This is a genomic window from Clostridium puniceum, from assembly GCF_002006345.1.
Taxonomy (GTDB): Bacteria; Bacillota; Clostridia; order Clostridiales; family Clostridiaceae; genus Clostridium; species Clostridium puniceum.
Window position 1 is genome coordinate 1 of sequence record NZ_LZZM01000186.1, and the last position, 46,395, is coordinate 46,395.

Here is a 46,395-nt window from a genome sequence, read left to right on the forward strand (position 1 = left end):
ATATATATATGTTCTAAAAAAATTTGTTCATTAAGATTTAATTTCTATATTAGAGTGATTGGATAAGACAACCAACTAAATTATGAACTTTCTTAATTAGAACTTATATATGTAAAATAAAAGAAGAAAAGTTGTAAAAAAGTTATTAATCATCCAGTGTAATAGATAAAGTAATTGCTTGATATAGTCAATAATATTATAATCATCTATGTGCAAAGGATTTATTTACTAAAAATTTAAATGATTTAAAATTTGAACGAAAGTGAATGAAGTTGAAATAATTGCAAAAAATAAATTATGAGATTGTGTAAAGTAAGCCAGAAAAAATATAAATAAAAAATTCTCTACACTATCAAGTTGAAAGGAGAAAATTATGAAAAAGCCTATAAAGAGAGTTGCAGCTATACACGATTTGTGTGGAGTTGGAAAAGCTGCGTTAACAAATGTGATTCCTGTCTTATCAACCATGGGAATAGAAGTTTGTCCTATACCAACAACAATTTTATCAACACATACAGGAGGATTTAACACACCAAGTATAGTTAAATTGGAAGGGTACATAAGTAAAGCAATTAAACATTACATAGAGATAGAAATAGATTTTGAGGGAATATTTGTAGGGTATTTAGGTAGTAATGCTAATATAGATGATACGCTAACTTTATTAAAATCAATAAAAGAGGATTCATCACTAATTGTGCTTGATCCTATTTTTGGTGATCATGGGAAGTATTATAGTAACTTTGATAAAAGTTACTCTGATAATTTGAAAAAATTAGCAATATATTCCAATATAATGACACCTAATTTTACAGAAGCTTGTATTTTAGCAGAAGAGAAAATTGCGAGTGAAATCAATGAAGAAGAATTATTAATGATTTCTAGAAAGCTGCATAAATTAGGCTGTGAAAGTATTATTATTACAAGTGTTCCTCTTTATGACAAAAATAAAATCGCAACTGCTATATATGAAGGGAAAAGAGATTCTATTGAACTTATAAGTTGCGATAGACTTGAAAAGTCTTATCCTGGAACCGGAGATATATTTACTTCTGTATTAATTGGAATGATGCTAAATGGAAATTCATTAAGTGAAAGCACAAAAAAATCATGTGCATTTATAGAAAAATGTATATTAGAAAGCAGTCAATATGACTATCCAGTTAAGGAAGGAATTCTTTTAGAAAAAGCATTAAAATATTTAAACAACTAAAAACAATCAAATAAAATAAAAAAACGAGCACAAAAAGTCAGTAAAGATGAGATAAATAAAAAAAGATGAAAAATAATAAATTATTTTGAAAGAAAATGATTGATTTTTAAAGAAATATAAGTTATTATAATATCATAGGAGGGATGATAATGTTTACAGAAGAAAGATTTAATATCATTCTTCAAGAATTGAAGAAAAAAGGAATAGTATCAGTTACTGATCTAGTTAAATTGTTAGATGCTTCAGAATCAACAATTAGAAGAGATTTAAATGCACTGGATAAAGATGGTCTTTTGAAGAAAATCCATGGTGGTGCAATTTCAATTGATGAAAGTTCATCTAAACATGATTATAAGGTTAATGTTAGACAATCTTTAAATGTAGATGAAAAATTTGTGACAGCTAAGCATGCAGCTTTATTAATTGAAGATGGAGATGTAATCTATATAGATGCAGGAACAACTACTGAACTTTTAATAGAGTTTATAAAAGCAGAAGATATAATTGTTGTAACCAATGGAATAGTTCATGCTAAAAAACTTTTAGAGAAAGGTTTTAGAACTTTTATATTAGGTGGAGAAGTTAAAGCATCTACAGAAGCAATTGTTGGAAGTAATACAGTTGAAGAACTTAAAAAATATAATTTTTCAAAAGGCTTTTTTGGTGCTAATGGAGTAACTAATAAAAATGGCTATACAACTCCAGATGTAAATGAAGCTATGGTTAAAGCTCAAGCAATGAAAATGTGTAAACAATCCTTTGTTTTAGTTGATACATCAAAATTAGAAAAGGTGAGTTTTGCAACGTTTGGAGCAATAACAGATTCAACACTAATAACAACTAAAATAAATGATAATAATATTAGTTATGATACTAATGTAATAGAGGTGATAAAAAATGATTAACACAATAACACTTAATCCGTCATTAGACTATATTGTTAAGGTTGATTCTTTTAAAGTTGATTTCTTAAATAGAATTGAAGAAGAAAGAATTTGTGCAGGTGGGAAAGGCATAAATGTATCAATAGTTCTTAAAAACTTAGGAGTAGAAAATACAGCACTTGGATATGTTGCAGGTTTTACAGGTGATGAAATATTAAGACAAATTGAAAGTTATGGAGTAAATTGTGATTTTGTAAAATTAAAAAAAGGTTTTTCAAGAATTAATGTAAAGCTTAAAAGTGATGGCGAAACAGAAATAAATGGAGCAGGTCCCGAAATTACAGAAGAAGATTTAAAAATACTATATGATAAATTATCTTATTTAACTAAAGATGATTACTTAATATTATCAGGGAGTATACCTGGAAGCGTACCAGATAATATTTATGAAAATATTATGAATAGTTTATTGGATACTGGTGTAGAATTCATAGTTGATGCAACTAGAGATTTATTACTTAAAGTGTTGAAATATAAACCATTCTTAATAAAACCAAATCATCATGAACTTGCAGAAATGTTCAATGTTGAATTAAAAAATGATGAAGACATAATTGAATATGGTAAAAAACTTCAAGAAATGGGAGCGAAAAATGTTCTTATTTCAATGGCAGGAGATGGAGCCATCCTTTTGCCTGAAAATGGTGAAGCTATAAAAAGAGAAGTTCCCAAAGGAGTTCTTAAAAATTCAGTTGGAGCAGGAGATTCAATGGTAGCAGGCTTCTTATGTGGATATCTTAAAAATAAAGATATAGATGAAGCCTTCAAGATGGGAATTGCAACTGGCAGTGCAAGTGCATTTTCAGAAGATCTTGCAACAGAAGAAGAAGTGTACAATTTATTAAAAAAAATATAAATTATTTATTCATATTTTATATTTAAAAGATTTATTAAATAATCAATTAATGAAATTATAATTAAATTATCTTTTCATTTAATTTATAAAAGGACTATATTTTTTATTTATAGGGAGGGATACAAAATGAAAATTGTAGATTTATTACAAAAAGAAGGTATTAATTTAAATTTTAATCCTAATTCAAAAGAACAATGTATTAATGAATTAGTTGACTTAATGGATAAGACAGGAAACTTAAACAATAAAGAAGAATATAAAAAGGCAATATTAGATAGAGAAGCCTTAAGTACAACTGGTATTGGTGATGGAATAGCCATTCCTCATGGAAAGACTAGTGCAGTGAAAAAAGCAGGACTTGCAGCTGCAATAAGTAAAAATGGTGTTGATTATGATTCATTAGACGGTGCACCAGCAAAACTTTTCTTTATGATTGCAGTACCAAATAACAATGACAATTTGCATCTTGAAGTTTTAGCAAGACTATCTACTATATTAATGGATGAAAGTTTCAGAACAAATTTAATCAACTGTACTGATAAGGATGAATTCTTAAGATTAATAGATAAAAAGGAAATCGAAAAATTCCCAGAAGAAGATGTAAAGGAGGAAGTTAAAATGAATCAGAGTGGCTTTAGAATATTAGCAGTTACTGCTTGTCCAACTGGAATAGCTCATACTTACATGGCAGCTGAAAGCCTTGAAAGTAAAGGTAAAGAAATGGGCGTGTCAATAAAAGTTGAAACAAATGGTTCTGGAGGAGCTAAAAACATTTTAACTAAAGACGAAATTGCAAATGCTGATTGTATTATTATAGCAGCTGATAAAAATGTTGAAATGGCTAGATTTAATGGCAAGAAAGTTATTAAAACTACAGTTGCAAATGGAATTCATAAAGCTGGAGATTTAATAAATCAAGCTATTAGTGGAAATGCATCTGTTTATAATCATACTGGAAAAGCTGATGAAGGAAGTTCAAGTATGGAAAATGAATCTGTAGGACGTCAAATTTATAAACATCTTATGAATGGTGTATCTCATATGTTACCATTTGTTATAGGTGGTGGTATTCTTATAGCTTTAGCATTCCTTTTTGATACATTTAATCCTGCAAATCCAGGTGGATTTGGTTCAGGTACACCACTCGCAGCAGTATTAATGAAAATTGGTGGTACTGCATTTGGATTTATGTTACCAGTTCTTGCTGGATTTATTGCAATGAGTATTGCAGATAGACCAGCTCTTGCTGTAGGTTTTGTTGGGGGGATGTTAGCTAATACAGGTACTACTTTTGCTAATGCATTTGATGGAAAGCTTCCAGCAGTTAGCTCAGGTTTCTTAGGTGCATTACTTGCAGGTTTCGCAGCAGGGTATATAGTTCTTGGTCTTAAGAAATTATTTGCAGGTTTACCAAACAGTTTAGAAGGAATAAAACCAGTATTACTATATCCTTTACTTGGAGTTTTGTTAATCGGCATTTTAATGTTAGCAATAAATCCATTTATGGGTGTAATAAATACAGCTATCAGTGGTGCACTTAATTCAATGGGTGGAACAAGTAAAATTCTTTTAGGTATTGTTTTAGGTGGTATGATGTCAGTTGACATGGGTGGTCCAGTTAACAAAGCAGCTTACCTATTTGGTACAGCATCACTTGCTAGTGGAAACTTTGAAATAATGGCAGCCGTTATGGCTGGTGGTATGGTTCCACCACTTGTAATCGCATTATGTACTACATTCTTTAAAAATAGATTTACAGCTAGAGATAGACAATCTGGTCTTGTAAACTATATAATGGGACTTTCATTTATATCAGAAGGCGCAATACCATTTGCAGCAGCAGATCCAATAAGAGTATTACCATCTTGTATAATTGGGTCAGCAGTTGCTGGAGGACTTTCAATGGCATTTGGATGTGCTTTAAGAGCACCTCATGGTGGAGTATTTGTTATAGCGATAGTAAGTAATCCATTTGCATATATTGGAGCTATACTTGTAGGATCTGTAGTAGGTGCCATAATATTAGGAATGTTAAAGAAACCAGTTGAAGAATAATATTCTTGAATAAATAAACAGATAGCCATCTATAAATGATATATGATCATTTATAGATGGCTATTTAAATAATAATGACCATGGAAGTAAAATATAAAATTGAACAAAATCAGCAAATTTTAATATTAATTATTCATTGGTCACAACGTAACGATAAAGGTATCAATATTATATTGAAATTGTATTAAAAAATTTCATAGACCTACTTGGGGGAGAGGAAAATTATGAAACGCATAGATAAAATTTATAATTATATATTAAATAGCTCTAAAAAATTTAATAAGGATAAATTATTAGAAATCAAAGGATTTCATGCTCAAGAAATTGAGGAGGCCCTTGATATATTAAAAAGTAATGTATGTAGAGAACTTAATGTACTTTGTAGAAATAAAAAGATAATTAAAATTAAAAATAGACCTGTTCTTTATTTTGACAGAGAATGTTTTGAAAATATCTTAGGGGTAAAACTACCACAGGATTTAGAGCAAATAACTAATATTAATGAATTTACTAATAATGGAACAAGAAAATTCACCATTTGATTATTTAATTGGTGCAACCACAAGTTTAAAAAATCAAATTGAACAAGCTAAGGCAGCAATATTATATCCGTCGAGTGGTCTTCATACCTTAATAATAGGAAGCACAGGAGTTGGGAAGAGTTTGTTTGCAAATATAATGTATCAATATTCTAAATATATAAAAAAGCTGCCAGAAAATGCTCCATTTATTATATTTAATTGTGCTGATTATTGTAATAACCCTCAATTACTTCTCTCACATATTTTTGGGCATATAAAAGGCGCGTTTACAGGTGCTGAAAAGGAAAAGGAAGGTATTGTGGAAAAGGCTGATGGAGGGATATTATTTTTGGATGAAATTCATAGACTGCCGCCAGAGGGGCAAGAGATGATTTTTTATTTTATGGATACTGGTACATATAATAAGCTTGGAGAAACAGACAGGAAGCGTAAAGCTAATGTGTTATTAATAGGAGCTACTACTGAAGATCCTAATTCCACTTTATTAAATACCTTTATTAGAAGAATTCCAATAACAATAGCAATTCCAAACTTTGAAGAAAGAACTATTGAAGATAAGTTTGAATTGATACATTACTTGCTCTCAAAAGAAGCACAAAGAGTGAATAAAACAATAAAAGTTTCATCTGAAGCTATTAAAGCTTTTGTAGGAAGTACTTCTTATAGTAATGTTGGACAATTAAAATCTAATATTCAATTAGCATGTGCAAAAGGTTTTTTAAATTGTATAAATACAGATGAATGTATTTATATAAATTTAAAACTATTGCCTCCGAATATAAAAAATGGAATTTTTAATTTTGTGAATAAAGGAAGCGATAATACTACCATATGGAATATAATTCCTAACACAATTATAATTCAACCAGATGGAGAGAAAAGGTTTTTGGAAACTGATGCTTATGAACCACCTTTTAATATTTATAATATAATTGAAGATAAGGCATCTTTACTTAAAGATGAAGGTATGAAAGAGGAAGATATTAAATGTTTTATAGCTACAGATATTAATATACATTTAAAGAAATTTTATGATAGATTCAAAAATGATATGTATAGCAGAGAAGGACTATTAAAGATTGTTGATAAGGAACTTGTTGATTTTGCAGAAGAAATAAAAATTTTAGCTGAAAATAGATTAGATAGAAAATTAAATGAAAGATTTATTTATGCTACTAGCCTACACTTTAGTGCATTATTTAATAGAATCAAGAAAAACACCGTCTCATTTTCAGCTAATATTAATTTGCAACCTTCAATTAACAGTAAAGAATATGAGGTTGCTAAAGAAATTCATATTCTTATAGAAGATAGATATAAATTAACTATTCCTCAAGTGGAAATTGAATATTTATCATTACTTTTAACTTCAATTCAAGAATCATTACATCAAGAAAGAGTTGGAATTGTAGTAGCAGCACATGGAACAGTACTGCTACAAGTATGGTTGCAGTTGCTAAAAAACTTTTTGATGCAGATAATATTACTGCAGTTGATATGCCTCTTGAAAGAACACCTTCGGATATTTTAGAAAATGTAGTTGAGAAGGTTCAACAGGTTAATGAAGGAAAAGGAGTATTAATTTTAGTAGATATGGGATCCTTAAACAGTTTAGGAGAAGTTATTACAGAGAGAACAAAAATTGATACCAAAAGTATTGATATGGTATCAACACCACTAGTGTTAGAAGCAGTTCGAAAATGTTCACTTTGTGATAATGATTTAAATTCAGTGTACACATATTTATGTACTGATTTTAGAGGATATACAAATAATATTGCTGCAGATAGTTCATTAGAAAATAATAATAAAAATGTTATAATTACAATTTGCTCTACTGGTAGAGGGGCTGCAATAAAACTTAAAGAATTAGTTGAAGCAGCATCAAAAAATATCACAGGAAGTAATAATATTGATGTTATTCCAAGTGGAGTAAAAGAATTAAAGGAAGTAATAGATGAGGTTTCTGAAAAAAGCAACATTATTTCTCTTGTTGGAATTTCAAATCCTAATATGGGAATTCCTTTTGTATCAATTGAAGAATTAATAGATGGCGCTGGTGGAGAAATTTTGAAAAATATTATTAAAGGTAAAGCTATTAGGTTACAAATAAAAATGAAAAGCAGGTTATATTAAAAAACCTTTGTAAACAAACCTTAATAGAATTTATTACTTACCTTAATCCAGAAAAAATATATTCTTTATTAGAGGACTTTGTAATTTTCACTTGAAAATTCCTTAAATATAAATTATCCCAATCCTGCAAAATTAAGAATTATGATTCATCTTGCATGTGCATTAGAAAGAATGCTTTTAAATAATGAATTAACATATGATTCTTCAATATCAAAATTTGATAAAAAAATTTTAAATGCATTAATGGAAACTAAACCTATATTTGAATCAACATTATCAATAACATTAACATATGATAAAATTTATCATATGGTTAATATTGTTAGTGAATATTAAAAATTGACATTGTTTAATATAAAGGACTATTTTAAAAATTGGATATTTATAAATTTTAATTGAAAAAACATATATATAATAGATTTATTAAAAATGTACTTTATAAGATAGACTTTTCATAATGTTTATCTTATAAGGTACATTTTATATTTATATATATTTTTTGTTTTTGGACATAACTTTATAAATATTGAAATATTATTTTTTAATGTATGCTAGGGATTTGACATTAAAGTATAACTTTGAATGGGAAATATGACATTGTTTGAAAAATATAATAAAGAAGTATGTTAGAAGAAGGTTAAAAGAATGTCAATATATTTTTAGTATGTTAAAACATTCTGTAAATGTTGGTGGTATGTGTTACAAAGCAAATCACAAATGCATTATGTGTAAGTCAAGCTGATATTGAAGCTTTTAAAAAGCTTCATGAAAAAGGAATTGAATTAGAAATAAGAAAATTATCAAAAGATAATAAGATTAATATGATGGATAAATTAAAGGAATTGAAACTTATATAGATATAAAATTTAATTTTTATATAATCAAAAAGAGAAAGAGAGGCATTAATAAATGAGTACTTTACAATTAATTTTATTAGTAATAGTTGCGGCAATTGCTGGTATGGGTAGTGTTCTTGATGAAGCACAATTTCATAGACCATTAGTTGCATGTACATTAGTTGGACTTGTATTAGGAGATATTCAAACAGGAATTATATTAGGTGGAACACTTGAAATGCTAGCATTAGGGTGGATGAACGTTGGTGCAGCAATGGCACCAGATGTAGCTCTTGCAAGTGTAATTTCAGCAATACTTGTGATTGTTGGTCATCAATCAATTGGCGCAGGTATAGCAGTAGCAATTCCAATTGCTGCCGCAGGGCAAGTACTTACTATATTTGTAAGAACAATAACAGTATTCTTTCAGCATTTAGCTGATAAATATGCAGGAACTGGTAATACTAGAGGAATAGAAATGTGTCACTTTTTAGGATTATCACTTCAAGGAATCCGGGTAGCTGTTCCAGCTGCAATAGTAGGGATACTTGCAGGAACAGACGCTGTAAATGCAGCGCTTGCAGCTATTCCACCAGTAATTACAAGAGGACTTCAAGTATCAGATGGATTTATAGTAGTTGTAGGATATGCAATGGTAATTAACATGATGAATATTAAGTCATTAATGCCATTTTTCTTTATGGGATTCTTAATCGCAGCATTTACTGGTGTAAATTTGATTGGTTTTGGAGCAATAGGTCTTATTTGTGCAATCTTCCATATTCAATCAATAGCTAAAGAAGGTAAAGTTTCAGTAGCTGGTGGGTTTGACGATATTGATGATTCAGAATTAATGTAAATTACAAAAGGAGTATATGATAATGAGTGATAAGAAATTAAATAGAAGTGATATAGTTAGCATGTTTATTCGTTCAAATTTCCTATTAGGATCATTTAACTTTGAACGAATGCAAGCAATAGGATTTTGTGTAACTTTAATACCTGCCTTAAAGAAATTATATAAAGGTGATGAATTAAGTCAAGCACTTAAAAGAAATTTAGAATTTTTTAATACACAACCATTTATGGCCACTCCAATTATGGGAATAACAGCAGCAATGGAAGAGCAAAAGGCAAATGGAGCTGATATTGACGAAGCATCAATCAGTGGTGTTAAAATTGGACTGATGGGACCTCTTGCTGGAGTCGGAGATCCAATATTCTGGGGAACTTTAAGACCTGTACTTGCAGCGTTAGGTGCCGGACTTGCGCTTACTGGAAGCATTATTGGACCATTAATTTTCTTCTTAGGATTTAATGTAATAAGACTTGCAACAAACTGGTATGGAATGTTTTATGGATATGAAAAAGGAACTCAACTAGTTTCTGATATGTCAGGAAATAAACTTAGATATCTTACAGAAGGATCTTCAGTACTTGGATTACTTGTTATAGGTGGTCTTGTTTCAAAATGGACAAGTATTAACATACCATTTGTTCTTTCTAAATACACATAATCTGATGGAAAAGAAGTTGTTACAAATGTTCAAAGTGTATTAGACAGCTTAATGCCAGGGTTAGTCCCACTTTTGTTAACATTTTTATGTATGTACTTATTAAAGAAAAAAGTAAATCCATTATTAATAATATTTGGATTATTTGCAGTAGGTATATTAGGAGTTGCATGTGGAATATTACAATAAGTAGATAAGTGAAATAAGTTAGAATCCAAATCTTGTATTTGGGTTATCGAACTTAGCTGATGACGTCAGGAATCAGCTTCTTTAGAAAGATTTAGCTTCTCAAGCTTCGTTAATTTGTGAATATGAATTAGCTTCATTAAAAAAGATTTGGTGAGAATCATATGCTCAGGCTATTGAAAAGATTCAAATCTCCTTGATTTAAAATATATATTATATTTTAAATTGAATTAAGCTAGTGTTAAGGAAACTTAGTTATAATAAAAGCTGCTAAGAGTTTTTTCATTAAAATAAGGGTAGTAGACAAGAGAAAAATTTTGTTTGCTGCCTTTATTATTTGTATAAAATAATGAATGATTTTTAAGGTTTTCTTAAGTTTTTATGTAGGTAAATTTAATAATTTAGTTGTATTATAATTATAAATATATTTTATAACTTATGTAAAAATAGTTGTAACAAGTGGAGAGAAATATAATAACTTGCTTAATAAAAATTAAAAGGATGCGATAGAATTGGGAAATATAATTAAGATTAATATGTATGTAGAAATGAAAAGAAAAAAGGAAAATAAATTAAAGTTAAAAACCATAGAAGAAGCTATTTTAGAATATAATAATTGGATAAAAACTACTAGTAGAGAGGACAAAATAGAGAATTATGAGAGATTTTTACAAGCTCAATAATTATTTTTAGAAGTAAATTAGACCTTAAAATCTAATTTACCTCATTTTGTTATTTAGAGTAATCTAAAAAGTTGTAAATCAGAAAAGTCGATTGATTTCATGTTAGAATATATGAAATTAAAAATTTGACTATAATCAATTCTAAGGCATTTTATCTCAATACCTCATCAATTACACTATCAATTTTGTTCAATGATTTCTGAATTGCATCGATTCTCTCTTTCTCAGTAGAGCCAGTTCCATCTACCAATAATTCTTCAAATCTTTTTATTCCAATAAATTTCATGATATCATGTACGTAATTTAAGCCTTTATTCATTACTATTCTTAAAAACCATGGAATAGAACCTCCAGATGATTGAATGTATATCATACTTCTTTCTTTATCAGTTAATAATCCTTCAACTTGATTGTTTTCTATATGTATAGTTTTTCCTTCCATTACAACGCAATCTATATATTCTTTTAAGGGAGAAGGAAAAGAAAGGCTCCACATGGGAGCTGTAATTACATATAAATCTGCTTCTTTAAATTGATCTGCTAATTTAACCATTTTGTGTACTTCTTCTTTTTCTTTTTCACTTAGTTTATTAAAGTCCCCTTCATTTATCATACAATTTCTTTTCTCAAAGTATTGATATTCAAGTCTTGGTATATGACATTTATACAAATCTAATTCATCAAGTTCAAAATGGGAATATTTCTCTAAAATTTTATTTACAAGTATTCTTCCAACTGTTTTACTGGCTGATAATTTTTCGGGTTTTGAGTTTACCGTTATATAAAGTAATTTTTTCATAATATGCACCTCTTAAGTTCAAATTTCTATGTTTAGTATTAACTTATTAATAAATAATATTACTATAGAGTAAAATAATATGAAAAACAAAATAAAGAGTTTAGTAAAGAAAAAAATTTATATTGTATAAATTTTTCTTTCTGTATACATAATTATAAGATAAGAGAATCCTTTCATCTAAGATTAGAGCAAAAGATTCCCTTTATAATTAAATTTTATTTACTAATATTATAGTGTTGAAAAGTAAGGCTTCCAATCATTGCATATTTTTTCATTTCTAATAGAATAAGTTATATTACTATAATCATCAGAAGATAAATTCAACAGGTTAAGTTTATAGCTAAAGGACTTAGAAAAATTATTAAGTGCTTCTGGTATTAAAGATATATATGAGTTAAAAAGTTCAAGTGAATTAGAATATTTTTCGTAACTTCGACTAGAGCTAAATATCTTATCTGCATCGATACTAGCTTCATGTGCTAATTTATTTATTTCATTTTTGAGAGATTCATTATAAGTATTTGGATAGGTTACTTCTAAAGTGATTTTATGGCAAATATTTCTTAGCTTAACGCATGGAATATCACTTTTTATATTCACATCATCTATATACCCTATAGTGTGAGTAATAAAATCTTCTTTGACTTCTGGAACATCTATAGAAGACAAAGTTTGAGTATAAACATCTTTTGTTTCATTTAATAAATAATCTTTTTTATTCTCTATTAAGGGTACATTGTCTTCTCTAAAACAAGTACAATTATTACAATTTTCATTAAATTCTGACCTATAACATACAAAAGAATCAATTCGTCTTAAATCTATTCCAAAGTAAATCCAGTTTCGGCCAGTCCATCTAAAACCAGATACAGAACGACGGTCAACATTTAATAAAAATGCCCAATAATTTCGACCATTTCGTTCCCAAATATAAGTGAATTTATAAAGACAAAATCTAATTGAGTTTGAACTAACAGCTTTAGTTTCTATACCACCTCCACCTGAATTAAATTTTTGAACTCCAGCAGCATTTTTGCTAGGCGTATAGTTTGGAGGAGGTGATTTGGGCATTCCAGGAGGATTAAAGACTCCGCCTGGAAAATTAAAGCCAGGTTGAGAATCAAAGTCTGGAGGAAAGTTATTGCTTCCTGGTCCTTGAAAAAAAGGAGGTCTTTGTCTTTCGTAAGATTCATATGGTATAGATGAAAATTCATAATTTTGAAATTTAATATCATCTTCATAATTATTAAAATCTATCATTTATACTTGCTCCTAATTAATTATTTCTAAAATATTATATTCATTGTAGATAAATTTGTTAAACTTGAGTTTAAATATAATATAATTAAAAGATAATGAATTATGGGTAATTATGTATGAAAAGATTGAAATTTAAAATTGATAGTGCTATGATAATATTATAAGAACTTGTATCAATATGAACTTGTGGATGAATATTGATAATATAATAGGCTATTTACTATACTTAGATAACATTAGTTCCACTTAGTATATTATATATTGTTTTTATTTGTAGGAATTAGCAATATCCACTCGATTTTGGACTTATAGTTGCATGGTTAAAAAAGGGAGGAAAAGAACAATGGGAGATGCAAAAAAAAATATATTAGTTACGGATGATTCTGCAAGTATTAGAAGTTTTATAAGAGGACTTTTGGAAGAAGCTAATTATAATGTAGTTGAAGCAAGCGATGGTAATGAAGGAATCCAGGTATATAAAAAAGCAGGAAATATTGATTTAATAATTACTGATATATATATGCCCCAAAAAAGTGGATTAGAGCTTGTAGTTGAATTAAAAGAAGATGATAAAAATTTAAAAATAATTGTTCTTTCAGATGGTGGTAAGAATAATTTTTCTAATGAATTAGGTGTTGTTGAAGCTCTTGGTGCAACTCATTTTATGAAAAAGGATTTAATAAAGGAGCAATTAATTGATTTGGTAAATAAGGTATTAGCAGAAGAGTAGGATATCTAAAGTTTTAATATTGAAATTATTATCAACGTTTAATATTTGAATTAGTAAACCAGTACATATAGATTATTATCTATATGTACTGGTTTTTAACGTTTAATTTATTATAAAATAGCAATGTTTAAAGGCTATACAGCATAATTTAAGTAGAAATAATTCAAATATAAAAAACAACATAATATTTTATTTGATTTTTTATTAAAATATTGTGCTAAAATTTATTTTTAGACAGTTTTTTAAAATTAAAATCTTGGAATATCTAAAATAGCACCTTTATTGCCAGAAGTTACCAAAGCAGCGTACCTTGCTAAATAGCCTGTTGTAATTTTTGGTTGTCTTGGCTTCCAATTTGCTCTTCTTATTTCTAAATCCTCATCACTAACTACAAAGTTTATTGTATTAGCATTAATATCAATTTGAATAATATCTCCATTTTCAACTAATGCAATGTTACCACCAACTGCTGCTTCAGGAGAAACGTGTCCAATTGAAGCACCTCTGCTTGCACCACTGAAACGTCCATCTGTTATAAGGGCAACAGTACTTCCAAGTCCTCTTCCCATAATTGCTGATGTTGGATTAAGCATTTCTCTCATACCAGGACCGCCTTTGGGACCCTCATATCTTATAACAACAACATCTCCGTCAATAATTTTCCCAGAGTTTATAGCATCTAGCGCATCTTCTTCACAGTCAAATACCTTTGCAGGACCTTCATGCTTTAGCATTTCTGGTACAACAGCAGAACGTTTTACAACACAAGAATCAGGTGCAAGATTACCTTTAAGAACAGATATTCCTCCAGTTTGGCTATATGGATTTTCAACAGGTCTTATAACTTCTGGATTTTTATTTATGCAGCCTTCAATATTTTCTGCAACAGTTTTTCCAGTGCCTGTGATTAAATCAGTATTTAATAAGCCTAATTTATTTATTTCATTCATAACAGCGTAAATACCACCAGCTTCATTTAAATCTTCAATATAAGTATGTCCTGCAGGAGCAAGGTGGCAAAGATTTGGTGTTTTAGCACTGATTTCATTTGCAATATCAACATTTAAATCAAATCCAACTTCATGTGCAATTGCAGGTAAATGTAACATACTATTTGTACTGCACCCAAGAGCCATATCCATAGTTAATGCATTCATAAATGCCGCTTCTGTCATAATATCTCTTGGTCTTATGTTCTTTTTAAGTAATTCCATAATTTTCATACCAGCATGTTTAGCAAGCTTGATTCTTTCTGAGTAAACTGCTGGAATTGTTCCATTTCCTTTAAGTCCCATACCAAGAACTTCTGTTAAACAGTTCATACTATTTGCGGTATACATTCCAGAACAAGAACCACAAGTAGGACATACGTTGTTTTCATATTCATCTAACTTTTCAGCAGTAATTTTTCTGGCATTGTAAGCACCAACAGCTTCAAACATACTCGAAAGGCTTGTCTTACATCCATCAACTTTTCCTGCAAGCATTGGTCCACCACTTATTAAAATAGTAGGAATATTAACTCTTGCGGCAGCCATTAAAAGACCTGGAACATTTTTATCACAGTTAGGAACCATTACTAATGCATCAAAAGCATGAGCCATTGCCATAGCTTCTGTAGAATCGGCAATTAAATCTCTTGTAACTAATGAATATTTCATTCCTTCATGTCCCATTGCAATTCCATCGCATACTGCAATTGCAGGGAATACTATAGGAGTACCGCCAGCCATTGATACACCAATTTTAACAGCTTCAACTATTTTATCTAAATTCATATGACCTGGTACAATATCATTTTGAGAACTAACAATACCAATAAGAGGTCTTTCAATTTCTTCTTTTGTTAAACCTAATGCGCTAAGTAATGAACGTTGAGGTGCACTTTTAGATCCTTTTGTTATTACATCACTTCTCATATATATAACCACCTTTATTTCATAATTATCACGTTGTATAATTTTATTATACGTTGTATGATGTCTGTTGTCAATTGTGAATAATACTTGAATTGTATGATTATTAAGTTATTCATTATAAGTAAATCAATATATATTATAAAAAAGTGGCTGTGCCACACTATAATTATTAGTTAAATATGAACGATAAAGAATTAAGAATCGCGGATGAAATTACTTCGTAATTTATTAAAATGTTCTTGGTTGTGCTTAATACTTTTTTAATCAACCTTTGAATCTAAATAAATTCTATCCTTTCTTAGACCTCAAGTAAGAGCAATAAATTAATCATTATATATATCTAATCCTCTCATAGCATGTAAAATATGAATCTTCATAGCAGTTTTTGCACCTTCTGCATCTCGATTAGATAAAAAATCCATTATCATCCGATGATCATTTAAAGTATCTTGTATTATATGTTCATTTTCATCGGATAAAATAACTCCTTTATCAATGGCTTTATAAAGTATGGGCATTAATTTATTCATAAATTCATTGTGAGTAGCTTTTGCTATAGATTTATGGAAAGCTTGCTCAACTTCAGTTCTATCTTCATTATTTAAGATTTTTTCCTCTTCTAATCTTCCATAATAAAGTATTCTTTCAAGTTCTTTATCAGTGGCACGTTTTGCTGCATAATAGGCAGTTTGAGGTTCAAAAATTAATCTCATTTCATATAAATCTCTTGCATTAAGTTTTGTTGTAGATAATTCTTCTAATTTTAAATTTTCATTAAAATTGTGAATAGCTTTTATGTAAGTTCCTTTACCTCTTTTAATTTCAAGAATATTGTGAGCAATTAAAATACGAATGGCTTCTCGAAGTGTAGTTCTGCTAATTTTAAGCTCTGAAGATAGTTCATTTTCATTTGGAAGTTTGTCTCCAATTACAAATCTTTTGTCTATAGTAATCATTGCAAAAATATCATCTGCAACTCTTTCAGATAAGCTTTTTTCTTTCTTTTGCATAAAATAGCCTCCTTATTAAGTTATGTAATTATAATATAATAAAAAAAATCAGCTTTCAAGAGTGATGTCTGATGTCTCTCTATATATAATTTAAAATAATGTAGTTGATGCAATTTCATTATGGAAAGTATTCTATTGAAACAGCAGATATGATTTTGACTCTTTCTAATTTTTATCTGGATAAAGATTTATTTAAATGAGATGTAGAAACAATGACTTCAAAAATTTCAGCATTTGAAGAGATTTTAATGCGTAGCTTAAGTGCTGAAATAAATACATATGAGTATAGGTATTAAATTTTATTTTTAATTAATAATATATGGTATAAATCATAGAGTATCTTATTTAAATTTAGTCTTTTAGACTCTAATATTCTAGCATTCAATTTAATTCCTCCATGTTTTAGTTATTATATATTTTTATAGTAGATAGTTTTTGTTGCTTAATAAAAATTTTAATTTTGTCTTTGGTAAGGAGAATTTATTTATAAAATTAAGAAATGAATTTTACTAATGCATATAAGTATACTATAATAATAAATTGAATTAAGATATTATTAAAAAAGTAAAAATAAAAACAACATTATTAAAAGAGCAGCAATTTTGATAATAAAGAAAATACTCAATTTATTGAGATAGGAGGATTATTTATGAAAGAAAAGTTAAGTTTTCAACAAAACTTATTAATAGGTTCCTTGCTATTTGGACTATTTTTTGGTGCAGGTAATTTAATATTCCCAGTACAAATGGGACAAGAAGCAGGAAGTAATACTTTAACAGCAACTATTGGATTTTTAATTACAGGGGTAGGACTACCTATTGTGGGGATTGTTGCATCAGCACTTTCAAAGAGTGAAAGCTTATTCGATATGGCAAGGCCAATCAGTTCACGTTATGCAAGTATATTTACTTGTTTATTATATTTAACAATAGGGCCGTTATTTGCAATTCCCCGTACAGCAACAGTTGCATTTGAAGTAGGAATTCATCCATTTATTCCGGATGAATATTTAAAGCTAGGATTGTTTGTTTTTTCAATTATATTTTTTACATTTACAATTTATTTTTCTCTAAAACCAGGGCGAATTTTAGATTGGGTGGGTAAATATCTTACGCCTATTTTTTTGGCACTTTTATCTATTTTATTAATTGTTACCTTTTTAAAGCCAATGGGGCAAGTAAATCAATATGCGGCTCAAGGGAATTATGAGATTCAACCATTATTTACTGGTTTGTTAGATGGATACAATACTATGGATGCATTAGCATCTCTAGCTTTTGCTATTATTATTATTTCTAATATACAAAAATTGGGAGTTAAAAATTCTCGTTTAATTGCAAAAGAAACATGTAAATCAGGTTTAGTTAGTGTCGCCTTTATGACTATTATTTATGGCTCATTAGCTTACATGGGAGCCACAAGTTTAGGAAGTGTAAGTCGTGCTGATAATGGTGGAAGTATTTTAGCAATGGTGAGCAATCATTATTTTGGTATGATTGGAACTGTATTATTAGCAGCTATTGTAGGAATTGCATGTTCCAAAACAGCTATTGGATTAATTACTTCATGTTCTGAAATGTTTAGTGAAATGTTTCCAAGATCAATTTCTTATAAAAAATATGCTATTATATTTACAGTTTTTTCATTTGTAATTGCTAATTTTGGATTGAGTAATATTATACAACTATCTATACCAGTACTTATGTTTTTATATCCATTAGCAATTACTTTAATTTTATTATCACTGTTAACACCAATTATTAATAAACAAAGTGATATCTATAAATGGACGACGGGATTAACAATTATTGCAGCATTTTTTGATTTATGCAAAGCATTGCCTAAACCTCTTCAAGAAAATTTTGCAGTTGCAAAGCTTATTAATTTTGCACATATATATCTACCAGGGTTTGACTATGGATTTGGATGGGTTGTGCCAGCACTTTGCGGCTTTTTAATCGGAGTCATTATTTGGCGTGTTAGTGCAAAGAAAGAATAACATAATAATTTTATACATAATTTTTTGATAATACTTGAATTGAGTAAAAACCAATATAAATTTAGTGAATAGTTATTTTAAACGCAAATTATAGATTAGCTAGGGAGTAGTGAAAACTTCTTAGCTTTATTTTTTGAGTTCTCTTTACAAATGAAAAAATAAAGCTAAGAAAATATAATACAAATTATTGACTCAAAAGTTCTAACTCTAGATTAACAGTAGCATGTAAATTGGAATAAGCGATAGTTGTTACAATTGTATTTACTGTAGCATATTCGTAATCAGCATTATAACTTTTTGAAACTATAGCTGTATTAGTCATAACTGGTATGGCTGCTTGAATAACAAATACATCTGTCATAAGTGCAGGAACATTGGCAAAATTACATAGTACTAAAATTAGAATAGGTGAAATAAGGAATCTGACTAAAATTATTGCAACAATATCCCAACTAAATTTAAATTCTTTGAAATTAACAGAATAAATTGTTATTACTATAAATAGCATAGCTAAAGGTGTAGTTAAATTACCAAAATACTTACAAGTATCTAATAAGAATTTTGGCAGATGAATATCAAGTAGTATAAGTATAACTGCAAACATAAAACTCAATAGTGGGGTGGATAAAATTCTCTTTATTGTATATATTGTAAAATTTTAAGGGGGATTAATAATAATGAAAAAACAATTTATTACAGCTATTTTAATTGGTTTAATTAGCATAAATTTAGTTGCTTGTGGAAATAGTAAATCAACAGATTCTGCAATTAAAGCAGATACAGCAAAATCAGATTCTTCAAGTAAATCGGATACAACAAAATCTGATTCAAGTTCTAAAGATGACGTTTGGACATATTTTAATGGAACTACATGGTCAGATGATTATAATGGGTTGAAATTAGAGATTGAAAAAGCTGTAACGACTGATAAAGCTCCAGCTCAAGATGGTAGTGATAAAAAAGCTTCAGCAGTAGGAGTTAAGCTTAAACTTACTAATAATACTAAAGAAAAATTCTGTACTTATCCAGATCAAGCAGTATTGGTTACTTCAACTGGAGAACAAATAGATTTACCAAGCCTGCTAGCTAGTGATAATTTAGGAGGCGAAATTGACGAAGGTGTAACTAAGGAAGGAAATATTATCTGGTATTTGAAGAAAGATGGAACAGCTAAGGATATTACTTGGATTAAGCTTTCATGGGATACTAGAAAAGGTGCAGAAGATAAGTTTGATGAACCAATTAAAAAATATGAAATAAAACTTGAACTTAAAAAATAATTAAATCCATAATGGGTTTTCTTATTCTAAAAAGTTAGCAATAGAATAATATAAAAAATAAAATTCCAACTTATAGTAAATGCTATGGTTGGAATTTTATTTTATGATAGGTTGTTGAATAAACAAAATTTATAAAAAAATGAATAAGTCATTCCTTTATGATATAATAATTTCGCAAAAAAACTAAATATATCACATAAGGAATGACTCAAATATGATTATATCATTAATAGATTGTTGAATAACTAATTAGAAAATAAACAAATTAACCAACCTAATCATAATTAATGAGTATGAATAAGCAGAGGCTTATTTTATTTTAGCTAAATGAAAAGCTACACTAAAAGTAGTACCTTCAGCTTTAGAACTTTTTACAATTATTTTTCCGTGATGAGTATCTACTATGGTTTTTGCAATAGCAAGCCCTAAGCCATAGCCGTCTTTTTTTCTAGCTCTTGACTCATCAGCACGATAAAAACGATCAAAAAGATGTAAAATTTTCTCTTCAGGAATAGGTTCTCCTGTATTATTAACTGACAAAAGAAGCTTATCTTGAGTTTTTGTTAAGTTTATATTTATATTGCCTTTTTCACTAGAATATTTTATTGCATTGTCTATAAGGATAAAAATTAATTGTTTTAATCTATTGCCATCTCCATTTATAAAAATATCTGGAGTTATTTCACTATCAATTGTTTTATCTTCCTCAAAGGCAACTGATTCAAAAGGTAATACGCAATTCCATATAATATCACTAAAATTTAGTATAGAAAAAATAACTTCATTTTTATTATCAGCCGTTTTGGCTAGAAATAGCAGGTCATTCACTAAAGATGTCATTCTTTCACCTTCAGTTTTAATGTAATTAATCCATTTAATCTGGTTATTTATAGTGTCTTCTTTATGAGATAATACAATATCGGCATTGGCTAATATGACAGTTAGAGGTGTCTTTAATTCATGTGAAGCATCTGCTACAAATTGCCTTTGTTGCTCCCAAGATCTTTTTATAGGTTTAACTGCCCAATTAGCTAAATATAAACTAACTATAAAAAATGCTATTGAGCTTCCAATACCAACCAGAGCAAATGTTTTTAGTAGTGATTTTAAAGTATTTATTTCTAAGTTTCTATCAGTAAATGCAATTTTAATACCTTTTTCATTAGGATGTTTTAAAAATCTAAAATTTTCATCTTGTACTAAACCAGTTGAATTATTATTTGCTAAAGAAAAATCTACTAATATTTTTAAGGTATCTATATTTAAATTATCAATATTATTATAAAATATATCAGTTATATTATTGTTTTTATCTAACTGGATTGCAAAAGATAGAGTTTGAGGTGGTGGTGGCGCAGAATCTATCTTTTGATTTCCTATATCAATTTGTTTTTTATAGATTTCATTTTCTTGCTCAATTGTTTTTTGAAGTAGATCATTACTATCCATTATAAGCCGAGTACTAGTTGAAATATAAACTGAACCAAAAGTAAACATAAGAATAATAAGTATTAATACCATATTAATAAAAACAAATTTCTTTTTTAATTTATTAATCATTTAAATTTTCTCCTAAATGATATCCAATCTTTCTAAGTGTTTCTATCGTTACAATGGAACCTAAAAAGAAGAATTTTTTTCTTAAAAACGATATATAAACTTCAACATTATTATCTTCAGCATTAGAATCAGCTCCCCATACTTTTAGGAGTAAATCCTCCTTAGTAACAATACTACTTTGATTAGACATTAATAATCTTAGTATTTCAAATTCCTTTAATCCAAGGCGTACTGATTTAGCACCGCAAAAAAGTGTATTTGCAGATTGATTTAAGATTAAATCTCCGAACTTAAGTTCATTTGATACTAGTTCACCCTGTCTTCTAGATAAAGCTCTTACTCTAGCCAGTAATTCTTCTGGTGAAAAAGGTTTTGTTAAATAATCATCAGCACCACAATCTAGTCCTGTTACCTTATCTGTAACTTCATCTTTTGCAGTTAATAATATCACAGGTGTATTTTCTTTATTTTCTCTCATTTTACCAACTATATCAAAGCCATTCATTCCAGGTAACATTACATCTAATATAATTACATCATATATACCACTCATAGCATAATCATATCCTGATTCACCATCATTAACTATATCAGCAATATATTTATTTTGAGTTACAATTTGTCCTAGAGCTTCGGCTAATCTTACTTCATCATCAACTATGAGAATTCTCATGTGTTTTTACCTCATTTCGTCCACATTAATAAGTATTATTTTTAGAAAATGCCTTATTAATATAAGCTTATCATAGTTTCCTTAAATTAAGCTGAAAGATTTTTTACTGATAATTTAAGCATGGCATACTAATATAGACATGTGGTTGAAATTTTTAATTCAGAAAAAGATACGATGATTTTGAAAATTTTAAATTTCATCTATTTTTTACATTTAAAAGATGTTATTTGGGTTATGAGGTTTAAATATAGTACCTTTATTTTCTACAGAATTCATTTTAATCTTAAGAGCTTGTTTCATTGTGGCAATCCATCTAAGTGTATAAAAATAATCTTCATTAGTGATTAACCCACAATCTAATAATGTGTTAATAGATTTAGTTAAATCATTAAAATCAAATGATGTAGCATTATTCCCATATTCAGACAATATTCTAACCATATCAATTGTAAAATCGTTTCTCATAAATTGGTCAGGATTTCCTAATATGTCTATACTAAATATTTTATCTAATTTGTTAATTGCATCTAAAGCTTTACCTTTTTTATCTCTAGGTAAATTATCTATTGTCGGAATATAAAGAGTAATATTTTTTTTAATATTTATATGGGATTGATTTGACATCTCATTAAGTGTTTCTGAAAAATTGCTTTTATCACTATTATTTGTTTTTGGTATTGATGCACTATAATCTATAAAATTTTTATCAGATACTTTAATTTCCATATCGTATTTACCTCGTTTCTTTGCGTTTATATTTAATTTTTCTTATCTTCAAGCTTCACATTAAGTGCCCATTGATTTTTTCTTATTTTATTCAGAATCTACTTTTGCTTGAAAATATTTTTTGTTTTGTTGTAATCCATTTAAGAGTAATCGCATTGTTATATTCTGGAGAAGTATTCATTTATTTATCGATTTTTTGATTACATACTTAATACAATTAAAGAAATATAGGTGTTTATTTAAAATATATATTTAAGTAAAAATATATATGACAATATGTTAATCGATGATATTATAGAATTAATAATTAAACAACTATAACTGAGCAAATTTTCTAACATTTATTTACATGCTAATTGAAAGCAACAGTTTAAACATTGTCTATAATAAGTAAATATTGAAAAGATATTTGAAGTATTAAATTTACTTGTATTGTTAATTAATGAATACAAAAATGCTCATTCATAGTCAATAGTATAGATATAAAATTAGATAGGAGAACAAAAATGAGATTTTTACCATTTATTAAAGGGGCAGATTTTTTAGTTGTATATGCTATATTTTCTTTAATAGGAATAATATTAATATTAAAAAAATTGAAAAGAAGTGATAAAGATTATATAATATCAGATTTAGATGATGACAAATATTATGTTTTGAAGAATAACTACAGTTTATATAATATGTTTTATTTTATAACATATAAGCTTTGTGCTAAAGGCATATTAATAAAAGATGAAAAGGAGAAAAAGTTTTACGTAAATAAAGATATAAAAGCTTATTTATCAGATATTGAAGAACAAGTATGTGCTCTATATTTAGAAAAGTTTGCGCCAAAGGATTTTAAATCAACCATGGTTATTGAAAGCCATTTTAAAGTGTATTATGATAATATTAACAATGAATTAAAAAGCAATGGATTAATTAAAGATTCTAAAGTTATAGAAAAAAACAAGAATATTTCAAATATAGGATTAATTTTTATATTAATTCCAGGCGTTTTAAGACTTGTTGGTGGAATATTTAGTGAGATGCCAGTAACTGCACTTATAATCGAAATAGTTATTATCTTTATCGTAGCAAAAGCAGTTTTTTCCGCACCTATAAAATATAAATTGACTAGTAAAGGTGAAGCTTCTATTAATGCATATGAAAAGTATTATGAAGCAAGGAAAAATGATAATAATAGAATTATGGACGACCTTTTAATGACAAATTCTTGGATGTATTTCCTAGGTGTGAGTAATATTAACAATAATAACTCTAGCTTTTTTTGTAATGATAATTCAAGTGGGTCTTGTTCCTCGTGCTCGTCTGGTTCTTCAGATTCCTCAGGATCTTCATGTTCTTCATGCTCATCTTGCGGAGGTTGTGGAGGAGATTGATTTTGAAAAGATTAATTATGCAATGGCATATTACTAGTAGATGCAATAAAAGGTGTAGTCACTGTTATCAAGAAAATTATAATGGAGAAGAATTTTCAATTGATAGATTAAAAGAATTAGGAAACGAATATTTAGAACTTTTAGATAAATATAATAAAAACTCTAATAAAAATATAAGAGGACAAATAAATATAACTGGTGGAGAACCATTTATTAGAGAAGATATTTGGGAACTTCTAGATTTCTTCAAAGAAAATAACAAGCATTTTGATTTCGGAATACTCACTAATGGATCACTCTTAAATGAAGAAATTGTGAGACGTTTAAAGTCCTATAATCCTAAAATGGTACAAGTAAGTTTAGATGGAAATAGAAAAACTCATGATAATATAAGAGGAATTAATTCTTATAAGGAAGTTATTAGAGCACTAAAATTATTGAAAAAATATAATATATATTCTTTAGTTTCATTTACTGCAAATAATAAAAACTATAGGGAATTCAAAGATGTAGTAAAGGTTTCTAAAAAATGCAAGGCTTCTAAAGTATGGACAGATAGAATGGTGCCAATTGGGGTTGGAAATACTGGGGAAGTTAAAACATTAAGTAAAGATGAAGTGGTTGAATATATAAATATAATACGTAAAGAACAATTAAATCCATTAAATAAATTTTCTAAAACTAAAATCGCAGGGGAAAGAAGTCTTCAATTTTTAAATGGAGTTAGTTCTTCTTATAAATGTAATGCAGGAGATGGACTTATAATTTTGCTTGAAAATGGAGATGTGATGCCTTGTAGAAGATTGCCAATTATAGCTGGAAATATAAAGAATTCATCGCTTAAAGAAATCTACTTCAATTCTAAGGTTTTTAAGGAATTAAGAGGTAGTAAAGAAATACCTAAGGGGTGTAGTAAGTGCAATTTTTTTAAGAGATGTAATGGTGGAGCTAAATGTATAGAATATGGAGTTTATGGTAATTATAAAAATGGTGATTATGGCTGTATACTTAGAAGTGAAGGTTAAGAACTTCAGCCTTAATTTTTTATAAAAGCTATATTACTTGCTTGCAATTAAAAGTTTGCTAAATCAAGTTTTAATTATTATATATGTTAATATTATATGTAAAATTAAGCTTAATTTAAGTTTATAAATGCAAAAATTTAGTATAATATCCTAAAGGAGGCTTGAATTTATGATAAATATAAGTAATGTAACCAAAAGTTATAATGGGATTTATAAAGCTGTAGATAATTTAAACCTAGAAATTAAAGATGGAGAAATTTATGGATTATTAGGACCTAATGGTGCAGGAAAGACAACTACTATTAAAATGATAACTGGAATAATAGCACCAACTAATGGACGTATAGAAATTAATAATATTGATATAAATAAGGATGCCGTAAAGGCAAAGGAGCAATTTGGATATGTTCCAGATAGTCCAGATATGTTTTTAAGGTTAACAGGAATAGAGTATTTGAATTTTATGGCAGACGTTTATGGGGTATCAAAGGAAGATAGAATGAAAAGAATAGATGAAATGTCAAAGCGGTTTGAAATGGGGTCTGCCATAGGTGATAAGATTCAATCATATTCTCATGGTATGAGACAAAAAATTGTTTTAATGGGAGTCATGGTACATAACCCTAGGGTGTGGATTTTAGATGAACCTATGACTGGATTAGATCCTAAATCAGCATTTAGTTTAAAAGAAATGATGAGAGAACATGCAGATGCAGGAAATACAGTAATTTTCTCAACGCATGTATTGGAGGTCGCAGAGAAAGTTTGTGATAAAGTAGCTATAATTCATAAAGGGCAATTAATATTTAATGGAACTTTAAATGATATGCATAATAACTTTAAAGAAAATGAATCTTTAGAAGAAATGTTCTTGGAGATGACAGAAAATGAGTAGGATTAAAATAATAACAAGATATTTTACAAGAAATGCGATTGAAGAAATGTTTGCAGGCAAGAAAATGAAACCTACCGTTTTAGTGGCATTAATGTTATTTACAGTAAGCATGATATCTCTTCCCATTACTCTTATGATAACCAGCGCATATGGTTCATTTCATTCTGCAGGACAGGAGGGAAGTTTATTATTATTAATATTATCACTTGGAGCAGCAATTTCCTTTTTCTTTGGAATATATACTATAATGAATGTTTTTTATTTTTCAGAGGATATAGAAGTAATATTGCCACTTCCTTTTAAAAGTAGTGAAATAGTATTTGGTAAATTTATTGCAGTGCTAATTAATATGTACCTATATGCTGCGATGTTAGTTTTACCTCTTATAGCTTATGGAGTTGTATCCGGAGCAAGTTTGATGTATTACTTTTATGGAATGCTTGCACTTCTAGTAACACCAATACTTCCAATGATATATGCTTCACTTATATGTATGGTGCTTATGAGATTTACTAATTTATCAAAGCACAAAGATACTTTTAGAATGATTTCAGGATGTTTATCATTAATATTAATTGTTGTATTTAATTATTTTAATTCAAATACGAGTAAAAATATGAATTTAGGAGAACTTGCGCAAAAGCTATCAGAGGGAAATAATACTATGATGGATATTATGAGCAGTATTTTCATAACAGATAAATTTACAGCTTATGGTTTATTATATAATAATGAATTTAAGGGATTATTATATATGATTTTGTCTTTAAGTTTAGGAATAATAGCATTTTTTATATATTATTATGTTGGTGGAAAACTATATATTAAAGGCATAATAGGAATTTCCGAATCATATAGCAAGAGAGAAAATATTTTAGAAAATGGAAAAGCTAATAAATTAACTAAGAAAAATTCACCAATAAAAGCTTTAGTTATAAGAGATATTAAGGTTATATTAAGGACACCACAATTCTTTATTAATTGTGTAGCAATGTTATTTTACATGCCTGCAATATTTGTTATGACAATGCTTTCTAATGGACAATTAGCCAACGTAAGAAACTTGTTAAGCAAAAGTGGAACAAGTCTTTATGGAATTGCTATAGTTGTAGCTTTTATAATAGGCACAATATGCGTAATGAGTGGTGGAGCTGCTACAACAGCGATATCGAGGGAAGGAAAGGATTTTATAGTATCAAAATACATACCTGTTGACTATAAAATTCAATTGTACTCAAAAATATTATCTTCATTATGTATTAATCAAATGGGAACTTTAATAGTTGCTTTAGTTTTAATATTAGTAGGAGCAAGTTCAATTTTATTTATTTTAGGAGTAATAGCTTCTTTTATAGGAATATTATTCATAACTCTCTTTGGTATGTATATAGATTTTAAATCACCAAGGTTAAATTGGGAAAGCGAAAGAGCAATGTATAAAAACAACTATATGCCACTTTTTATAATGCTTATTATATTCATATTAGGGGCTTTACTTTTAGGATTAGCTATAGTTATAAAAAATTATATTATAGTATTTTTTATATGTATTGGAGTAATAGGTCTTGGAAGTGTCATTTTTTATAAAGGTTTAGTTAAGCAGGCTAATAAAGTATATAATGAAGTTTGTTAGTTTACAAAAGTATTAAGAATTAAAAAAGTAAATGATAATAAATAGCTATAATTCATGTAAAGATATTCTTAATAATATATGAATTAAGGTTAAGGAGATAAATAAAACTCCTTAACCTTAATTTTTTTATTTAGTAGATATTAACATTATTTTATTGTAGTTGTAGATAAGTTTAATCTATAAGTTCCATATTTCATAATATTATCAAGTAATAAATTAATTTCATCCATATTAGAACATTCAATTTTAAGTAAATAGCAACCATCACCACTAATTCTATGAGCTTCTTCTATAATAGAATTTGATTTTATAAAATTTTTTAATTGTTCATGTTTTGTAGTTTTCATAAAAATAGTAATATAAGCTATAATATTTTTATCAAGAAGAGCATTATTAGTAGATATAGTATATTGCCTTATAAGCCCTAAATCTTGAAGTCTTATAATTCTATTAGATACTGCTTGAGGAGTTAGGTGTATATGCTCACCAATAACTTTAAGTGGTGTCTTTGCATTTATTTTTAATATTTCTATAATCTTTAAATCTAATTCATCAAACATAAATTGCAAAATCCTTTCATTTGTAAAGTGAAATAGGATGATTACTTTCACATTTCCACTGTAATTTAAGTTACTATTATTATAGCAGATGAAACAAAGCTAATATAGAAAATTAATTCGAACAGATAAATTAAATAAAAATATGAAGGTGGAATGAAAATGAAAAAAGCATTACTTGTTATTGATGTACAAAATGAATATTTTGATTGATGTACAAAATGAATATTTTGCAGGAAAATTAAAGGTGACTTATCCAAATCCAAGCAATAGCCTTAATAATATATTAAAGGTTATGGATTATGCAAAAGAAAATAATATAATAATTATAGTAGTCCAACATACATCTCTTTGGGGAGAAACTTTTGTCAAAGGGACAAAAGAATGGGAGATACATCTTGAAATTCTAAAAAAACATTATGATTATATTATTGAAAAAAATAAACCAAGTAGTTTTCACAAGACAAATTTAGAAGAAATATTAAAAAAAGAAAATATAGCTGGTATAGTTATTTCAGGATATATGACACAAATGTGTTGTGATACTACAGCAAGAGTAGCATTTCATAAAAATTATGTTGTTGAATTTCTATCAGATGCTACAGGTACTGTAGATGTACAGAATTATGCTGGAACTATAACCAGTAAAGAACTTCATAATGCAACCCTTATAACACAAAGTTTAAAATTTAGTCACGTATTAAGTAGTGATGAGTGGATGGGAATTAAAAAATAAAATGTAAATAAGATCTAATTTATACTAAAGATTCTAGAAAAAAAGCAATTACTTAAAGTATAATGGATAAGAAATAACTTACAATATTTTTATTAGGAGGAATGACATGAGTAAAACTGCATTATTAGTTGTAGATGTTCAAGAAGCATTAGTAGCCCAGAAGCCATATAATAAAGAGGCAACTCTTAACAACATAGGAGAAATGGTTAAACGCTGTAGAGATAATAATATAGAGGTAATTTATGTACAGCATGATGGTGGAAAAGGTGATGACCTAGAAGTTGGATCTAAAGGGTGGCAAATTCATGATAGAATTACACCTAAAGACGGTGAAAAAATAATAGATAAAAAATTTAATAGTTCCTTTAAAAATACTGAATTAAAAGAATATTTAAATGAGAAAAATATAGATACATTAATTTTAGTTGGAATGCAAACTGAATATTGTATTGACACAACTTGTAAGGTTGCATTTGAACATGGATTCAAATTAATCATTCCAGAAGGAACAAATACTACTTTTGATAATGAACATATGTCTGGAAAAGCGATATATGAATATTACAATTTTAAAATATGGAAAAATAGATTTGTAAGATTAGAAAAAATAGAGAACGTTATAGAATTAATAAACACTATTAAAAATTAGAACTAAAAAAGAGTCTATTTTCAACTAATTTGAAAATAGACTCTTTTCAAGAGTAATTTGTAATTATTTAACTGGAATTTGTATTTCAGTTAAATAATCCTTAGATTTTTTTTCATTCCAAGGTCCTTTTATAGGCATTTGGCGAGCAGTACCTATAATAGTATATCCATTTTCTTCAATCCATTTTCCAAGAAAATTATATGCTGATGCAAGAGCTACATATTCACCAGGAACTAAAATACTTGCAGCTTTTTCAATAGGTTCACTTTCTTTAAAAGTAAAACTATCAGCATCATCTAATAATTTTTCAACTCCCATTACAACTTCAACATCAACAGGTCCTTCTATATAGCCTTCATCATGATATGTGGCATAGCAAAGATTATTACAAGGAATTTTTTTCTCTTCCATATATTTACCTAGTCTTTCCCAAAGCATTCCTTCAGCATCATATGCTGGTATATTATCCCTTAAAGAAATAATTTTATATGATGGTACTGATTTGAGTGTGACATTATAATTCATATTAATTCGCTCCTTTTTTAAATTCTTAATTGCATAGTTGATTTTTCTTAGTTTTTTTTCCTCAGCTTTAATATTAATTTTCACTTCATCTTCTTTTTGCTTTAATAAGTCTTTCAATTTTTCATCAGATTGCTCATTTATAGCAATTGCTATATCAGAAACATTAAAACCTATATCACGAAGTGAAACGATGAGATTAAGTGTAGAAATTTGTTTAGCTGAATAATATCTATAGCCAGTAAAGGTATCTATTTCAGCAGGTTTAAAAAGTCCAACCTCATCATAGTATCTAAGCATGCGAATAGATACTAGTGTTAATTTTGAGAAATCTCCAATTTTAAACATAAAATCAACTCCCTAAAAAATATCATTGCAATGACAAGTTAAGAATAATGCCTAACACCATGTTAGAGTCAATACCTCATTTTATATTTTACCATATATTCAATTAGATTCTTTAACTAATTCATTTGAAATATACTGATTGGTTTTAGTAATATTTAAGTTATTCCAAAGTTCTTCTGCAAAGTTAGGATCTAGTTTTAAATAAACTTGCCCTGAGTCATAATATATATAACCATTCTTTAAAATAGTAAAGGTTACATTTTTTAGACCATCCTTTAACTCAAAGGATATTTTCTTATATCCATCTTCATTGCTATAATCGCCTAAGGAAGCTTCTATATCTTTAGGCAAATAAGGAGTGGCTTGATTTATTTCATTGAATAGATTATTTAATAACTCATTATTATTGATTTTATAAAAAGTTCCAGTCCCATTATTCCAATCGTTATAAGTTTGAAATTTAGCTTCTACAACATTATCTTTGAGTTTAAGTTTTGATAAAATATCTTCTCCTTTTGTTATTGTAATTCCGTTTAAACATTCATAAAATTCAGTAAAATTTGTATTATCTTCGGCTTTAGAATTAGTCATAATTCTAAAAGTGTCATCATATCCATTAACAGAATATACATCAGTAATCCCTATATTAGAAGCAAGCTTACTTGGATACGCCACCTTAGAACTCCATTCATCAATAGAATTTTTTGTAGTACCAAGTTTTTGTCCCAATAAATTTTTAGCGTCTTCTGAAGATGTTGTTATAGATGTATTAATATATATATTCCCTTTATATATAATTAGCGGTCTCATTTTAGCAACTGTAAAATTAGTAGCCTTAGGTAACTCGATTTTAGGAACATATATTGAATTTAGAAAAACATTTTCGGCAACATTTGTATTTTCAGAAATAATACCACTGGTTGAGCGAGGTGCTTCACTAATTGGATTTATTCTATTATCTCTATTATCAGAATTAGCTAAGTTAATGGAACCATCTTTTTCATAAGAGGATATAGTATTTCTTGTTAAAGGAGTTTCTATTTTTTGTTCTCCATCATTTTTACTTAAAGGTATTTCTGAATTAGAAGATGTACTATCTTTAATTATTTTGTTATTGGGATTATTTTTATTTGTTTTAGGTGGAATATTATTTTCAACTTTAGAATTTATAGTAGTTTCATTTTTCACAGAAGGTGAATTATTCTCTATTTGTTTTGAAGTTATATTAGTTTCTGTATTCTTAGAAGATATATCACTTTTTGATGATTGAGAAGAATCCTTATTATTAGATTTATCATAGCTTTCAGTTAAGTGGTCACTTTCTGTAGCTGGCTCTGTTTGAGGATCATAAGCTATAATTTCTGAATTAGTATTCCATTTTTCAAATTTAGTCATTATTAATTTAAAACTTATAGTTCCTATTAATATAGAGAAAATAGCGGCTGTAGCGATATATTGTTTAGAGTATATTTTTCTAGTAACTAAGTGCTCCTTAGGAGAAGCTAATGAATTAAGAACATTTGATGTAGAAAGTGTTTTCTCAGTAGATTTATTTAAATTTGTTTGATTTGCTTGCAATTCTCTTAAAAGCTTGTCTTTAAATTCATCACTTGCTTTTATTTGTGAAAAGGAATGTTTAATTGTATTCATATTCAAAATCCTCCTTAAGTATAAATTTTAGTTTTTTTCGAGCTCTACTAAGTTGTGAACCGATAGTTGTTTCTTTAATATTCAAAATATTAGCAACCTCGGCAATACTATAACCTTCATAATAATAAAGCAAAATAATACTTCTATATTTTAAGGGCAAATTTAAAATAGCTTGAATTACTTCACTATCATCTTTTGTAATATGAATAAAATTGTCCTCTAATGGTTCTGTATTTTTAAAATATGAAGACTTAAGCTTGTCTTTGCTTAGATTTATAGAGACTCTGATTAGCCAAGCTTTTTCATGTTCATCATTTTCAAAGCTTGGCTTTTTCTCAAGTAATTTAATAAAAACATCTTGAGTTATATCTTCCGCATCACTTAAATTTTTCATATAGGAATATGTAATTCTGATAAGCATATCAGAGTATTTTTCTATAAGATAATGAATATAGTTTTCGGTACCATAAATTTCATTCATTAAATTAACCTCCTTTTCAATATCAATACGATTAAATAGGATAAAATTTTGCATTAAGTAAGAAATTTTTTATATAAAGGAAAATTTAAGTTTATTCATAATCTAGAGTGATTAATTATTTATAATAAAATTAGGTTAAATCCTTCAATTATAATTAGTTTTTCATTATATAGAATATCATAAAAACTAATGAAGGAATTGGATATAATTAATATTTATTAAATGTGATTTTATTAGTTATAGTTATTATATAAGTAAGAAAAAATAATATAAGTTTTTGAATAAGTTATAAAATGAAAATACTAATAATGGGTATAGAAATTGAAAAAAATATATTCTATCGTATTAATAAATCTAAATGTGGAACATGTAATAAATGTGAAAACACATGTCCAGCTAAAGCAATTAAAGGTATTTTGTGGAGTGCAAATGTTCAAAGAGAAAAATTAATAGATCCATTCAAATTTATACAAAAGGCCAGAAAATTATTAAAAGAGAGAATTGGGATTGAAATGACGATATGCGGGAAGTGTATTGATGTTTGTCCTGTTACTCAAGGGTATATTAGAAAAAGTGAAGTGGAATAAATCAAATTTTTCGTAACTATTGATTCGATAATTTAATTGTTTAGTAGAATTTTAATGTACATGTTCATATACTATCTATAAGCAATATTTAAAAGTGATATTATGAGATACATTTTAGATATAAAAGAATGTAAACTATTGGGTAAAGGTGATGAAGGTAGTGTATACCTAACACCTGAAGGTTTTGCTTTTAAAATTTTTTCTAAGAAAAAAAATGCTAAAGATGAATCTGAAATTTTAGAAAAAGCTAAAGATAGTAGATTTTTTCCAAATGTTATTTTTCTAGCAGACAATATGATACTTAGAGAATATGTCCCAGGTGAAAATCTATATGAATTTATAAATAAGAATGGACTATCTTACAATTTATCTATAGAGATTATAGAGCTTATTGAAGAGTTCAAAAAGTTAAAATTCAAACGAATCAATATAAGAAATGCTCATATATTTGTTAATGAAAATGAAAAAATACAAATTATTGATCCTCGAAAAACTTATATTAAAGAAACACCTTATCCTAAAGATATTATTAGCATTCTTGTTAAATTAAATTTGTTTGATGATTTTTTAAAAAATCTCATAACCCACAACCCAGCACTATTAAAATATTGGATTGATGGATATGAATATTTTAAGAAGATGTCAAAAAAAACAATATGTATCAATATGTATGCATGTTAAAAATAAACATTTTTACCCACGATAAAATTATTGGAGCTGTTACAAAATTAACGTAATTAGTTTTATAACAGCTCATTTTAAATAAGAATAAAAATAAAAAATTTATTTAGATTAACTTTTAGATCATAATTTAACCAACAAACCTAATTTAAAATTAATTCCTATGATTTAATAAGACTATTTAAAATCATTCCAATAATAACAATTATTATTCCTATCAATCCAATAAGTGTTGGAATTTTATCTTGAAATATAAATACTCCTCCTAATAATGTAAAGATTACTTCACCAGACTGTGTTGATTCTATAACAGCTAGCTTATGTATATCATGACTTACCATATCAGTTGCTTTGAAAAATAATATGGTAGCAATAATTCCAGAGAAAAGAGCAACGATTAAAGATTGAAGTACTTGTCCCTTACTTGGCAAACCAACAGTCAATACACCGAAGATTGATACAATTATCCAAAAGGGCATACTACATAACGTCATGCCAAATACTCTTTGGAAGGTATTTAATTTATTCTCACAAGCTTCCATCATTTTACGATTTCCAAGTGGATAAGAAAATGCGGCTAAAATAACAGGAATAATTCCTACAAGCGTTTTTAAACCAGAGATACTCTTTCCTTCTTCAAACTGCATTAAAAATATACCTAATAAAATTATTGAAGACATTAGTAGTGACTTTTTAGGAAGTTTGTTTCGGATTTTAATAATTCCATTTTTAGTATTTATAGATTTGAAAAATAATGGAGACATAAGTGCACCAGCAATTATAGTTATTTGCCAAGTTCCAGCAACTAACCATGAGGTACCATATGCTGAAGCAAAACTGAGTGGAGCATAAAATAGACCAAAACCTATTGTACTCCACGTAATCCAGTGAATAGGCTTTTTTATTATATCATTTAGTACACCTAATAATTGATTTTTGATAATCATAATAATAAATAAAATTGGTAGCATAAAAATATATCTGAGTGATGAACTCCAGAACCAGCTGCCACCTGTAACATTCATTTGTTGATTAAGTATAAAAGTAAATGCAAAAAAAAATGATGCGGCTATTCCAAGTATAAATGCTTTTGCCATTTTTAAACTCCTTCATTAAAAGTTACATTAATCAATAAATTGATTTTTGTATGTTATAATATATTTATATATGCTATATTATACAGAATGGAATTTACATAATCAATAAAATATTATAAGATAATATATGTAATGGTGCAAAATCCTATAAATAGAAGGAGTTAAGTGATGAAAAATTTAAATTTAATTATAGGTAATAAATTAAAAGATATACGAAATAAACGAAATTTAAGTTTAGATGAAGTTACTAAGTTAACTGGTGTCAGTAAGGCAATGTTAGGTCAAATAGAAAGAGGACAATCAAATCCAACAGTTTCTACACTTTGGAAAATTGCAACTGGGTTAAAAGTATCTTTTTCATTATTTATTGATGAAAATCAAGATGATTTAAAAATAATATGTCAAAATGATATTAATCCAATAATAGAGGATAATAATATGAGGTTGTATCCAATATTTCCATTTGATGCAAATAAGGCATTTGAAATATTCACCATAGAATTAGACTCAGATTGTAATCATATATCTACTCCTCATAGTGAGGGTGTTGAAGAATATATAATAGTTACAGAAGGTAAAATTGAAATAGAGATAGATAATAAAAAATTTATATTACAAAAGGGGAATTCTATAAGATTTATGGCAAATAAGCCACATACATATAAAAATATAAATAAAGATATGTCAGTATTTCAAAATATAATACTTTATTTGAAATGATTTAATTAATGCATAAATTGTATATTAACAGGCAGTATATTGGGTTCTGCCCCAATTATACTACCTCTTTTTAGTTTTGTAGATAAATTATTTAATCTTAGAAAGTAAACAGCTTTAATGTGGGGAAAATTGAAATCATATATATATGCATAATGATTCTTTTATAAAATTTGCGTTGTACTTAGCTCTATGTAAATTTATAATTGCAACGTATTGTAAATAAATTTATAATAAAAATTTCTAAGCTTTTGAAGTTTTAGAATTTCTGAACATTAATAGCCATTGGTCCTTTTTCACCATTTTCAATATCAAAAGTTACATTTTCATCTTCATGTAAATCTTTTGAAGCTCCTTTTTCTTTTACTTGTGAATGGTGTACAAAAACATCATTTCCTTTATCACAGGATATAAAACCATAACCTTTTTCAGAATCAAACCATTTAACTACACCAGTTATTTTAGCCATAAATAAATCCTCCTTAATAGTTGAAATTTTATTTATAGTATTTGTAAAAAAATAAGTTTTAAACATTATAAAACCTATTATTATTTGTTTCTATAGTTCTAAAGCTTAGAAAGTTGCAGAAAATTTTAAGTGTAATTTTGAATGCAAATATTTAATTTAATACAACTTGTATTTTGAGATCTTTTATAAGATTTTATGGAGAACTTTAATTATTTTTGATTAATTGTAGAAGTATGTAAAAAAGTCACAGACAATCTTAATTCAAATAATTAAACTTAGAATTAAGGTAGATGTCGATTAAAGAAATAAAAAATAGAACTTTTAATAAATTTATTAGTCAAGAAAATATAAAAATATCAAATCAGGTTTTAATAAATTTAAATAGCTAGAATAGTAAATAAAATTTTAGAAATTAAAATATGAGAAGGAGAGATTCTTATGAATAAAAAAATTGTTATTGTTGGTGTGGTTGCTAGAGATGCATCTACTGCAGCTAGACTTAGAAGATTAGATGAAAATGCTGAAATAATCAGCGTTGAAAAAGGATAATATATATCTTTTGCTAATTGTGGACTTCCTTACTATATAGGAGAAACTATAGATGAAAGAGGAAAGTTAAAGAGTTCAAACCGTAAAAGAAATGAGCAATAAATTTCATTTAGATATTAGAAATCTTAATGAAGTTATAAGTATAGATAGAGAAAATAAGAACGTTAAAATAAAAAATTACAAGACTGGAGAAGAATACACGGAAAATTATGATGTTTTAGTGTTATCTCCGGGGGCAGTTCCTTTGAAGCCTCAAATACCTGGAATAAATTATTTACCCTTAGAAATATTCCTGATGCAGATAAAATTAAAGCTTATTTAGATAATATGAAACCTAAACATGCAACGGTAATAGGTGGTGGCTTTATAGGCCTTGAAATGGCTGAAAATCTACATGCTAGAGGAATTGATATTACAATTGTAGAAGCTAGTGAACAAATAATTGCACCATTAGATATAGAGATGGCAAGTATAATAAATGATCATTTAATTGACAAAAATGTTAAATTAATATTAAAAGATGGTGTTGCTGGATTTAAAAATAAAGGTAAAAGGATAATATTATGTAGTGGACAAGAAATTACAACTGATATGATAATATTATCAATTGGAGTTAAGCCAGAAACAACAATAGCTAGGAAAGCTAATCTTAGTTTAAATGAAAAAGGAGCTATTGTTGTTGATAAATTTATGAAAACTTCAGATCCTAGTATTTATGCTTTGGGAGATGCGGTTGATGTTATTGATTTTGTAAATAAAAAAGTTGCAATGATTCCACTTGCATGGCCAGCTAATAGACAAGGTAGAATAGTTGCAGATAATATATGTGGGAAAAATGTAGAATATAAAGGAACTCTTGGGTCATCAGTTGTAAGGGTGTTTGATTATACAGTAGCGACAACTGGTAATAATGAAAAGACCTTAAATGGATTAGGTATAAAATATAAGGCCATTCACATTCATCCAAGTTCATATGCAAGATATTATCCAGGTTCTTTTCCTATAGCTTTTAAAATGTTATTTGATCCAAAGTTAGGAAGAATATTGGGAGCACAAGGTGTAGGTCTTGATGGGGTTGAAATAGTTGGAGTTGCATCTTATTTAGGAGCAACAGATGATTTAAGATTAAATTTATTTATATAATCTAATAATAAGAATGAATTAGCTTTAAAAATTATATATAAACGATGCTGTTGTATAAAATGATGAAAATTTTTTACAACAGCATTTTTATACTTGAAAAATGTTAAAATATAGAATATAATTACCAGTGAAAGTATGAACACGTGTGCAAAGATATATACTATTTATTTGTGTAAACGAATTCTCCAATTAAAATAAGAAATTCGGAATTTTAAATACAGAAAGGAATATAAAAATGAGGACAATTTATAAGTGTTTTCCGGAAGGAAAATTTAAAGTATTGACAATGAGCTATGATGATGGAAGAGATCCAGATAAAAAATTAATTAATTTATTTAATAAATATAAAATAAAAGGGAGTTTTCACTTAAATTCTGGATTGCTAAAAGATGCACCTCCTACCCCAAATGATGCATATGGTTTAAGAATACAAAGTGAGGAAATTAAAAAAATTTATGAAGGCCATGAGGTTTCATGTCACACAAGCACTCATCCAACAATAGCAAGGTCACCTATTGGACATGTTACTAAAGAAATTATTGAAGATAGAGAAAAGCTTGAAGAGATTGTAGGATATACAGTGAGAGGATTATCTTACCCAAATGGTTCATTTAGTGATGAAATAAAAGCTATGTTACCTAGCATTGGCATAGAATATGCAAGGGTTGTTGACATAAGTGGTAATTTTGAAATACCAAGGGATTTTCTTGAATGGAAGGCTACCTGCCGTCACGGTGACTCTAATTTATTAAAATATGCAGATGACTTTTTAGCACTAAATAAAAAACAATATTTATATATGTTTTATGTATGGGGGCATAGTTATGAATTTCCTAAGGATAATAATTGGAACGTCATTGAAGAATTTTGTGAAAAGTTAGGAAATAGAAATGATATATGGTATGCAACTAATATAGAAATAGTTGATTATTTAAAAGCTTGTGACAATTTACAATTTTCCATGAATGGAAATTTTGTATATAATCCATCTTTTCAATCAGTTTGGTTAAGTGTAAATTCTATAATATATGAAGTTCCAGGTGGAAAGAAAGTTTCTTTTGAATAGAAAATATTAAATATATTAGTTAGATGTTGATACTTATTATATATTTAATTTTACAATATTTAATAAGTATGAGATTATATTAAATTAAGTAAGGTTGGTATTAATGAAAAAATATTTTAAAGGAAAATCACTATCTAAAAGGACTATAGCTATAGTATTTATAGCAGTTTGCTGCATCGCTGCGGTTTCATTTAAAGAGCCGATAAAAGCTTTTGCGCCTAATATTTTTGTTGATAATATAAATCAAAATAAAGATGTAAAATGGCATTCAATAATATTTGGAGTAAGTACATCTAAAGAAAATAACACAATTACTTTAGATGATGCTAATAAGACAGTAACAATTAATGCTGGAAGTAAAGATGGTTCTAAAACAGGAGGTAAGATTACAGGTTCAAATGACGGAATGTCTTATTATTATACTGAAATAGATCCATATCAAAACTTTGAACTTTCTGCTAGTGTTAAGGTTAATTATTTTGAAAAGAAAAGTCCAGATAATCAAGCTGGTTTTGGAATAATGGCAAGAGATGTTTTAGGAATTAAAGATGATGCATCACTTTCTCCATCAAATGTGGTATTAGTTGGAGGCTATAAAGGAAAAGTTGAATCTGTTTTTAGAAATGGAGTGACCAAAGATTTAAGCGATAAAATTGTAATGGAAGGAGAATATGAATTTTCAAAGCGTCCACCTAATGATGGAACAGCAACATATAGGTTAAGCCTAAAAAAAACTAATACAGGATATATTGCTTGTGTAGATGATGGAGAAGCTCAAACTTATTATAGACCTAAACAATTAGAAGTATTAGATAGCAAAAAGATATATGTTGGCTTTTTTGCAGCACGTGTTGCATCAATAGCCGTTTCAGATATTGATTTTAAAACAACTAATGCCTCTTCTGATCCTAATGGTGTGCCAGAGCCAGAAAAAGTTGTAAAACCTTCAATAAACATAGTTTCATCTAATATATCATCAAAATCAAAATATGAGTTGAATTTAAAAGCTACTATTAATGGAAATGTTAATATAAAGCAAGGAGACAAGGTTATATATGATGGAAAAATTGAAAATAATACACCATTAAAAATTCATACAATAATTGAAAAAGGTGATAATGCTTTTAATATTAAATATACACCTAATAAAGAAGTAGGGAATACAAATATAGATCCAATAGAAGAAGTTCATAATGTAACCTTTAAAAATTATGGAGTACCAAATGGCGACATATATGTAGCACCAAATGGTAAAGCAGATGGTAAAGGAACTAAAGAAGATCCAATAGATATATATTCAGCAACCAATTATACAAATGATGGACAAACTATAAAAATAAAAGGTGGAATATATAATCTTACATCACCAATTGTGATTGATAAAAATAATAGTGGTATTCAAGACAAAGTTAAGACACTTACGTCTTATGATAATGAAAGAGCTATATTTGATTTCGGCAAGGTTTCAAATGGACTTTCTCTTCAAGGAGATTACTGGAAAATATATGGAATTGATGTAATAAATACAAAAGATAAGACTCATGGTATTACAGTTGCAGGAAATAATAATGTGGTAGAAAGAGTTAAAACATATAAAAATGGAGATACGGGGCTACAAATAAGTGGGGACCTTAATGATATAAAAGAAAATTGGCCAAAGAATAATTTGATTTTAAACTGTGATTCTTATGATAATATGGATGCTGCAATGAACAATGCAGATGGATTTGCAGCTAAAATATCTTCTGGAGAAGGAAACGTGTTTAGAGGCTGTATTTCACATAACAATTGTGATGATGGATGGGATTTGTTTACTAAACTTGAAAATGGAACTATAGGTGCAATTACAATAGAAGATTGTATCGCCTATGGAAATGGAACACTTTCTGATGGAACAGTGACTAAAGGTGATGGAAATGGATTTAAATTAGGGGGAGAAGGAATTTCTGTTAAAAATGTTTTGAAAAATTCTTTAGCATTTAATAATAATGCTACTGGTATTACAGGAAATAGCAATCCAGCAATTAGTGTTGAAAATTCTAAATCTGCAGATAATAAAAAAGCTAATTATGGACTTGATTATTATACAAATGCAAAGTTTGATTATTCACTTACGAACAATATTTCAATTAGAACTAAAGATGGAGAAAAAGATTCTGTTCCAGACATGGTTTTAAGTGACGACAATTATTTTTATGACGGAACTTCATCTAAAAATAAATCTGGTGTAGAATTTAAAACATCAAGATTTATAAGTATTCAAATACCGAATGTAGTTGAGAGAGATAATGAGGGGAATATAGCTCTTGGAGATTACATGAAAGAATAAAGAAATACATTTAAATATTTAAACTTTGTCATCGTATAAATAAAAAATGCTTAATGCTAGTAAAACTAAGTTAATGTTTAGAATAGAAGTGGTTAGAAACAATTTTATATTTGGTGTGCTAGTCACTTATAGAAAGTATCTATTTTAGGAATATTTGAATAATTTAATATATAAATTTTAAGAGTATAAAGTACTATTCCTGGTTGGATGGTGCTTTTTCTTTTTGTCACTAATTTCTATGTGAATTCAAAGATATTTAATTTTGATAATTAACTTAGAAATAAAAAGATTAGGTTTTAAAATTATATTAATAATACAAATAGTAGTAAAATCTGCAATAATCATTTCTAGCATATCCAATACGCCTCTAGCTATAGTAAAATAATTCACTAATAGCCTTGAAAGATAAAATATGTGCGTTTTATTAAAATTTATTACTAAGGATATTAAAGAATTTAATAGTTGATAGAAATGTAGTAGTTACTCCTAATGAGAAGAAACAAATTTCCTTTTTTAAGAGTGCCAAATTATATACCAATTAGTATTAATAGAAAAATGTTTGGTTATACAATAGTATAAGTAATAAAATTAGGATAAAGTCACTACATTTCGCATAAATAAAATGTAGTAGCATTTTTATATTAAAGTTTTAGTATCTTATTGATTATTTTATACACAGTATGCGAGGTAGGGAGAGAATAATGATTATAAAAAATATTGAAGTATCTGAAATTTTAGTTCCTTTAGTAACACCTTTTAAAACAGCACTTAGAACAATTAATGCCGTTAATGATATAGTTGTAAAAATTATAACTGATACAGGAGAAATAGGTTATGGAGAAGCGTCACCCACAGCCGCAATAACAGGTGAAACAAAAGAATCAATAAAATCAGCAGTCTTAAATTATATAAAACCATCAGTTATAGGTATGGAGATAGATAACTTTGAAGGATTAATGGAAAGGATAAATAGCTGTATTTTAAAAAATACTAGTGCAAAGGCTGCAGTGGATATGGCCATTTATGATTTATATGCTAAAAAACTTAATTCACCTCTTTATAAAATTCTTGGTGGATATAGAAATGAAATTACAACAGATATTACAATTAGTTTAAATGAAATAGATCAAATGGTTCAAGATAGTATAAAAGCTGTTAATGGAGGTTTTAATATTTTAAAAATAAAGGTTGGAAAAGACTCGCAAAAAGATATAGAAAGAGTTTCTGAAATAAGAAAAGCTGTAGGGAAAAATATAATTCTTCGTGTAGATGCAAACCAAGGTTGGACAAGCAAATTGGCAGTTAAGATTATAAATACTTTAGAAGATAAAGACTTAAAAATTCAATTAGTAGAACAACCAGTTAAATACTGGGATATAGAAGGAATGAAGTATGTAACTCAAAATACTTATACAAAAATTTTAGCAGATGAAAGTGTCTTTTCTGTGCAGGATGCATTTAAAATAATTATAGAGAGAGCAGCAGATTTAATTAATATAAAGCTTATGAAAACAGGGGGGATATTTAATGCTTTAAAGATTTGTAATATAGCAGAGGTTTATGGTATAGAATGTATGATAGGCTGTATGCTTGAAAGTAAAATTAGTGCTAGTGCTGCAGCAAATCTTGGTGCTGCTAAGAAAATAATAACTATGATAGATTTAGATGGACCAGCTCTCTGCAAAATAGATTCAATAAGTGGAGGACCTGTTTTTAAAGGTAGTAGTATTAAAATGAGTGAAAAAACTGGTATTGGTTTTGAGGAGATAGTTGAAATTTAACGAATATAATATGAAATATTTTACAGTATAGAAAAATAAGTGGTAAAGGTTCTAAAAATTTATATATAGAAATAATAAAAAAGATTTTAAGGAGAGTGTATTAAATGATAAGACCAAAGCCTTTAAAAAAAGGAGATAAAATAGGTTTAATTGGAACTTCAAGTCCAACATCTCAAGATAGAATAGAACCTTCTATCAAAGCTATGGAAGAATTAGGCTTTAAGGTTATTTTAGGAGAAAGTACTAGAGCATATCATGGATTTTTATCTGGAAGTGATGAGCTTAGAGCAAAGGATATAAATAACATGTTTGAAGATAAGAGCATAAAAGGTATTTTTGCTATAAGAGGTGGTTATGGTGCTACTAGACTTTTAGATATGTTAGATTATGATATGATTAAGAAAAATCCAAAGGTTTTTGCAGGATACAGTGATGTAACTGCCCTTCACAATGTATTTAATGAAAAATGTAAGCTTATAACTTTTCATACACCAATGGCATCAACAGAATTTTATAAGGGTGTAGATGATTATACTATGAATTATTTTAAACAAAATATATTTAGTGATAAACCTTTAGGAATACTCAAAAATCCAATTAGTCAAGAAATTAAAACTTTAGTAAGCGGAAAGGCAAACGGAAAATTAGTTGGTGGAAATCTTTCTTTAATAGCTTCTTCTATGGGGACACCTTATGAACTTGATACAAAGGGGAATATATTATTTTTAGAAGAGGTAGATGAATATCCATATAGAATAGATAGATTGTTACTCCAATTAAAGCAATGTGGAAAATTTAAAGATGCAGCAGGAATTATTTTTGGAGCATTGACAAACTGTGAACCTAAAGAAGGTGAAAATAATTTAACTTTAATTGAGATTTTTGAAGAATTAATTAAACCTGAAAATAAACCTACAATGTATAATTTGATTTGTGGCCATTGTATACCTACTATGAGTATTCCACTTGGAGCTAAAGTAAAAATTAACACAGAAAATAACGAAATTCTTGTACTTTAAACTTATATGTAAATAATCAATTGTATATTGTTAATCAAAAATTATATGAAAAAGATTTTTTAAAAATTATATTGTAATGAGGAGTAATTAAATGAAATATGCAGTTGTTAATAAGGCAATAGGAGTATTAAAAAGTGAACCTAAGGAAGTTTCAGAAAGTACCGATGAAGTATTATTTGGAATGAATGTTGAAATACTTAGAGAATCAGAAAATAATTGGCTTTATGTGAGAACTCATTATAATTATGAAGGGTATATAAATGGAGATAGTTTAATAATAAATGATGAAATATCAAAGGAATGGGAAAAAGAAAAAAATGTTGTGGTAATCAATTATTTTGCAGATGTACTTAATAAACCACAAGCTTCAGGATATGAAATTGTAAATTTAACAAGAGGTGCCAATTTAATTTCAACAGTTGAAATAAGTGGTAATAAAAGGTTTATAAAAGTAAAACTGCCCAATTTAGAATTTGGATGGATAAGAAAAAGTTTTATATCTAAATTAAAAGTAGATTATGATATAAAGAATGAGAATAACATTAGAGAAAATTTAGCTAAGTCTGCATTGAGCTATCTTGGAACACAATATAGATGGGGGGGAAAATCACCTTTGGGAATAGATTGTTCTGGACTTTGCTCTATGGCATATATGTTAAATGGAATATTAATTTACAGGGATGCTAATATAAAAAAAGGTTTTCCAATAAAAGAAATACCTTTTAAAAAAATAAAAAAAGGTGATTTAATATTCTTTCCTGAACATGTGGCAATGTATTTAGATAATGGAAATTATGTGCATTCTTCAACAAGTAATGATGTAGTAAAAATAAATAGTCTTAATAAAAATGCAGAAAATTATAATGAATATTTAGGAAAATGCACTAAGCGTTTTGGAAGCATATTTTAAAAAGAGCGATGTTATTTCTATAATTTATTGTCGAATAAAATTGTATAGTAGAAATTTATTAATATACAGGAACTATTTATTAGGATTTTCAAGCACGTTTTGAAATTATCATATTATATTAAGAATTATTAAACATAATTAGTACTATTTTGTTTAAAGTGAATATAATGCTAATGAAAGGAGTTGGTTAAAAAATGGATTTAGAAAAAGAGGATCATTATAGAGATTTAAAAGGTTTATATGATGAATGTAAAAGGTGCATGTATTACCACGCTACTTTAACAATGACTGATGGAAGTGCATTTGATGGAATTATTGAAAATGTAGATTCAGATAGGATTATTGTGTTAATTGGTGAAGATGTAATGGATCAAGAAAATGAAAATAAAGCTCAGATGCAAAGGCAATATTACAATTATGGCCGTCCAAGAAGAAGATATAGGCGCTTTAGACGTCAAGCTTTTCCACTTGCTTCTTTAGCTGCGTTATCTCTATTGCCTTATCCTTACATTGTACCTCCTTATCCATATTATCCATACTATCCGTATTATTAAAAAATACTTAAGACAAACTAACTATATATTTATTTTTCTTTAATAAAAATATTATAAGCTATCCAGAATATTTACAAATTACAATAATTATAGTAGCAATATTTTTTTGTTGTAAAAAGAATATTTGTAAATTTTTATTAGGGCGTGTCTGAAAACAGAAATTTGCACAAAATTTAATTTTTAGGTAAAATAAAAGAAAAAACTTAGAGGTAACTATTATGGCACAAAAACGTTATGAAATATCTGATGAACAATGGAATCAAATAAAGGATTTATTTTCAGTAGCAAAAACCGGACGTCCTCCAATGGATAATAGGCTGATGTTCAACGCAATCTTATGGATTGCACGAAGCGGAGCTGCATGGCGTGACTTACCAGAACGTTTTGGTTCATGGAAAACAGTATATAGCCGTTTTTGTAAGTGGCGTGATGACGATACTTTATTAACCATTTTTAAGGAATTAAACTCCTAAGCAGAATATGAAAACCTAAGCATTGATTCCACTTGCATAAAAGTTCATCAACATAGTGCAGGTGCTAAAAAAGGGCTGTAAATCACAAAATAAATCCACACAGTTGTTGATGGTCTTGGCAATCCAGTTTATTTTCAATTATCTTCTGGTAATTTACATGATAGCACACTTGCTGTGGATGTTCTTTCAAATATTGATATAAAAGGCAGTAATATTTT

At 27.7% G+C, this 46,395-nt stretch carries 40 protein-coding genes and 4 pseudogenes; 30 read left to right on the forward strand and 14 right to left on the reverse strand.

Going from position 1 to position 46,395, the window contains the following annotated elements; translation table 11 throughout:
- Nucleotides 1-373 precede the first annotated feature (373 nt).
- The 9 genes and pseudogenes from CLPUN_RS16410 (at nt 374) to CLPUN_RS28175 (ending at nt 10,965) form a co-directional block, all read left to right on the forward strand.
- On the forward strand, nt 374-1,213 hold the full coding sequence (locus tag CLPUN_RS16410; protein ID WP_077848329.1) for a pyridoxamine kinase: 840 nt from the start codon (nt 374-376) through the stop codon (nt 1,211-1,213).
- 149 nt (nt 1,214-1,362) lie between these two features.
- The gene (locus tag CLPUN_RS16415; protein ID WP_077848330.1) at nt 1,363-2,118 is read left to right on the forward strand and encodes a DeoR/GlpR family DNA-binding transcription regulator; all 756 of its coding nucleotides are present in this window, start codon (nt 1,363-1,365) and stop codon (nt 2,116-2,118) included.
- On the forward strand, nt 2,111-3,013 hold the full coding sequence (gene pfkB, locus CLPUN_RS16420; RefSeq protein WP_077848331.1) for a 1-phosphofructokinase: 903 nt from the start codon (nt 2,111-2,113) through the stop codon (nt 3,011-3,013). Before CLPUN_RS16415 ends, pfkB begins: the two co-directional genes overlap by 8 nt.
- Nucleotides 3,014-3,139: 126 nt before the next feature.
- Complete coding sequence (locus tag CLPUN_RS16425) at nt 3,140-5,068, forward strand: PTS fructose transporter subunit IIABC (protein ID WP_077848332.1); 1,929 nt, start codon at nt 3,140-3,142, stop codon at nt 5,066-5,068.
- Between the two features lie 224 nt (nt 5,069-5,292).
- Nucleotides 5,293-8,082 (forward strand): annotated as a pseudogene (locus CLPUN_RS16430) (sigma-54-dependent transcriptional regulator).
- A gap of 340 nt (nt 8,083-8,422) precedes the next feature.
- Nucleotides 8,423-8,603: pseudogene (locus CLPUN_RS16435) on the forward strand (PTS sugar transporter subunit IIB); the annotation flags it as partial.
- A gap of 52 nt (nt 8,604-8,655) precedes the next feature.
- Nucleotides 8,656-9,441, forward strand: coding sequence for a PTS mannose/fructose/sorbose transporter subunit IIC (locus CLPUN_RS16440; RefSeq protein WP_077848333.1), 786 nt, complete (start codon nt 8,656-8,658; stop codon nt 9,439-9,441).
- Between the two features lie 22 nt (nt 9,442-9,463).
- Nucleotides 9,464-10,285: pseudogene (gene manZ, locus CLPUN_RS16445) on the forward strand (PTS mannose transporter subunit IID).
- A 509-nt stretch (nt 10,286-10,794) separates the two neighbouring features.
- The gene (locus CLPUN_RS28175; protein WP_198944359.1) at nt 10,795-10,965 is read left to right on the forward strand and encodes a hypothetical protein; all 171 of its coding nucleotides are present in this window, start codon (nt 10,795-10,797) and stop codon (nt 10,963-10,965) included.
- 151 nt (nt 10,966-11,116) lie between these two features.
- On the opposite strand, the gene CLPUN_RS16450 is transcribed toward CLPUN_RS28175, so the two are convergent.
- Both CLPUN_RS16450 and CLPUN_RS16455 read right to left on the reverse strand, forming a co-directional pair.
- Entirely contained in the window at nt 11,117-11,764 is a 648-nt protein-coding gene (locus CLPUN_RS16450) for an FMN-dependent NADH-azoreductase (protein ID WP_077848334.1), read from the reverse strand.
- Between the two features lie 228 nt (nt 11,765-11,992).
- The gene (locus CLPUN_RS16455; protein ID WP_077848335.1) at nt 11,993-13,024 is read right to left on the reverse strand and encodes a hypothetical protein; all 1,032 of its coding nucleotides are present in this window, start codon (nt 13,022-13,024) and stop codon (nt 11,993-11,995) included.
- Nucleotides 13,025-13,367: 343 nt separating this feature from the next.
- Here CLPUN_RS16455 and CLPUN_RS16460 point away from each other — a divergent pair, with 343 nt between their 5' ends.
- Nucleotides 13,368-13,754: a response regulator gene (locus CLPUN_RS16460; protein WP_077848336.1), complete on the forward strand. Its 387-nt coding sequence runs from the start codon at nt 13,368-13,370 to the stop codon at nt 13,752-13,754.
- A gap of 248 nt (nt 13,755-14,002) precedes the next feature.
- On the opposite strand, the gene ilvD is transcribed toward CLPUN_RS16460, so the two are convergent.
- Both ilvD and CLPUN_RS16470 read right to left on the reverse strand, forming a co-directional pair.
- Complete coding sequence (gene ilvD / locus CLPUN_RS16465) at nt 14,003-15,673, reverse strand: dihydroxy-acid dehydratase (RefSeq protein ID WP_077848337.1); 1,671 nt, start codon at nt 15,671-15,673, stop codon at nt 14,003-14,005.
- Nucleotides 15,674-15,996: 323 nt separating this feature from the next.
- Nucleotides 15,997-16,683, reverse strand: a complete 687-nt coding sequence (locus CLPUN_RS16470) for a FadR/GntR family transcriptional regulator (RefSeq protein WP_077848338.1) — start codon at nt 16,681-16,683, stop codon at nt 15,997-15,999.
- A 107-nt stretch (nt 16,684-16,790) separates the two neighbouring features.
- Between CLPUN_RS16470 and CLPUN_RS29400 the strand changes: the two genes are divergently transcribed.
- Both CLPUN_RS29400 and brnQ read left to right on the forward strand, forming a co-directional pair.
- The gene (locus tag CLPUN_RS29400) at nt 16,791-16,883 is read left to right on the forward strand and encodes a hypothetical protein (protein ID WP_341425625.1); all 93 of its coding nucleotides are present in this window, start codon (nt 16,791-16,793) and stop codon (nt 16,881-16,883) included.
- Nucleotides 16,884-17,332: 449 nt separating this feature from the next.
- A complete protein-coding gene (brnQ, locus tag CLPUN_RS16475) occupies nt 17,333-18,682 on the forward strand; it encodes a branched-chain amino acid transport system II carrier protein (protein ID WP_077848339.1) in 1,350 nt (449 codons plus the stop codon).
- Between the two features lie 184 nt (nt 18,683-18,866).
- On the opposite strand, the gene CLPUN_RS16480 is transcribed toward brnQ, so the two are convergent.
- The gene (locus CLPUN_RS16480; protein WP_242954164.1) at nt 18,867-19,286 is read right to left on the reverse strand and encodes an AEC family transporter; all 420 of its coding nucleotides are present in this window, start codon (nt 19,284-19,286) and stop codon (nt 18,867-18,869) included.
- Nucleotides 19,287-19,359: 73 nt separating this feature from the next.
- On the opposite strand from CLPUN_RS16480, the gene CLPUN_RS16485 reads away from it, so the two are divergent.
- The gene (locus CLPUN_RS16485) at nt 19,360-19,962 is read left to right on the forward strand and encodes a hypothetical protein (protein ID WP_077848340.1); all 603 of its coding nucleotides are present in this window, start codon (nt 19,360-19,362) and stop codon (nt 19,960-19,962) included.
- A 309-nt stretch (nt 19,963-20,271) separates the two neighbouring features.
- On the opposite strand, the gene CLPUN_RS16490 is transcribed toward CLPUN_RS16485, so the two are convergent.
- The 3 genes from CLPUN_RS16490 to CLPUN_RS16500 all read right to left on the reverse strand — a co-directional run bounded on the left by CLPUN_RS16490 (nt 20,272) and on the right by CLPUN_RS16500 (nt 22,921).
- A complete protein-coding gene (locus CLPUN_RS16490; protein WP_077848341.1) occupies nt 20,272-21,522 on the reverse strand; it encodes a sensor histidine kinase in 1,251 nt (416 codons plus the stop codon).
- Nucleotides 21,515-22,195, reverse strand: coding sequence for a response regulator transcription factor (locus CLPUN_RS16495; RefSeq protein ID WP_077848342.1), 681 nt, complete (start codon nt 22,193-22,195; stop codon nt 21,515-21,517). The genes CLPUN_RS16490 and CLPUN_RS16495 overlap by 8 nt, the downstream gene beginning before the upstream one ends.
- 213 nt (nt 22,196-22,408) lie before the next feature.
- Nucleotides 22,409-22,921, reverse strand: a complete 513-nt coding sequence (locus CLPUN_RS16500; protein ID WP_077848343.1) for a hypothetical protein — start codon at nt 22,919-22,921, stop codon at nt 22,409-22,411.
- A gap of 506 nt (nt 22,922-23,427) precedes the next feature.
- On the opposite strand from CLPUN_RS16500, the gene CLPUN_RS16505 reads away from it, so the two are divergent.
- The 4 genes from CLPUN_RS16505 (at nt 23,428) to CLPUN_RS16520 (ending at nt 27,859) form a co-directional block, all read left to right on the forward strand.
- A complete protein-coding gene (locus CLPUN_RS16505) occupies nt 23,428-24,306 on the forward strand; it encodes a hypothetical protein (protein WP_077848344.1) in 879 nt (292 codons plus the stop codon).
- A gap of 2 nt (nt 24,307-24,308) precedes the next feature.
- Nucleotides 24,309-25,331 (forward strand): radical SAM/SPASM domain-containing protein, encoded by a 1,023-nt coding sequence (locus tag CLPUN_RS16510; RefSeq protein WP_077848345.1) that lies wholly within the window; start codon nt 24,309-24,311, stop codon nt 25,329-25,331.
- 169 nt (nt 25,332-25,500) lie between these two features.
- Entirely contained in the window at nt 25,501-26,226 is a 726-nt protein-coding gene (locus CLPUN_RS16515; RefSeq protein WP_077848346.1) for an ABC transporter ATP-binding protein, read from the forward strand.
- Nucleotides 26,219-27,859 (forward strand): putative ABC transporter permease subunit, encoded by a 1,641-nt coding sequence (locus CLPUN_RS16520; protein WP_077848347.1) that lies wholly within the window; start codon nt 26,219-26,221, stop codon nt 27,857-27,859. The genes CLPUN_RS16515 and CLPUN_RS16520 overlap by 8 nt, the downstream gene beginning before the upstream one ends.
- Before the next feature lie 146 nt (nt 27,860-28,005).
- Here the strand turns inward: CLPUN_RS16520 and CLPUN_RS16525 are convergent, their stop codons facing one another.
- Nucleotides 28,006-28,419, reverse strand: coding sequence for an Lrp/AsnC family transcriptional regulator (locus CLPUN_RS16525; protein ID WP_077848348.1), 414 nt, complete (start codon nt 28,417-28,419; stop codon nt 28,006-28,008).
- A 184-nt stretch (nt 28,420-28,603) separates the two neighbouring features.
- Here CLPUN_RS16525 and CLPUN_RS16530 point away from each other — a divergent pair, with 184 nt between their 5' ends.
- Entirely contained in the window at nt 28,604-29,152 is a 549-nt protein-coding gene (locus tag CLPUN_RS16530; protein WP_077848349.1) for a cysteine hydrolase family protein, read from the forward strand.
- A gap of 106 nt (nt 29,153-29,258) precedes the next feature.
- Nucleotides 29,259-29,801 (forward strand): cysteine hydrolase family protein, encoded by a 543-nt coding sequence (locus CLPUN_RS16535; RefSeq protein WP_077848350.1) that lies wholly within the window; start codon nt 29,259-29,261, stop codon nt 29,799-29,801.
- A gap of 63 nt (nt 29,802-29,864) precedes the next feature.
- On the opposite strand, the gene CLPUN_RS16540 is transcribed toward CLPUN_RS16535, so the two are convergent.
- From CLPUN_RS16540 to CLPUN_RS16550, 3 genes are all read right to left on the reverse strand, one after another.
- The gene (locus tag CLPUN_RS16540; RefSeq protein ID WP_077848351.1) at nt 29,865-30,671 is read right to left on the reverse strand and encodes a MerR family transcriptional regulator; all 807 of its coding nucleotides are present in this window, start codon (nt 30,669-30,671) and stop codon (nt 29,865-29,867) included.
- A 99-nt stretch (nt 30,672-30,770) separates the two neighbouring features.
- Nucleotides 30,771-32,321 (reverse strand): hypothetical protein, encoded by a 1,551-nt coding sequence (locus CLPUN_RS16545; RefSeq protein ID WP_077848352.1) that lies wholly within the window; start codon nt 32,319-32,321, stop codon nt 30,771-30,773.
- Nucleotides 32,308-32,802, reverse strand: a complete 495-nt coding sequence (locus tag CLPUN_RS16550) for an RNA polymerase sigma factor (RefSeq protein WP_077848353.1) — start codon at nt 32,800-32,802, stop codon at nt 32,308-32,310. Before CLPUN_RS16550 ends, CLPUN_RS16545 begins: the two co-directional genes overlap by 14 nt.
- Before the next feature lie 293 nt (nt 32,803-33,095).
- Between CLPUN_RS16550 and CLPUN_RS16555 the strand changes: the two genes are divergently transcribed.
- Both CLPUN_RS16555 and CLPUN_RS16560 read left to right on the forward strand, forming a co-directional pair.
- Nucleotides 33,096-33,389, forward strand: coding sequence for a 4Fe-4S double cluster binding domain-containing protein (locus tag CLPUN_RS16555; RefSeq protein WP_077848354.1), 294 nt, complete (start codon nt 33,096-33,098; stop codon nt 33,387-33,389).
- A gap of 102 nt (nt 33,390-33,491) precedes the next feature.
- Nucleotides 33,492-34,070, forward strand: a complete 579-nt coding sequence (locus CLPUN_RS16560) for a protein kinase family protein (protein WP_077848355.1) — start codon at nt 33,492-33,494, stop codon at nt 34,068-34,070.
- A gap of 161 nt (nt 34,071-34,231) precedes the next feature.
- On the opposite strand, the gene CLPUN_RS16565 is transcribed toward CLPUN_RS16560, so the two are convergent.
- Entirely contained in the window at nt 34,232-35,167 is a 936-nt protein-coding gene (locus tag CLPUN_RS16565; RefSeq protein WP_077848356.1) for a DMT family transporter, read from the reverse strand.
- A gap of 168 nt (nt 35,168-35,335) precedes the next feature.
- Between CLPUN_RS16565 and CLPUN_RS16570 the strand changes: the two genes are divergently transcribed.
- Nucleotides 35,336-35,887, forward strand: coding sequence for a helix-turn-helix domain-containing protein (locus tag CLPUN_RS16570; protein WP_077848357.1), 552 nt, complete (start codon nt 35,336-35,338; stop codon nt 35,885-35,887).
- 256 nt (nt 35,888-36,143) lie between these two features.
- Here the strand turns inward: CLPUN_RS16570 and CLPUN_RS16575 are convergent, their stop codons facing one another.
- Nucleotides 36,144-36,353: a cold-shock protein gene (locus CLPUN_RS16575; RefSeq protein WP_077848358.1), complete on the reverse strand. Its 210-nt coding sequence runs from the start codon at nt 36,351-36,353 to the stop codon at nt 36,144-36,146.
- Nucleotides 36,354-36,791: 438 nt separating this feature from the next.
- Here CLPUN_RS16575 and CLPUN_RS16580 point away from each other — a divergent pair.
- The 8 genes and pseudogenes from CLPUN_RS16580 (at nt 36,792) to CLPUN_RS16615 (ending at nt 46,177) form a co-directional block, all read left to right on the forward strand.
- Nucleotides 36,792-38,045, forward strand: a pseudogene (locus CLPUN_RS16580) (FAD-dependent oxidoreductase).
- Between the two features lie 235 nt (nt 38,046-38,280).
- Entirely contained in the window at nt 38,281-39,111 is an 831-nt protein-coding gene (locus CLPUN_RS16585) for a polysaccharide deacetylase family protein (protein WP_077848359.1), read from the forward strand.
- Nucleotides 39,112-39,214: 103 nt separating this feature from the next.
- Nucleotides 39,215-41,440, forward strand: coding sequence for a right-handed parallel beta-helix repeat-containing protein (locus tag CLPUN_RS16590; protein ID WP_077848360.1), 2,226 nt, complete (start codon nt 39,215-39,217; stop codon nt 41,438-41,440).
- A gap of 701 nt (nt 41,441-42,141) precedes the next feature.
- Nucleotides 42,142-43,221 carry a dipeptide epimerase gene (locus CLPUN_RS16595; RefSeq protein ID WP_077848361.1) on the forward strand — a complete coding sequence of 360 codons (1,080 nt, stop codon included), beginning with the start codon at nt 42,142-42,144 and terminating at the stop codon, nt 43,219-43,221.
- Nucleotides 43,222-43,325: 104 nt separating this feature from the next.
- Entirely contained in the window at nt 43,326-44,240 is a 915-nt protein-coding gene (locus CLPUN_RS16600; protein ID WP_077848362.1) for a S66 peptidase family protein, read from the forward strand.
- Nucleotides 44,241-44,331: 91 nt separating this feature from the next.
- Nucleotides 44,332-45,150, forward strand: a complete 819-nt coding sequence (locus CLPUN_RS16605; RefSeq protein WP_077848363.1) for a C40 family peptidase — start codon at nt 44,332-44,334, stop codon at nt 45,148-45,150.
- Between the two features lie 194 nt (nt 45,151-45,344).
- On the forward strand, nt 45,345-45,704 hold the full coding sequence (locus CLPUN_RS16610; RefSeq protein ID WP_077848364.1) for a hypothetical protein: 360 nt from the start codon (nt 45,345-45,347) through the stop codon (nt 45,702-45,704).
- A 218-nt stretch (nt 45,705-45,922) separates the two neighbouring features.
- A complete protein-coding gene (locus CLPUN_RS16615) occupies nt 45,923-46,177 on the forward strand; it encodes a transposase (protein ID WP_198944360.1) in 255 nt (84 codons plus the stop codon).
- The last annotated feature ends 218 nt before the right edge of the window (nt 46,178-46,395 follow it).

What these genes read in the sequence shown, in the direction of transcription:
- CLPUN_RS16410 (WP_077848329.1), top strand. Translation starts at nt 374, where the DNA reads ATGAAAAAGCCTATAAAGAGAGTTGCAGCTATACACGATTTGTGTGGA.
- CLPUN_RS16415 (WP_077848330.1), top strand. Translation starts at nt 1,363, where the DNA reads ATGTTTACAGAAGAAAGATTTAATATCATTCTTCAAGAATTGAAGAAA.
- pfkB (WP_077848331.1), top strand. Translation starts at nt 2,111, where the DNA reads ATGATTAACACAATAACACTTAATCCGTCATTAGACTATATTGTTAAG.
- CLPUN_RS16425 (WP_077848332.1), top strand. Translation starts at nt 3,140, where the DNA reads ATGAAAATTGTAGATTTATTACAAAAAGAAGGTATTAATTTAAATTTT.
- CLPUN_RS16440 (WP_077848333.1), top strand. Translation starts at nt 8,656, where the DNA reads ATGAGTACTTTACAATTAATTTTATTAGTAATAGTTGCGGCAATTGCT.
- CLPUN_RS16450 (WP_077848334.1), bottom strand. Translation starts at nt 11,764, where the DNA reads ATGAAAAAATTACTTTATATAACGGTAAACTCAAAACCCGAAAAATTA.
- CLPUN_RS16455 (WP_077848335.1), bottom strand. Translation starts at nt 13,024, where the DNA reads ATGATAGATTTTAATAATTATGAAGATGATATTAAATTTCAAAATTAT.
- CLPUN_RS16460 (WP_077848336.1), top strand. Translation starts at nt 13,368, where the DNA reads ATGGGAGATGCAAAAAAAAATATATTAGTTACGGATGATTCTGCAAGT.
- ilvD (WP_077848337.1), bottom strand. Translation starts at nt 15,673, where the DNA reads ATGAGAAGTGATGTAATAACAAAAGGATCTAAAAGTGCACCTCAACGT.
- CLPUN_RS16470 (WP_077848338.1), bottom strand. Translation starts at nt 16,683, where the DNA reads ATGCAAAAGAAAGAAAAAAGCTTATCTGAAAGAGTTGCAGATGATATT.
- CLPUN_RS29400 (WP_341425625.1), top strand. Translation starts at nt 16,791, where the DNA reads ATGCAATTTCATTATGGAAAGTATTCTATTGAAACAGCAGATATGATT.
- brnQ (WP_077848339.1), top strand. Translation starts at nt 17,333, where the DNA reads ATGAAAGAAAAGTTAAGTTTTCAACAAAACTTATTAATAGGTTCCTTG.
- CLPUN_RS16480 (WP_242954164.1), bottom strand. Translation starts at nt 19,286, where the DNA reads ATGTTTGCAGTTATACTTATACTACTTGATATTCATCTGCCAAAATTC.
- CLPUN_RS16485 (WP_077848340.1), top strand. Translation starts at nt 19,360, where the DNA reads ATGAAAAAACAATTTATTACAGCTATTTTAATTGGTTTAATTAGCATA.
- CLPUN_RS16490 (WP_077848341.1), bottom strand. Translation starts at nt 21,522, where the DNA reads ATGATTAATAAATTAAAAAAGAAATTTGTTTTTATTAATATGGTATTA.
- CLPUN_RS16495 (WP_077848342.1), bottom strand. Translation starts at nt 22,195, where the DNA reads ATGAGAATTCTCATAGTTGATGATGAAGTAAGATTAGCCGAAGCTCTA.
- CLPUN_RS16500 (WP_077848343.1), bottom strand. Translation starts at nt 22,921, where the DNA reads ATGGAAATTAAAGTATCTGATAAAAATTTTATAGATTATAGTGCATCA.
- CLPUN_RS16505 (WP_077848344.1), top strand. Translation starts at nt 23,428, where the DNA reads ATGAGATTTTTACCATTTATTAAAGGGGCAGATTTTTTAGTTGTATAT.
- CLPUN_RS16515 (WP_077848346.1), top strand. Translation starts at nt 25,501, where the DNA reads ATGATAAATATAAGTAATGTAACCAAAAGTTATAATGGGATTTATAAA.
- CLPUN_RS16520 (WP_077848347.1), top strand. Translation starts at nt 26,219, where the DNA reads ATGAGTAGGATTAAAATAATAACAAGATATTTTACAAGAAATGCGATT.
- CLPUN_RS16525 (WP_077848348.1), bottom strand. Translation starts at nt 28,419, where the DNA reads ATGTTTGATGAATTAGATTTAAAGATTATAGAAATATTAAAAATAAAT.
- CLPUN_RS16530 (WP_077848349.1), top strand. Translation starts at nt 28,604, where the DNA reads ATGTACAAAATGAATATTTTGATTGATGTACAAAATGAATATTTTGCA.
- CLPUN_RS16535 (WP_077848350.1), top strand. Translation starts at nt 29,259, where the DNA reads ATGAGTAAAACTGCATTATTAGTTGTAGATGTTCAAGAAGCATTAGTA.
- CLPUN_RS16540 (WP_077848351.1), bottom strand. Translation starts at nt 30,671, where the DNA reads ATGTTTAAAATTGGAGATTTCTCAAAATTAACACTAGTATCTATTCGC.
- CLPUN_RS16545 (WP_077848352.1), bottom strand. Translation starts at nt 32,321, where the DNA reads ATGAATACAATTAAACATTCCTTTTCACAAATAAAAGCAAGTGATGAA.
- CLPUN_RS16550 (WP_077848353.1), bottom strand. Translation starts at nt 32,802, where the DNA reads ATGAATGAAATTTATGGTACCGAAAACTATATTCATTATCTTATAGAA.
- CLPUN_RS16555 (WP_077848354.1), top strand. Translation starts at nt 33,096, where the DNA reads ATGAAAATACTAATAATGGGTATAGAAATTGAAAAAAATATATTCTAT.
- CLPUN_RS16560 (WP_077848355.1), top strand. Translation starts at nt 33,492, where the DNA reads ATGAGATACATTTTAGATATAAAAGAATGTAAACTATTGGGTAAAGGT.
- CLPUN_RS16565 (WP_077848356.1), bottom strand. Translation starts at nt 35,167, where the DNA reads ATGGCAAAAGCATTTATACTTGGAATAGCCGCATCATTTTTTTTTGCA.
- CLPUN_RS16570 (WP_077848357.1), top strand. Translation starts at nt 35,336, where the DNA reads ATGAAAAATTTAAATTTAATTATAGGTAATAAATTAAAAGATATACGA.
- CLPUN_RS16575 (WP_077848358.1), bottom strand. Translation starts at nt 36,353, where the DNA reads ATGGCTAAAATAACTGGTGTAGTTAAATGGTTTGATTCTGAAAAAGGT.
- CLPUN_RS16585 (WP_077848359.1), top strand. Translation starts at nt 38,281, where the DNA reads ATGAGGACAATTTATAAGTGTTTTCCGGAAGGAAAATTTAAAGTATTG.
- CLPUN_RS16590 (WP_077848360.1), top strand. Translation starts at nt 39,215, where the DNA reads ATGAAAAAATATTTTAAAGGAAAATCACTATCTAAAAGGACTATAGCT.
- CLPUN_RS16595 (WP_077848361.1), top strand. Translation starts at nt 42,142, where the DNA reads ATGATTATAAAAAATATTGAAGTATCTGAAATTTTAGTTCCTTTAGTA.
- CLPUN_RS16600 (WP_077848362.1), top strand. Translation starts at nt 43,326, where the DNA reads ATGATAAGACCAAAGCCTTTAAAAAAAGGAGATAAAATAGGTTTAATT.
- CLPUN_RS16605 (WP_077848363.1), top strand. Translation starts at nt 44,332, where the DNA reads ATGAAATATGCAGTTGTTAATAAGGCAATAGGAGTATTAAAAAGTGAA.
- CLPUN_RS16610 (WP_077848364.1), top strand. Translation starts at nt 45,345, where the DNA reads ATGGATTTAGAAAAAGAGGATCATTATAGAGATTTAAAAGGTTTATAT.
- CLPUN_RS16615 (WP_198944360.1), top strand. Translation starts at nt 45,923, where the DNA reads ATGGCACAAAAACGTTATGAAATATCTGATGAACAATGGAATCAAATA.